The sequence below is a fragment of the Fictibacillus phosphorivorans genome (genome assembly GCF_001619875.1).
Lineage (GTDB): Bacteria > Bacillota > Bacilli > Bacillales > Fictibacillaceae > Fictibacillus > Fictibacillus phosphorivorans_B.
The window spans coordinates 692,057-734,780 of record NZ_LRFC01000023.1 but is presented as its reverse complement, the minus strand read 5'-3'; the positions used below and the strand labels follow the sequence as shown (position 1 = coordinate 734,780).

46 protein-coding genes, 3 tRNA genes and 1 riboswitch (1 of these 50 only partly in view) are annotated in these 42,724 nt (G+C 37.9%); of the genes, 39 read left to right on the top strand and 10 right to left on the bottom strand.

Going from position 1 to position 42,724, the window contains the following annotated elements:
* The 3 genes from AWM68_RS13185 to AWM68_RS13175 all read left to right on the top strand — a co-directional run bounded on the left by AWM68_RS13185 (window position 1) and on the right by AWM68_RS13175 (window position 1,031).
* Window positions 1–93 (top strand) — tRNA-Ser (locus AWM68_RS13185).
* Between the two features lie 39 nt (window positions 94–132).
* Window positions 133–208, top strand: a tRNA-Phe gene (locus tag AWM68_RS13180).
* Window positions 209–419: 211 nt separating this feature from the next.
* The gene (locus tag AWM68_RS13175; protein WP_066242402.1) at window positions 420–1,031 is read left to right on the top strand and encodes a superoxide dismutase; all 612 of its coding nucleotides are present in this window, start codon (window positions 420–422) and stop codon (window positions 1,029–1,031) included.
* Here AWM68_RS13175 and AWM68_RS13170 read toward each other — a convergent pair whose 3' ends face one another.
* On the bottom strand, window positions 1,032–1,271 hold the full coding sequence (locus AWM68_RS13170; RefSeq protein ID WP_066242399.1) for a hypothetical protein: 240 nt from the start codon (window positions 1,269–1,271) through the stop codon (window positions 1,032–1,034). It abuts the gene before it with no gap.
* A 100-nt stretch (window positions 1,272–1,371) separates the two neighbouring features.
* On the opposite strand from AWM68_RS13170, the gene AWM68_RS13165 reads away from it, so the two are divergent.
* The 7 genes from AWM68_RS13165 (at window position 1,372) to phoU (ending at window position 9,468) form a co-directional block, all read left to right on the top strand.
* The gene (locus AWM68_RS13165; protein WP_066242397.1) at window positions 1,372–2,649 is read left to right on the top strand and encodes an MFS transporter; all 1,278 of its coding nucleotides are present in this window, start codon (window positions 1,372–1,374) and stop codon (window positions 2,647–2,649) included.
* 122 nt (window positions 2,650–2,771) lie between these two features.
* The gene (locus AWM68_RS13160; protein ID WP_066242394.1) at window positions 2,772–4,826 is read left to right on the top strand and encodes a penicillin-binding transpeptidase domain-containing protein; all 2,055 of its coding nucleotides are present in this window, start codon (window positions 2,772–2,774) and stop codon (window positions 4,824–4,826) included.
* Between the two features lie 231 nt (window positions 4,827–5,057).
* Window positions 5,058–6,017 carry a PstS family phosphate ABC transporter substrate-binding protein gene (locus AWM68_RS13155; RefSeq protein ID WP_066242392.1) on the top strand — a complete coding sequence of 320 codons (960 nt, stop codon included), beginning with the start codon at window positions 5,058–5,060 and terminating at the stop codon, window positions 6,015–6,017.
* A 101-nt stretch (window positions 6,018–6,118) separates the two neighbouring features.
* Window positions 6,119–7,075, top strand: a complete 957-nt coding sequence (gene pstC / locus AWM68_RS13150) for a phosphate ABC transporter permease subunit PstC (RefSeq protein WP_419865582.1) — start codon at window positions 6,119–6,121, stop codon at window positions 7,073–7,075.
* The gene (pstA, locus tag AWM68_RS13145) at window positions 7,075–7,953 is read left to right on the top strand and encodes a phosphate ABC transporter permease PstA (RefSeq protein ID WP_066242389.1); all 879 of its coding nucleotides are present in this window, start codon (window positions 7,075–7,077) and stop codon (window positions 7,951–7,953) included. Before pstC ends, pstA begins: the two co-directional genes overlap by 1 nt.
* A gap of 22 nt (window positions 7,954–7,975) precedes the next feature.
* Entirely contained in the window at window positions 7,976–8,785 is an 810-nt protein-coding gene (gene pstB, locus AWM68_RS13140; RefSeq protein ID WP_066242386.1) for a phosphate ABC transporter ATP-binding protein PstB, read from the top strand.
* A 23-nt stretch (window positions 8,786–8,808) separates the two neighbouring features.
* Complete coding sequence (gene phoU, locus AWM68_RS13135) at window positions 8,809–9,468, top strand: phosphate signaling complex protein PhoU (RefSeq protein ID WP_066242383.1); 660 nt, start codon at window positions 8,809–8,811, stop codon at window positions 9,466–9,468.
* 47 nt (window positions 9,469–9,515) lie between these two features.
* Here phoU and AWM68_RS13130 read toward each other — a convergent pair whose 3' ends face one another.
* Complete coding sequence (locus AWM68_RS13130) at window positions 9,516–9,986, bottom strand: hypothetical protein (RefSeq protein WP_066242381.1); 471 nt, start codon at window positions 9,984–9,986, stop codon at window positions 9,516–9,518.
* Window positions 9,987–10,006: 20 nt separating this feature from the next.
* Window positions 10,007–10,198, bottom strand: a complete 192-nt coding sequence (locus AWM68_RS13125) for a hypothetical protein (RefSeq protein ID WP_066242378.1) — start codon at window positions 10,196–10,198, stop codon at window positions 10,007–10,009.
* A gap of 368 nt (window positions 10,199–10,566) precedes the next feature.
* Here AWM68_RS13125 and AWM68_RS13120 point away from each other — a divergent pair, with 368 nt between their 5' ends.
* From AWM68_RS13120 to AWM68_RS13080, 10 genes are all read left to right on the top strand, one after another.
* The gene (locus AWM68_RS13120) at window positions 10,567–11,220 is read left to right on the top strand and encodes a DUF4912 domain-containing protein (RefSeq protein ID WP_066242375.1); all 654 of its coding nucleotides are present in this window, start codon (window positions 10,567–10,569) and stop codon (window positions 11,218–11,220) included.
* Window positions 11,221–11,231: 11 nt separating this feature from the next.
* Complete coding sequence (locus AWM68_RS13115) at window positions 11,232–14,033, top strand: 1,4-alpha-glucan branching protein domain-containing protein (RefSeq protein WP_066242372.1); 2,802 nt, start codon at window positions 11,232–11,234, stop codon at window positions 14,031–14,033.
* Entirely contained in the window at window positions 14,033–16,444 is a 2,412-nt protein-coding gene (locus tag AWM68_RS13110) for a sugar phosphate nucleotidyltransferase (protein WP_066242369.1), read from the top strand. The genes AWM68_RS13115 and AWM68_RS13110 overlap by 1 nt, the downstream gene beginning before the upstream one ends.
* Window positions 16,445–16,447: 3 nt before the next feature.
* On the top strand, window positions 16,448–18,430 hold the full coding sequence (locus AWM68_RS13105) for a glycoside hydrolase family 15 protein (RefSeq protein WP_066242364.1): 1,983 nt from the start codon (window positions 16,448–16,450) through the stop codon (window positions 18,428–18,430).
* Window positions 18,431–18,530: 100 nt separating this feature from the next.
* Entirely contained in the window at window positions 18,531–18,680 is a 150-nt protein-coding gene (rpmG, locus tag AWM68_RS13100) for a 50S ribosomal protein L33 (protein ID WP_066242361.1), read from the top strand.
* Between the two features lie 130 nt (window positions 18,681–18,810).
* Window positions 18,811–19,368, top strand: coding sequence for a 5-formyltetrahydrofolate cyclo-ligase (locus AWM68_RS13095; RefSeq protein ID WP_066242358.1), 558 nt, complete (start codon window positions 18,811–18,813; stop codon window positions 19,366–19,368).
* Entirely contained in the window at window positions 19,368–20,153 is a 786-nt protein-coding gene (locus tag AWM68_RS13090) for a DUF92 domain-containing protein (RefSeq protein ID WP_066242356.1), read from the top strand. The genes AWM68_RS13095 and AWM68_RS13090 overlap by 1 nt, the downstream gene beginning before the upstream one ends.
* Window positions 20,138–20,743 carry a molybdenum cofactor guanylyltransferase gene (locus AWM68_RS13085; protein WP_066242353.1) on the top strand — a complete coding sequence of 202 codons (606 nt, stop codon included), beginning with the start codon at window positions 20,138–20,140 and terminating at the stop codon, window positions 20,741–20,743. Before AWM68_RS13090 ends, AWM68_RS13085 begins: the two co-directional genes overlap by 16 nt.
* A gap of 92 nt (window positions 20,744–20,835) precedes the next feature.
* A complete protein-coding gene (locus tag AWM68_RS21745; protein ID WP_197468168.1) occupies window positions 20,836–21,012 on the top strand; it encodes a hypothetical protein in 177 nt (58 codons plus the stop codon).
* Window positions 21,013–21,014: 2 nt separating this feature from the next.
* Entirely contained in the window at window positions 21,015–21,764 is a 750-nt protein-coding gene (locus tag AWM68_RS13080; RefSeq protein ID WP_066242350.1) for an HAD family hydrolase, read from the top strand.
* On the opposite strand, the gene AWM68_RS13075 is transcribed toward AWM68_RS13080, so the two are convergent.
* Complete coding sequence (locus AWM68_RS13075; protein ID WP_066242347.1) at window positions 21,724–22,587, bottom strand: hypothetical protein; 864 nt, start codon at window positions 22,585–22,587, stop codon at window positions 21,724–21,726. The two genes, AWM68_RS13080 and AWM68_RS13075, sit on opposite strands and share 41 nt — an antisense overlap.
* Before the next feature lie 115 nt (window positions 22,588–22,702).
* Here AWM68_RS13075 and AWM68_RS13070 point away from each other — a divergent pair, with 115 nt between their 5' ends.
* From AWM68_RS13070 to AWM68_RS13040, 6 genes are all read left to right on the top strand, one after another.
* A complete protein-coding gene (locus tag AWM68_RS13070) occupies window positions 22,703–23,746 on the top strand; it encodes a M42 family metallopeptidase (RefSeq protein ID WP_066242343.1) in 1,044 nt (347 codons plus the stop codon).
* Between the two features lie 370 nt (window positions 23,747–24,116).
* Window positions 24,117–25,580 (top strand): spore germination protein, encoded by a 1,464-nt coding sequence (locus AWM68_RS13060; RefSeq protein ID WP_066242335.1) that lies wholly within the window; start codon window positions 24,117–24,119, stop codon window positions 25,578–25,580.
* Between the two features lie 106 nt (window positions 25,581–25,686).
* Window positions 25,687–25,878, top strand: a complete 192-nt coding sequence (locus AWM68_RS13055) for a YqgQ family protein (protein ID WP_066242333.1) — start codon at window positions 25,687–25,689, stop codon at window positions 25,876–25,878.
* 14 nt (window positions 25,879–25,892) lie between these two features.
* Window positions 25,893–26,852: an ROK family glucokinase gene (locus AWM68_RS13050; protein WP_066242330.1), complete on the top strand. Its 960-nt coding sequence runs from the start codon at window positions 25,893–25,895 to the stop codon at window positions 26,850–26,852.
* A gap of 436 nt (window positions 26,853–27,288) precedes the next feature.
* Entirely contained in the window at window positions 27,289–29,184 is a 1,896-nt protein-coding gene (locus tag AWM68_RS13045; RefSeq protein ID WP_231868422.1) for an LTA synthase family protein, read from the top strand.
* 103 nt (window positions 29,185–29,287) lie between these two features.
* The gene (locus AWM68_RS13040) at window positions 29,288–30,472 is read left to right on the top strand and encodes a M14 family metallopeptidase (protein WP_066242328.1); all 1,185 of its coding nucleotides are present in this window, start codon (window positions 29,288–29,290) and stop codon (window positions 30,470–30,472) included.
* A 91-nt stretch (window positions 30,473–30,563) separates the two neighbouring features.
* On the opposite strand, the gene AWM68_RS13035 is transcribed toward AWM68_RS13040, so the two are convergent.
* Together AWM68_RS13035 and AWM68_RS13030 are read right to left on the bottom strand one after the other, a co-directional pair.
* Window positions 30,564–30,749, bottom strand: a complete 186-nt coding sequence (locus tag AWM68_RS13035) for a DUF2759 domain-containing protein (RefSeq protein WP_066242324.1) — start codon at window positions 30,747–30,749, stop codon at window positions 30,564–30,566.
* A gap of 111 nt (window positions 30,750–30,860) precedes the next feature.
* Complete coding sequence (locus AWM68_RS13030; RefSeq protein ID WP_066242322.1) at window positions 30,861–31,262, bottom strand: hypothetical protein; 402 nt, start codon at window positions 31,260–31,262, stop codon at window positions 30,861–30,863.
* A 71-nt stretch (window positions 31,263–31,333) separates the two neighbouring features.
* Here AWM68_RS13030 and AWM68_RS13025 point away from each other — a divergent pair, with 71 nt between their 5' ends.
* Both AWM68_RS13025 and AWM68_RS13020 read left to right on the top strand, forming a co-directional pair.
* A complete protein-coding gene (locus AWM68_RS13025; RefSeq protein ID WP_066242320.1) occupies window positions 31,334–31,963 on the top strand; it encodes an MBL fold metallo-hydrolase in 630 nt (209 codons plus the stop codon).
* Complete coding sequence (locus tag AWM68_RS13020; RefSeq protein ID WP_066242317.1) at window positions 31,963–33,045, top strand: SAM-dependent methyltransferase; 1,083 nt, start codon at window positions 31,963–31,965, stop codon at window positions 33,043–33,045. The genes AWM68_RS13025 and AWM68_RS13020 overlap by 1 nt, the downstream gene beginning before the upstream one ends.
* Before the next feature lie 37 nt (window positions 33,046–33,082).
* Here AWM68_RS13020 and AWM68_RS13015 read toward each other — a convergent pair whose 3' ends face one another.
* Complete coding sequence (locus AWM68_RS13015; RefSeq protein WP_066242314.1) at window positions 33,083–33,331, bottom strand: DUF2626 domain-containing protein; 249 nt, start codon at window positions 33,329–33,331, stop codon at window positions 33,083–33,085.
* 184 nt (window positions 33,332–33,515) lie between these two features.
* On the opposite strand from AWM68_RS13015, the gene AWM68_RS13010 reads away from it, so the two are divergent.
* On the top strand, window positions 33,516–33,905 hold the full coding sequence (locus AWM68_RS13010; protein WP_066242310.1) for a Spx/MgsR family RNA polymerase-binding regulatory protein: 390 nt from the start codon (window positions 33,516–33,518) through the stop codon (window positions 33,903–33,905).
* Between the two features lie 35 nt (window positions 33,906–33,940).
* Here the strand turns inward: AWM68_RS13010 and AWM68_RS13005 are convergent.
* Window positions 33,941–34,015 (bottom strand) — tRNA-Gln (locus AWM68_RS13005).
* Window positions 34,016–34,140: 125 nt separating this feature from the next.
* On the opposite strand from AWM68_RS13005, the gene comGA reads away from it, so the two are divergent.
* The 9 genes from comGA to AWM68_RS12960 are packed head-to-tail and all read left to right on the top strand — an operon-like array spanning window position 34,141 to window position 38,852.
* Entirely contained in the window at window positions 34,141–35,196 is a 1,056-nt protein-coding gene (gene comGA, locus AWM68_RS13000) for a competence type IV pilus ATPase ComGA (RefSeq protein ID WP_066242307.1), read from the top strand.
* A gap of 1 nt (window position 35,197) precedes the next feature.
* Window positions 35,198–36,229: a competence type IV pilus assembly protein ComGB gene (comGB, locus tag AWM68_RS12995; RefSeq protein ID WP_066242305.1), complete on the top strand. Its 1,032-nt coding sequence runs from the start codon at window positions 35,198–35,200 to the stop codon at window positions 36,227–36,229.
* An 11-nt stretch (window positions 36,230–36,240) separates the two neighbouring features.
* On the top strand, window positions 36,241–36,540 hold the full coding sequence (gene comGC / locus AWM68_RS12990) for a competence type IV pilus major pilin ComGC (RefSeq protein WP_066242302.1): 300 nt from the start codon (window positions 36,241–36,243) through the stop codon (window positions 36,538–36,540).
* Entirely contained in the window at window positions 36,533–36,991 is a 459-nt protein-coding gene (gene comGD, locus AWM68_RS12985) for a competence type IV pilus minor pilin ComGD (protein ID WP_066242301.1), read from the top strand. Before comGC ends, comGD begins: the two co-directional genes overlap by 8 nt.
* Complete coding sequence (locus tag AWM68_RS21470; protein ID WP_066242298.1) at window positions 36,975–37,319, top strand: hypothetical protein; 345 nt, start codon at window positions 36,975–36,977, stop codon at window positions 37,317–37,319. Before comGD ends, AWM68_RS21470 begins: the two co-directional genes overlap by 17 nt.
* Window positions 37,288–37,722 carry a competence type IV pilus minor pilin ComGF gene (comGF, locus tag AWM68_RS12975; RefSeq protein WP_066242295.1) on the top strand — a complete coding sequence of 145 codons (435 nt, stop codon included), beginning with the start codon at window positions 37,288–37,290 and terminating at the stop codon, window positions 37,720–37,722. Before AWM68_RS21470 ends, comGF begins: the two co-directional genes overlap by 32 nt.
* Window positions 37,722–38,096, top strand: a complete 375-nt coding sequence (gene comGG, locus AWM68_RS12970; protein ID WP_066242290.1) for a competence type IV pilus minor pilin ComGG — start codon at window positions 37,722–37,724, stop codon at window positions 38,094–38,096. Before comGF ends, comGG begins: the two co-directional genes overlap by 1 nt.
* 3 nt (window positions 38,097–38,099) lie before the next feature.
* Window positions 38,100–38,639, top strand: coding sequence for a shikimate kinase (locus AWM68_RS12965; RefSeq protein ID WP_066242288.1), 540 nt, complete (start codon window positions 38,100–38,102; stop codon window positions 38,637–38,639).
* A gap of 24 nt (window positions 38,640–38,663) precedes the next feature.
* On the top strand, window positions 38,664–38,852 hold the full coding sequence (locus AWM68_RS12960; protein ID WP_066242285.1) for a YqzE family protein: 189 nt from the start codon (window positions 38,664–38,666) through the stop codon (window positions 38,850–38,852).
* 95 nt (window positions 38,853–38,947) lie between these two features.
* On the opposite strand, the gene AWM68_RS12955 is transcribed toward AWM68_RS12960, so the two are convergent.
* On the bottom strand, window positions 38,948–39,724 hold the full coding sequence (locus tag AWM68_RS12955) for a YqhG family protein (RefSeq protein WP_066242282.1): 777 nt from the start codon (window positions 39,722–39,724) through the stop codon (window positions 38,948–38,950).
* The gene (locus AWM68_RS12950; protein ID WP_066242279.1) at window positions 39,693–41,390 is read right to left on the bottom strand and encodes a DEAD/DEAH box helicase; all 1,698 of its coding nucleotides are present in this window, start codon (window positions 41,388–41,390) and stop codon (window positions 39,693–39,695) included. Before AWM68_RS12950 ends, AWM68_RS12955 begins: the two co-directional genes overlap by 32 nt.
* A gap of 117 nt (window positions 41,391–41,507) precedes the next feature.
* Window positions 41,508–41,593: riboswitch (glycine riboswitch) on the top strand.
* Between the two features lie 174 nt (window positions 41,594–41,767).
* Here AWM68_RS12950 and gcvT point away from each other — a divergent pair.
* Window positions 41,768–42,724, top strand: partial view of a glycine cleavage system aminomethyltransferase GcvT gene (gcvT, locus tag AWM68_RS12945; protein ID WP_066242276.1) — the 5' portion only. It continues 144 nt past the right edge of the window; 957 of the gene's 1,101 nt are visible here — the first part of the coding sequence; it begins with the start codon at window positions 41,768–41,770; its stop codon lies off the right edge, out of view.

The following is a 42,724-nucleotide window of genomic DNA, read 5'->3' as shown; positions in this document are numbered from 1 at the left end:
GGAGGTATACCCAAGTCCGGCTGAAGGGATCGGTCTTGAAAACCGACAGGGGTTTAACGACCCGCGGGGGTTCGAATCCCTCTACCTCCTCCATTACATATTTTTCAGAGATCCATTCCATATATAAAAAATGGCTCGATAGCTCAGTCGGTAGAGCAGAGGACTGAAAATCCTCGTGTCGGCGGTTCGATTCCGTCTCGAGCCACCATATTATACATATAAACCTTGCGGCGTGCCGTAAGGTTTTTTTATTATTTAAAAAAGGTACAGTGTTTTAAAATTGAAAGTTCGCTATAAATTTGATAAGGTAAACATGTTGAATACTTTCTAAACAAGTAAGTTGATTAAATGGTTTCACTTTTCAAGCTATCTTGAAAATGAACATATAAAACTCTACATATTATAAGGAGGAAATGAACATGGCTAAATTTGAACTGCCTGCATTACCTTATGAAACAAACGCACTTGAACCGCATATCGACAAGGAAACAATGGAGATCCACCACGGTCGCCATCACAAAACATATGTTGATAATTTAAATGCTGCTCTTGAAGGGCAAGCTGAATTAGAAAACAAGAGCTTGGAAGATCTTCTTTCAAACCTTGATGCTCTTCCGCAAAGTATCCAAAATGCTGTTCGAAACAATGGCGGTGGACACGCTAACCACAGTCTTTTCTGGGAAGTGATCGCACCAGGCGGAGCTAACACGCCAACTGGAGAGCTTGCTGATAAAATTAACAGCAAATTCGGAAGCCTGGATGCATTTAAAGAAGAGTTTGCGAACGCTGGTAAAACTAGATTTGGCTCAGGTTGGGCTTGGTTAGTTGTAAACAATGGAGAGCTTGAAGTTACAAGCACACCAAACCAGGATACACCTGTTATGGAAGGTAAGACACCAATCCTAGGGCTTGATGTTTGGGAGCATGCTTACTACTTAAATTATCAAAACAAACGTCCTGATTACATCGCTGCATTTTGGAACGTTGTAAACTGGGATGAAGTTGAAAAGCGTTATAACGAGGCAAAATAATTATTGAAAGCTGCTGGCTTGCCAGTGGCTTTTTATTATGCCCTTGTCATGAATTTCGTAATGATCGGCTAATTTTACTAACATTTCATCAAGGGCTAGATTACCATCACCGAAAGGAACAAAGGATTGAATAACAAATACATTCTTTGATTGAAAATACCAGATAAATTCTTTGTTTAACGTCGTGTTGTCTTCTATTTTTTCATAATCCACAGAATCAAAAATCCAATATTCGAACATCGTATCAGCCCCTTTATACAATAAAAACCAATTATTGAAAATGTGAATAGCCCCTATCGACTTGAAAGACACTAACGACGATATGTAAGGGGGCGAAAACATGAGACTAAAAAAATTCATGGATACCGACCAATACCCTAGAGATTTATTCTTTTTGTTATTTGTAGGCGGTTTATTTACCCTAAGTACCGCTCTTTCTAATACGTTTGTTAACATTTTCTTGTGGAAACAATCTGGGAAAATAACAGACATCGCTTTTTACAATCTTTCCATTGTTGTAATGCAGCCGATCGCTTTCTATTTAGCAGGATGGTTTGCCAAAAAAATTGACCGCGTTATCGTACTCCGAATAGGTGTTTTAATCCTTGCTCTTTTTTATATAGGCGTCCTTTATATGGGTTCGCTGGCGAGCAACTATCTCTTATTATTGGGAGCTATGTTAGGACTGGGTTTAGGATTTTACTGGCTTGCTTTTAATGTACTGACTTTGGAAGTTACCGAACCGGAGACTCGTGATTTTTTTAACGGATATCTAGGTGTACTGAATTCTTTTTCAGGAATGATTGGTCCACTAAGTGCAGGGTATATCATTACTAGAATGGACAAACATGCAGGTTACGAAACAATATTTACGATTTCAATGGTATTGTTTTTAGTGGCAGTAGCAATAAGTTTTTTATTAAAACGAAGAAAAGCGGATGGAAGGTTTGGTATAAGGGAAGTATTGCAGGAACGTAAAGAAGATAGAGCTTGGCAGCAGTTGCTTAGGGCACACTTTTTTCAGGGGTTTCGTGAAGGTACATTCATTTTTTTAATTGTGATATGGGTATATACTGCTTCGAAAAGTGAATTTGCTCTCGGAACTTACGGGTTTGTTCAATCCTTTGTATCTTTTGTTGGCTATTATTGTGTTTCGCATTATTTAAAACCGCAAAAAAGAATGAGAGCGATATTTATTGGAGGATTGTTGCTCTTTATTTCACCTTTTATGCTGCTTTTCCCCGTTTCATTTACACTTCTCGTAATATATGGGGTATCTGTATCAATTGCTTATCCATTGTTATTGGTTCCCTATGTCTCTTTAACGTATGATATTATCGGAAAATGCCGTGGTATTCATGAAAAGAGAATTGAGTATATCGTTGTTCGAGAAATATACCTGAATGCAGGGAGAATTATTTCGATCATTACATTTATCATCGTTGTTAGTCTGCTATCAGAAGAAAAGGGAATTCCTTTATTGCTGCCTATCTTAGGAGCAGGACATTTTTTAATTTATTTTTGCTTAAGAAAAGTTTCTTTCTCTAAAATCAACCCTAAAAAAACAATCGAACTTGCAGAAGTTCAGCAAGACGGAAACAATCCCAATAAACAATAATTATCTTTTGACATCATCGCCTTGATAAGGATACTATTGTTATGTAGATATAATTACCGGTTCGTTTTTGACACCTTTATTTAAAGGTGTCTGTGCTGTTTTAAAGGGAGATTTACAATATTATGAAAACAAAAGACAACAAAAAGAAAAACCATGTACCTATTCGAATCAATGCCCTCTTTCTATCGGTGTTCTTTCTATTTTCCGTTTTGGTTCTTAGACTTGGTTATGTCCAGATCGTAAAAGGTGAAGAATATAAGCGCGATGCTTACTTAACCGAGAATGTTACAACGAAATTGGATGCCCCGCGAGGTAAAATGTTTGATGCCAATTACCGGGTAGTAGTTGATAACGAGCCTGTTTTCTCTATTACATACACAAGAACACAAGAAGCAGATGCAGAACAAAGATACAAATTAGCCTTAAAGTTAGCTGATCTTATAGATAAAGACTTTGAAGAGCTAACCGAACGAGATAAAAAAGACTATTTTATTTTTCTAAATGAAAAAGAAGTTGAATCGAGATTATCTAAAGAAGAGAAAAAAGATACTCCTCCTGAAGAGCTTTATGACCTTATGCTTCAAAAGGTTAAACAAGAAGATATTGATTCTTTTACAGATAAAGAGCTTGAAGTACTTGCAATTAAAAGTGAGATGGATCGTGGTTATACCCTTTCTCCACAGCGAATTAAGGTTGGTGCTTCTGAAAAAGAGATCGCATTGATCAGTGAACATTTGCCTGAACTAGAAGGGGTTGATATAAAACCTGATGCTGAGCGATCTTATCCATACGGTAATTCCTTCAGAGATATCTTTGGTCAAGTAAAACAAATACCAAAATCAAGAATGGATTATTATACCGCACGTGGTAATGACCGTAATGATATGGTAGGGACGAGCTTCCTTGAAGAGCAGTATGAATCTCTCTTACGTGGAACAAAGTCAAAAATTAAGTATGTAACCGATAAAATGGGTAATCCAGTAGGAGATCCTGTAGAAGAAGATGGAGCTAGAGGCAGTGATCTAATTTTGACTGTCGACATGGATCTCCAGCAAGAAGTTGAAAAAGTCGTAGAAGATAAATTAAAAGATGCCATTCGCGGCAAATTTGCCTATGACAACAACAAATTAAACAGTGCTTATGTTGTTATGATGAACCCGAATACTGGGGAAATATTATCGATGGCTGCTAAGAAATATGATAGAAAAACAGGGAAGTTTACAGACATACCATTTGGCAACGTTTATGATTCATATGCGATGGGGTCAACTGTTAAAGGTGCGACTGTCTTAACGGGGCTTAAAGAAGGGGTAATCAAGCCAAATACGATTATCTATGATGCGCCATTAACTTTTGGTGACAGTCGTCCGTTAAAATCACATGAAAATATGGGGCCTGTTGACGCTATTGAAGCACTAGAAAGATCCTCAAACGTATATATGTGGCATATCGCTATGCGTTTAGCGGGATATGATTATTCCAATAAGCGCTTTAAAGAGAACAAAGTACAAGATGCTTTCAATATTTTAAGAAACTCATACAGTCAGTTTGGACTTGGTGTACCAACTGGAATAGATCTTCCCTCTGAAGCGACTGGTTATAACACAGGAATGAGTAATGAACTATCACAAGCGATGTTTTTCTCTATCGGTCAATTTGACACCTATACTCCGATGCAGATGGCACAGTATGTTTCTACTATTGCTAACGGCGGTCTTAGAATGCAGCCGCACCTGTTAAAAGAGGTAAGAGAGCCATCCGTTGATCCAAATAAATTAGGAAAACTTCTCTATCGATTTGAACCGGATGTACTGAATAGAATTGAAATGAAACCAAGTGAAATCGCCGTTGTACAAAAAGGATTCTATGAAGTTATGCACGGAAATGCTGGAACAGCTGCATGGAAGTTCAGGAACAAAGATTATAATCCAGCAGGAAAAACAGGTACAGCTGAAATAGATAAAGCTACTGGTGTTGTAAATAAGACGCTGATCGGATATGCACCTTACGAAAATCCAGAGGTGGCATTTGCAGTTGTAGTACCGAATATAAAAGAAGGTAATACGAACAGTGAAATCGCTGAAGGTGTACTTGATGCTTATTTCTCAATGAAAAAAGAAGGCATTCCAACTAAACCGGGTACTAAAGATAAAGATCAAATCCAAGAATCACGTTAACATAAGCGTGATTCTTTTTTGTATATATAGGTAGCCTTAGTAAAGAATAAGAATGTATTCGTCGATCAACAAGTCTTAACAATACCTTTACAATTCATTAAAACGTAGTTCACATTCAAGGTTTATTGTAGAACATGTAAGAAAGAAACAAGCTTTTAAAAAAGGGTTCATGACCTGAGAGTATTCTCTAACATGAAAAGACGAAAATCATATTTAGGGGGACCTATCAAGATGAAGAAAATGAAGTCTGTGTACCTTTTGGCAGTAATGTCACTAATCCTAGTTTTCGCTGCAGCGTGTGGAAACAAGAGTGAAGATGGAGCTGCTGGCGGCGGAGATCTAAGCGGTAAAATCAAAATCGACGGATCATCCACAGTATTCCCAATTATGGAAGCTGTTTCTGAAGAGTTCCAAGGATCGAATCCTGATGTTCAAGCTCCTGTAGGAGTATCTGGAACTGGTGGTGGATTTGAAAAATTCGTTCGTGGAGAACTTGATCTTGCTAATGCTTCACGCCCGATTAAAGATGAAGAAAAAACAGCTGCTACAGATAAAGGCATTGAGTTTACTGAGTTCGAACTAGCAAAAGACGGTTTGTCAGTAGTTGTACCAAAAGAAAATGATTTTATTGATCACCTTACACTAGATGAACTTAAAAAGATTTTCCTTGAAGAAAAAGCTGCAAAAACGTGGGCTGATGTTCGTGAAGGATGGCCTAAAGAAAAAATCGAAATCTATGCTCCTGGTACAGATTCTGGAACATACGATTATTTTGATGAAGTAATTCTTGAAGAAAAGCCTATGCGTCGTGATGCTCAACTATCTGAAGATGATAACGTACTTGTTCAAGGTGTAACAGGTTCTAAAAACGCTATCGGATTCTTCGGTTATGCATATTACCAAGCTAATAAAGATAAAGTTAAAGCTGTTCCGATCGATGGTGGAAACGGTCCTGTAGAACCAACTCCTGAAACAATCGAATCTGGTGAATACGCACCACTTTCTCGCCCGTTGTTCACTTATGTTAACAACAAATCTCTAAAAGAAAATGAAGCGGTTTATGAGTATATGAAGTTTGCTCTTGAAAATGCAGGTGAACTTGCATCATCTGATTCAATCGGGTATGTATCACTTCCGAAAGAAAAGTACGAAGAGCAAATGAAAAAGCTTGATGAGCTTGCAGGTAAATAAGAATTTCTTATGGAATAACTTAGGAAAATAATAAAGGGTGAGGAGCGAGAGATCTCCTCACCTTTCACCTGTTTAGTATTGTCGAATTATAGGAGGTCTTGTTGGTGTCCAGAGATAAAACAAACCAAAAATCAATCCGCTCTATGATTCAGGAGAATAAATCTTCAAGAAGTCAATCGGCGGTAATGGAAAAGGTAGTTCCAAAAATCTTTTTAATTTGTGCTATTATATCTATTTTTACAACGTTAGGCATCGTATTTACTTTGTTAACAGAAACATTTACGTTTTTCAGCAGAATTTCAATTGTTGAATTTTTCACGAATACTCGGTGGTTTCCTTTTACTTCTGACGAAAATGCAGACTACGGGATTATTGCTCTCGTTTTGGGAACATTGACCGTTACAGCCATTGCGATGGTTGTTGCCATCCCTGTAGGTCTTGCTGTAGCTATATATTTAAGTGAGTATGCATCAGCAAAAACGAGAAAGATGATTAAACCAATTCTTGAAGTTTTAGCTGGAATCCCAACGATTGTTTACGGATTCTTCGCGCTCACATTTGTAACACCTTTATTAGATAAAATTATTCCAGGCGGCATTTCGATCTTTAATGCTTTAAGCCCGGGAATTGTGGTAGGAATAATGATCATCCCTATGATTGCATCGTTATCAGAGGATGCTATGAATGCTGTACCAAACGCTATGAGAGAAGGGGCTATGGCTTTAGGAGCAACACGGTTTGAAGTTGCCATCAAAGTTGTTTTGCCTGCTGCACTATCTGGGGTAATTGCTTCATTTGTTCTAGGTATCTCAAGAGCAATTGGTGAGACAATGATCGTAACCATTGCTGGTGGATCTAGGCCGACTGCCGATATTAATGTCACAGAATCCATTCAAACGATGACGGCTTATATCGTTCAAGTCAGCCAGGGTGATACAGGATATGGAACTACGATTTATTACAGTATCTATGCTGTAGGTATGACGTTATTTGTATTTACGTTAATTATGAATTTACTTGCTCAATTTATTTCCCGCAAGTTTAGGGAGGAATATTAATGGGTTTAATTAATAAAGAGTCTGTTAAAAAGAAAATGGGGAGCAGAATAGCAGCGAACGGCTTTGCTAAATTCCTGTTTATCCTTGCAACATGCTTCTCCCTGCTTGTATTAGGCGTTTTGATCTATAGAATCCTAACAGAAGGATTACCTTATTTAAGTCTAGACTTTATTACGAATTTCGCATCTAGGATGCCTGAACGAGCTGGTATTTGGGCAGCGCTCTTAGGTACCATCTGGATTATGGCGGTTACGGCGCCTGTTTCATTTATTCTTGGTGTTGGAACGGCTATCTATTTAGAAGAATATGCGAAGAAAAATGCGTTCACAAAATTTGTTCAGATAAATATCTCTAACTTAGCTGGTGTTCCATCGATTGTTTTCGGGTTGCTGGGACTTACAATCTTTGTCCGTCTAGCTGGACTCGGATCGAGTGTGCTGGCCGGTGGACTAACAATGAGTTTATTGATTCTTCCTGTTATTGTTGTTGCTTCTCAAGAAGCGATCAGAACCGTTCCGAGAGAAATTCGGGAAGCTTCATTTGGCATGGGTGCTACAAAATGGCAAACCATTAGAAGAATTGTGTTTCCTGCCGCGCTTCCTGGTATTTTGACTGGTACGATCTTAGCCCTATCTCGTGCAGTGGGGGAAACTGCACCTTTACTAGTATTAGGTGCACTAGCATATGTTGCATTTGTTCCAGAAAATTTATTCTCACAGTTTACGGTACTGCCTATCCAGCTCTACAACTGGACGAGCAGACCTCAAGAAGAGTTCCATATGCTCGCAGCGAGTGGAATCATAATCTTGATGATCATCTTGCTGATCATGAATTCAATCGCTGTATTTATTCGAAATAAGTTTCATAAGCGCTTCTAACAGAGAGAAGGAGGACAAAAACATGGATATTACAATTAATAAACAATTGGTACAAAAAGGAGAAAAAGATCAGGATTTCACACCTGTCTTTAATATAAACAATTTAAACTTATGGTATGGACAAGATCATGCATTAAAGGATATTAAATTTGATATACCTGAAAAACAAGTTACTGCAATCATTGGGCCATCAGGGTGTGGGAAATCAACGTTTATTAAAACGTTGAACAGAATGGTTGAAATGGTTCCCATTGTTCGTATGTCCGGGGAAATTGTTTACAGAGATAAAAATATCTTTGATCCTAAATACGGTGTAGAAGAACTTCGTACACAAGTAGGTATGGTATTTCAAAAGCCGAATCCGTTTCCTAAATCCATTTATGACAATGTGGCTTATGGACCGCGCATACATGGGATCAAAAACAAAAAAGTATTAGATGAAGTTGTTGAAAAAAGCTTAAGAGGCGCAGCGATTTGGGATGAAGTTAAAGATCGTCTCAATGAGAATGCATATGGTTTATCAGGAGGACAGCAGCAGCGTTTATGTATTGCGCGTTGTCTTGCGATTGAACCAGATGTAATCTTGATGGATGAACCAACATCTGCTCTTGATCCAATTTCGACTTTAAAAGTTGAAGAGCTTGTTCAAGAACTGAAAAAAGATTACAGCATTGTTATCGTTACACATAATATGCAGCAAGCAGCTCGTATTTCAGATCGTACAGCATTCTTCCTTAATGGGGAAGTTGTAGAGTATACAGATACAAGCACATTGTTCTCGAATCCTTCAGATAAGCGAACGGAAGATTATATTACAGGACGATTTGGCTAAAAAAAAGAATAGGAGTGAGATAAATGGTTGTTCGTGAAAATTTTCAGCTTCAATTAGAAGAAATGAAACAAGCAATTGTCCAAATATCTAAACTTACTGAGGAAGCGTTAGAACTTTCTGTCGATGCATTAAAAAATCAAGATCTGGATAAAGCCCTGCAGATTATTGAAAATGACAACCGTATTAATGTACTTGAAGATGAAATAAACGATATGGCGATTTTATTGATTGCAAAACAAGCTCCAGTTGCTTCGGATTTACGGAGAATTATTGCTGCCATCAAGATTTCATCCGATATTGAAAGAATGGCAGATTTTGCAGTAAATATTGCAAAATCTACGATTCGGATCGGAAAAGAAGAACTTATCAAACCACTGGAAGAACTACCTAAGATGGCTCATCATGCCATTAATATGCTAAGAACTGCGACAAAAGCATACATTGATGAAGATGTTGCTTTGGCAAAAGAACTTGGTGAACTTGATGATTTTGTTGATGAAACATACGGAAAGATCATTAAAGAGTTGTTAGAACTCATGACTCAGCATCCTGAGCAGCTTTCTCAGATCAGTCAATTATTGTTTGTATGCAGATATATTGAACGTACTGCAGATCATGCTACAAATATTGCAGAAAGCATTATCTTCTTAGTCAAAGGAAAAAGATACGGATTGAATGATTAAATATAGAAAGAGCAAGCGCAGGGCGCTTGCTCTTTTTTTATGTACAATTATGAACTTGTAATCTCTTTAGCGATCTCATCAAAGTTCATGTTGCTGTTTACTTGATGAGCTTCAGCTCTAACGGCACCTTCTAGGTTGTTAGAACGTAAATACTTTAAAAACTCTTTGCTGTCTTTAATGATATTCCCTTTTTGTAAAAGGTCACAGACTTCACCCGTTGTCATTCCTTGGGTGATAGTCAAAGTCATTTGAAATACTTTTTCTTCCTCTTCTTTTACAGGAGCAGCCTTTGGTTCTTCCTTAGCTGCAGGAACTAGAGCAGCAGTTTGTGTTTCTTTTAATGCCGTAAATTCGTCTTTTGAAATTGCAATTTCGCCTTTTTCAGAAAGATATTGAGATACCGTTTCCTCTGTTAACACAGAATCTGTATCTGTATCCGCTGTATAATAAAAACCAGCTAAAATACCAGTTGAAAGAATAATACCTGCTGAAAATCCGCGAAGGTTTTTGCTTGTCATACTCATTTCCCCTCACAAATTTAGTTCTTATCGTTAATCATCATTTCATCTTCAAGAACTTTTAACTTCTTTTTAACTTGATAGATTTCTTTCATTAGCTGAATCGTGAAATTTTCCAGCTGAGTTTCAACTGAGTTCTCACGATTTTTTCTAAAGGAAAGAATCAAAAGAATAACACCTACAAGTAACAATCCAAAAATAGCAAACTCCATAAAATCCTCCCTAAAATAAAGCTATACACTTTACTTTTATAACATAGTATTTGCCTATGGTATAGGCTTTTTCGTAAAGATTTACACAAATTGCTACAATTCGACTATTTTCTTACAAAGCACACTTGCGGTGTTAAGTTAATTCGGTTCAACATTGGCGTTTTTTGTCCTACTTTGTCAATTTGACAGAATAATCTGACGAGGAAACCGATTTCAAAAACTTTACATATGCAAAAATCTCAAGTGGGGCATGGAAGCGCCATTTTTCGACTTTTTTGACACATTGTATATAAAAATATACGGTGATACGATTAATAAAAATGAGGTATAAAACTAAGTTTATTAGAATAATTGATTAGGATGAGGTGATGAACTTGATCGAAGATATTGTGAAGTTAAAGGAAAAAGGTCTTACGCTGCAAGAGATCGCACAAAGGATGAACATGTCTTTAGGAAAGGTTCAATACCGCTGGAATAAATACCGCCAGCAGCAAACGCCATTACATCATGATCTTCCTCCTGAAGCCGTAGCCGTTAAACAGAAGGAAAAATGGTCGATGCCATATGAATATGAAGAAGACATTGTGTGTCTAATGCCGCGAACTTCTGATAGTTTGTATGCCTATTGGAGTCTCACAGAAGCCATCGAGCAGATGGCAGAACATCATTTCCGGACAAAGTGGGAGGAACTTCCTTCTGTATTGAAAGTTTATGATGTGACGGATATTAACTTCTTTGGACATAATGCACACCGTACATTTGAAGTAGAGCTTCCTCCAATGACTAATAATTGGTTTCTTCAATCATTAGAACCAGGCAGAACCTATATTGTGGATATTGGAACACGCACTTTTGATGGAAGTTTTTTTACACTTCTGCGTTCAAATCCTGCTGAAACAAGTCCTGATCCTTATAACAGTTTACATGATGAAAAGATAGAACGATGGAAACATCAGGATGTAAGCCAACCTGAATGGCTGGAGAACTTTTCAACCTATTCGTACTATCAAAAAATTAGATAGGAGAGTAAAACATGTCTAACGGGTATTTTTCATTGGTCTTGCACGCTCACCTTCCTTATGTGAGACATAAAGAAGCAAATCGTTTAGAGGAAAGATGGGTATTTGAGGCACTTACTGAGACATACATCCCGTTATTGTGGGTACTCGAAGAACAGCCTGAATACTTGTCTTGGACACTATCCTTTTCACCGCCACTTCTAGAACTATTAAACGATCCTGTGATACAGAAACGATACTTAGAACATTTAGATCTAACGATGAAACTTGTTCAGAAAGAAAAGAAACAGTCTACACAGCCGGAAGAACAAGCCGTCATTCAGTTTTATGAAGAGCGTTATAAAAAAATCATGGAAACGTACCAAAAATATGACTGTAAGATTACGAATGCGTATAAACAATTTATGGACCAGGGGAAGGTAAACTGTATTACATCTGCCGCTACCCACGCCTTCCTTCCTTACATCGAAACAGAGCAGGGCATAAAAGCTCAAATTCTTTCAGGTGTTCATACGTTTGAAAAGTACTTTAATGAAAAACCTAAAGGGTTTTGGCTTCCAGAATGCGCATACTCTCCTGGAGTAGATAAAGTATTAGCTGAAGCAGGGATTCGTTATACATTTGTTGATGAAGAAACGCTGTTAAGAAGCAAGCCTGTTCCTTCTAAAGGGATTGGAGCACCTGTATATTCTCCGCATGGAGTGGCATTGTTCTCAAGAAATCAATGTATTTCTGAAACAATTTGGAACTCATCAGTTGGATACCCCGGAGATTATGACTATCGTGAGTTTTATCGTGATGTAGCTTATGAGCGTGATTATGAGTACATTAAGAGTTTCATACATCCTGATGGTATAAGGGTTGATACTGGATTAAAGTATTGGCGTATCACGGGAAAAACAGAAAATAAAGATTGGTATCAAAGAGATTGGGCTTTAAACAAACTGCATCAGCATGCTTTTGATTTCTGTCACCGAATTACAGATTATCTACATATGAACAAACAATCATATCCTCCTCAGCTTATAACTGCACCATTTGACGCAGAACTATTTGGACACTGGTGGTTTGAAGGACCGGAATTTTTACTTCAAGCAATGAAAAATTCAATTGACCAAGACATCACATGGATTACACCTCAAGAATTTTTAAACAGACACTATCAAGACCTAGAAACCGTGAGACCCAGTTTTTCAACATGGGGAAAAAATCAAACAGGTGAAGTATGGCTAAACGAGACGAACGCTTGGATGTATAGACACTTGCATCATTGCGAAAGAAAGCTAGTTCAGCTTGCCGCTCATCTTTCAAACGGCAAAGGAAACATTGTCGTTGAACGCTACGCAAATCAAATGGTAAGAGAATGGATGCTTGCTGCTAGTTCAGATTGGGCTTTTATTATTGAAGGCAATAGTGCATCACAGTATGCAAAGAACCGTTTCCAGCAGCACATTGAAAGATTTCATGAACTGAATCATTCGATCAATAACCAAAGCTACAATCCGGAAGAAATTTCTGACTACGAAAATGAATTTCCTTTTCTTATGACAGATCTCTGGCAATTCTTTAAAAACCCGCACGATGAATACGTTGAAGCCCACTATAACAAGAAAACGGCCAGCAAAAAGAAAATTTTAATGCTATCTTGGGAATTTCCTCCGATGGTAGTAGGCGGTTTAGCAAGACATGTGTTTGATCTGTCTAGGAAGTTGGTAGAACAAGGTTCTGAGGTTTATGTTGTAACTTCTTCTGTTGAGGGTTATCCAGAACATGAAGTCAATAATGGTGTTCATGTTTACAGAGTTGCAGGCAAACAGCCGAATTTCGAATCGTTCTTTCACTGGACCGGAAGTTTGAATATGGCGATGGTTGAACAAGCGGTTGGTCTTGCTAAAAAGTTTGATTTTGATTGTATACACGCACATGATTGGCTCGTTTCAGTTGCGGCTCTGGCTATTAAGAAAAAACTTGATATTCCTCTTATCACTACAATTCATGCAACTGAGCATGGAAGGAATAATGGAATTACATCACCGCTACAATATGAGATCAACCAAAAAGAATGGGAACTCATGGATGGATCGGACAGCCTTATTGTATGCAGCAAATACATGAAATCTGAATTAACCGATGTCTTTAGCATTCCAGAAGAGAAGATTACGATTCTTCCAAATGGCATTGATCCTGAACAGATTGTTAATCATTCAGAAATAGCTTTTGAAGATCAAACCATTAGTGATCAAGACCTTCTTTTGTTCTCAGTTGGAAGACTAGTAAAAGAAAAAGGATTCCAAACGATCGTCGAAGCTGCAGAGATTTTAAGAAACAATGGAAAGCGTGTAAAATTCGTTATTGCTGGAAAAGGCCCATTGTTTGATGAACTAAAAGAAATGATTAGTCAAAAACATTTAGAAGAATTTGTTCATCTTGCAGGATTTGTGAGCGATGAAGAAAGAAATGAGTGGTTTGCTAGAGCAGATGCTGCATTGTTCCCGAGTCATTATGAACCGTTTGGCATTGTAGCGCTTGAAGGCATGGCTGCCGGAAAGCTGACCATCGTATCAGATACCGGTGGATTAAGGGAGATTATTGATCATGAGAAAACAGGCTTAAAGGTTTATCCAAACGATCCGAATAGTATTGTTTGGGCAGTTGAGTTCATTCTATCTAATCGTGATCGATGTAAAGAGATTGCCCAAAAGGGTGAAGAAATTGCGAGAACCGTGTTCAGCTGGAATTCTATTGCAGAAAAAACCGCTGAATTATATGAAGGATCACATAAAAAAAATACATCAAAAGTGGGAGGAATCGTGTAATGAAGGGTGTAATTATGGCAGGTGGAAAAGGAACACGCTTAAGACCTCTTACATGCAATATGCCAAAACCAATGGTACCAATGCTTCATAAACCTGTAATGGAATATGGAATTGAACTTCTTAAGAAATTTGGTATTACAGATATTGCTGTTACCGTCCATTATTTGCCGGATGCCATTAAAAACTATTTTGGAAACGGCCGTGACTTTGGTGTTAACCTTCATTATTTTGTGGAAGACTCCCCGCTCGGAACAGCAGGTTCGATTAAAAATGCTGAGGAATTTCTAGATGAGCGGTTTATTGTAATCAGCGGTGATGCTTTAACAGACTTTAATCTTGCTAAAGGAATTGAATTTCATGAAGAAAACAATTCTTTGGCTACGATTTTCATGAAACAAGTAGATTCCCCTCTGGAATATGGTGTCATCATGACAAATCAAGAAGGAAAGATTATTCGTTTTCTAGAGAAGCCAAGCTGGAATGAAGTATTCAGTGATACGGTAAATACAGGGATTTATGTATTAGAGCCGGAAGTATTTAACTACATTGAAAAGGATGTTCCAGTCGATTTTAGTAAAGATCTTTTTCCTTTACTAATGAAAGAAGATAAAAACCTGTTTGGGTACCAAGCAGAAGGATACTGGTCTGATATTGGAAGTCTGCAGCAGTACCGCCAATCGCATTACGATATGTTAAACGGACTAGTGAATCTTCCGTTCTCTGGAAAAGAGCACGAACCAGGCATTTGGGTCGGTGAAAATGTTTTTATCGAAGACGGCGCGATCATTGATGCACCTGTAAGTATCGCCGATGGAGCAGTTATCAGAAAGGGTGCACATATCGGGAAATTATCTGTGGTCGGAAAGAATAGTGTTGTCAGCACTGGAAGTTCCTTAAAGAAGACGGTCTTATGGAACGATGTATTTGTAGGTGATCAGTGTGAATTAAGAGGAGCTACGATCGCAAACGGTACGAAAGTAGAAAAAGATGCTTCTGTATTTGAACATGCAGTAGTCGGCAATCATTGTACGATCGGAAGAAACGCAACACTTAAACCTGATGTGAAAATTTGGCCAGAAAAAGAAATCTTTGAAGAAGCACTTGTTCATACTTCTATCGTGTGGGGGAAAAAGGCAACAAAATCACTGTTCGGGTCTAGAGGAGTATCGGGGATTGCTAACGTAGAAATTACGCCGGATTATATTGCACGACTCGCTTCAGCATATGGGGCTGTTCTTCCTTATGGATCACAGATCATCATAGCAAGTGATTCCCACGATTTCTCGGTTATGATCAAGCAGTCCTTTATCCAGGGTCTCCATTCATCAGGCGTACATACGCTTGATATCAGTCCTACGGTTGCGCCTGTTGTTCGTTTTTCGATCGAAGAAGAACGTTTAGAAGGTGGAGTATATGTAAGGTTCTCAAACCCTACAGGAGAAAAGCAGTTGATGATCGAGTTTTATGATAATAAAGGGCTTCCGATTCACTCTGATCTTGAAAGAAAGATCGAAAATGCGTATTGGCAGGAAGATTATCGCCGTGCTTCATTCGACCGAATCGGTAAAGGTGCTGTTCAAGCGAACAAACACGAAGATTATATATCTGCTCTACTAGAAGAAATACAAGAAAAAGGGATTCAAGAAGCCAAGTTTCGTGTTGTAGTCAATTACAATCATCAACCCTATTTAAACTTTATTCCTAACCTTTATAACCGTTTAAACTGTGAGATCTTAACAGCTCCATATCAAACAAAGCCTGAGGAAATGGCATCCTTTGTAAGAGTAACAAATGCCAATATCGGTGTTCTGATTGGAGAAGCGGGGGAAACATTGCGTCTTATTACCGAGACAGGTGAAGTGCTTGATGAAGAGACGATGCTCGCTCTATATGTATTTACAGCATTTTCACAAGGCAAGCAAAAAGAGATGGCAATTCCTGTTTATGGATCGTCAGCGCTAGACTCTATCGCTGAACGTTTAAAGGGGAAATTAATTAGAACAAAAGCTAACCCTAGATCGATTATGGAAGTTGGGAAAGGTGTTCTAAATTACCAATATGATGCTCAATATGCTTTTGTTCATATTTTAGAAATTATGGCAATGCAAAAGATCACTCTATCTGAACTCGTAAAGATGCTTCCAGATGTGCATATGCTAAGAGAATATGTACCGTGTCCAAAAGACAAGAAGGGAAGAGTGATGCGAAGACTGATGGAGGACATTCGAGATAATAATGTAGAGTTGCTCGATGGAATCAAAGTCTTTCATCCAGAGGGCGGTTGGACGCTCATATTGCCAGATGTGGAACAGCCTGTATTTACAGTTTATTCACAGAACAAAGACCCTGAACAAGCGAAACAAGCTGCATCACAATATATCGAAAAAATACAGTTATATCAGCAGGTGTAATGTATGCCAAGACATTTGGTTTTAGGTAACGGAAATTTGTTAATCAATTTAGATGAGCATTTGCAGATCAGAGACATCTATTATCCTTACGTCGGTCAGCAAAATCATGTGCAAGGGCATGTTAACCGCTTAGGAGCCAGTATTAATGGCTCCTTTTCTTGGCTTTCATCAAAAGAATGGACGATAGAGCCCGGCTATCACAATGACTCACTTGTAACTCTTTCCTATGCAAGGAACAATAAAGAAGGTGTGACCCTTAAAATAGAAGACGCCGTTCATCAAAGAGAAAACATGTTTATGCGCAGAATCACCGTTAATAACGAGTCGTATGAGGAAAAAAGGATTAAACTCTTTTTTCACCAGGACCTTTCTATTTATGAAAATGAAGTTGGGGATACCGCTTATTACGATCCGGAAAAATCAGTGATTATCCACTATAAAAAGAATCGGTACTTTTTGTTTACCGCTTCTTTTGACCAAAGAGGGATAGACCAGTATACAACAGGTGTCAAACGATTCTTAAGTGCTGAAGGAACATGGAAAGATGCAGAGGATGGTCACCTGCATGTGAACCCGATCGCACAGGGATCAGTAGATAGCACGTTTTCAGTAGAAGGAATTGTTCCTCCACATGGACAATGTGACGCTTATTATGCATTAACCGTTGGCAAGAGCAGAGAAGAAGTGTTTTCGCTTTATGATTATCTCATGGAGATCGGACCTTCTTTAACGTTAGATAAAATCGATGTCTATTGGCGGAGATGGGTGAATAAAACGAAAGTTAACCCTTGTAATCTCTCTGATAAACTCCTGAATTTATATAACCGCAGTTTACTCATCATCCGTACTCAAACGAACGAGAACGGATATATTATAGCTGCTAATGATTCCGATATTCAGCACTATAATCGAGACCATTATAGCTATATGTGGCCAAGAGACGGTGCTTTGGTAGCAGCAGCGGTTGCAAAGGCCGGATTTCACGGCATGGTAAAAAACTTTTATCGCCGGTGTGCGGATGTTTTAACAAAAGAAGGCTATCTTCATCACAAATATAACCCGGATGGATCGATTGGATCGTCTTGGCATCCGATGATCAACAAAGATGGGGTCAGTCAGCTGCCCATTCAGGAAGATGAAACTGCTCTTGTTCTGTGGGCGTTTTGGGAGCATTACAAAGAAACAGGAGATATTGAGTTTGCCCAGTCTCTTTATCGATCACTTGTTAGACCGAGTGCGAGATTTTTGCTTCAATATATGCAAGATGAGCTAGATCTTCCTATGCCATCATATGATTTATGGGAAGAAAGAAGAGGGATCTTTACCTTTACAGCTAGCAGTGTATATGGAGGTCTAATGGCTGCTCATTCATTCGCTACATTATTTGGTGAAGATGACCGTGCAGAACGTTATAAAAAGGGTGCAGATCGTATAAAAGCAGGTATGGAAAAACATTTGTACGATGAAGAAGCAGGCAGATTTTTACGAGGCATCTACTTATTAGATGATAATGCGTATAAAAAAGACTTTACCATGGAATCCAGTATGTATGCTCTCTTTGCATTCGGTGTCTATTCGGCAGATGATGAACGCGTTGTTCGAACGATGCATCAGATGAATGAAGAGTTAAGCATTAAGTCAGGTGTAGGCGGCATCGCAAGATATACGAATGATTATTACTTTCAGCAAACGCATGATATGGCAAGAGCTCCAGGGAATCCTTGGCTGATCTGTACACTCTGGCTTGCAAAATGGCATATTCAATGTGCCAAATCACTTCAAGATTTAGAGCGTCCTCATGAAATTTTGCGCTGGGTACAGCAGCATAGCTTTTCTACAGGTGTTTTACCTGAACAGCTTCATCCATTTACTGGTGAAGCCTTGTCTGTGGCGCCTTTAACATGGTCTCATGCCACATATGTCGATGTTTTGAAAGAATATACAAAAGTCTACGAGAAACTTTCGCAAAACTCACTTGCTCGTTAGAAAAGAATTTGTTATCATGTTATGGTATGGTTTAATAGAGAATAATGACTGTTAGTAACCATGATAATGTACTTTGGTAAAGATGTGGAGGGAAACAACAATGCGTGTAAACATTACTTTAGCTTGTACTGAAACTGGTGATCGTAACTACATCACTACTAAAAACAAGCGTACGAACCCAGACCGTTTAGAGCTTAAAAAATACAGCCCGCGTTTAAAGAAATACACAGTTCACCGTGAAACGAAGTAATTTCACATAGAAACGCCTGAGACCCATGCAAATGAGGGATCAGGCGTTTTTTCATTCTCAAAAAAATTTCTATCCATAGATAGCTGCGTGATATGATAAATACATCACTTTACATAGAGGTGTTTTTTAGATGAACAAATCTGAATGGCGAAAAAAGATTAAACAAGAATTGCTCCATACAAGTGAGGAAGATCGGATTACCAAAAGTAAAGCGATCTCTAATCAACTATTTGATACAACAGAATGGAGAAAAGCACAAAGTATCGGAATTACTGTATCAAGAAAATTCGAATTAGATACGGCAAATATTATCAAGAGGGCTTGGGAAGAAGGAAAGAAAGTCGGTGTTCCTAAGTGTTATTCTGCAGATAAACAAATGGAGTTTAGAGAAATACGTTCATATGAACAGCTTGAAAATGTCTATATGGATTTATATGAACCCAAAAAGGATGAGACTCCTCTTATTCCTTCAGAACAAATAGACTTAATCATCGTTCCTGGACTCGTGTTTGATAAGACAGGATATAGGATCGGATATGGCGGCGGTTATTATGATCGTTACTTATATGCGTATAGCGGTCAGAAGATTTCACTTGCTTACACCTTTCAAACGACAGATAAACTTCCGCATGAAGAATTTGATATTCCAGTTGACCAAATTATTACGGAAGATGGACGTTTTATTTAATGGAAATCATTATCGGAGGCATTGCTTTACTCTCTTTATTATCTGCACGACTTAAATGGCTTACGATTTTGGCAAGTGTAACAGCTTTCTTGATGGGTTTAATCATTTTTTTAGCTTTTAACTGGCAAGGGCTAGTAATTTTAGGCATGTTTTTTATCACTTCTACCTTATTAACTAAGTGGAAAAGAGATTTAAAGCGAGACGAAAAAGCATTTCATATAGAGGAAAAGAAGGGAAGGTCAGCCGGACAAGTTCTTGCTAATGGGGGTGCTGCTCTCCTTGCTGCAGCATGTCACATTGCAGTTCCAGACCCGGTTTGGCTGATACTGTTCACTGCAGCTTTTGCGACAGCCACTGCTGATACATGGGCATCGGAAATCGGTGTTTTATCAAAGAAGAAACCTTTCCATATAAAAATGTGGAAGACAGTAGATCGTGGGCTATCTGGAGCGATTTCACCTTTAGGTACTTTTGCCGCTTTTGCTGGTGCATTTTTAATTGGATTTTGTTTTTATCTTCTTTTTGACACATCCTTTCTTGTTGCATTATGTGTTGCTGTCTCTGGCTTCGTTGGCAACCTAGCTGACACGGTCTTTGGAGCCTGGTTTGAACAAAAGTTCATTTGCTCAAAGTGTAAGAAGGAAACCGAGAGCCGCGTACATTGTGGAGTTAAAACAGCAAGAATATATGGAGTTTTTTGGGTATCAAACAACGTTGTGAATTTTACTTCAACTTTAATCGGTGGAATGATTGCGGGAGTGCTGTATTTATGGATAAACAAATGACTTGTGTAGGCGTTGTTTTAGCAGGGGGTGAATCTCGGCGGTTTGGAAGCCCGAAAATGTTTGCTAAATGGAATAGCAAGACTTTTTTTGAGCATTCGTTTGATCCGATCGCGCCTTTTTCAGATAGCCTTTTAGCTGTAGTACGGGAAGAATGGATAGAAGCACTACATTCATGCAATACATATGGAGCTAAACTCATTTCAGATAGCGATTCTTTTAAAGGAAAGGGTCCCTTAGCAGGTATCTACAGTGCGATGATAACAAAAAAAGCGGATTATTACTTGGTCTCACCTTGTGACATGCCGAGAATGAGCAGCAGTATGTATAAAAAATGGCTGACAATTGCGATGAACCATCCAGATTATGAGTGTGTTGTTCCTATTCGGAAAGGGAGAGTATATCCCCTTAACGGTATATATAAGCGAACTTGTCTGCCTGATATAGAAACTTGTTTAACGGATCATGTATACAAGGTCTTAAGTTTGCTGAAACGTAAAAACACCCATTATGTAGAAATTTGCGAAGATGAAGAGTACTTTTTTAACAATGTGAACACAAAAGAAGAGCTTTTGAAATTAACGGATTCATGAAGGTTCGAAAAAAAACAGCGGCATATTGTCAAATTCAATGACGCATAAAATGCGAAAATAAGACAGAAAGTAGTAGCAAGGAGGTTTTTTATATGAAAGGGTTTGTGATTAAAAGTTTTTTGATATTCCTTGCTATTATGCTTGGCTACAGAATGAGATATCGCATGATGAATATGGCTCTTGGTCAACCGTTAATCCGCAGATTCTTAGTCGGAAGCGCCATGTCTTTTCCCGGATTGCGCTCTAAAATGATGGACGAACTTATTTAGTTATGCAATCTGTTAAAAAAGCTGCTTTCTTTTTTGATCTAGATAATACAATGTTCGATTATGAAGCCTCCTTTAAGAAGGCTTCTTTGTTTGCCTTTCATACAATTACGAATAACATACCGGAAAATAAGCCGTTAGAAGATAAATGGTTCGTTTATTATAAGGGATATTGTGATTTGTATTGGCCACTTTATGAAAAGGAATTGATATCCCGTCAAGAATATCAAAAAAGACGGCTGCTTTCATCGTTTGAAGCTATAGGTTTAAGGAACATATGTGCTGAGCAGGTTCAGCACTATCAAAACGTTTTTGAAAAAAGTGTTCCTCTTAAAGCGGAACCATTTGTATGGATAAAAGAAATCGTTCATCAACTTGATCAGCTGGGAATCATATTTGGTATCATTTCAAATGGTGATTCGTTGATTCAAAGAGAAAAAATAAAAAATTTAAAAATACATATTCCAGAGACCGAAATTTATATATCATCAGAATTGAATATTGCAAAACCTGACCCAGGCATTTTTCATCTGGTTAAGAATTCTACAAATGCTGAAGTCTATCATTATGTTGGAGATGCATTTGAGTTAGACATTGTGCCTGCAGTACAAGCTGGTTGGACAGCAATATGGTGGAACCCTCTCAAGCAGCCTGCAGAAGTTGATACTTACTGCCATTTTAATTGCTCATCAGGCAGTGAATTGATTGAAATCATTAAGAGATGTATTGAATCAGCTGGATATTCTCTCCATTAGCGGTTTGAAGCAGCACGAATAAATACTTTTTGTCTTTGCTGATTAAAATGAATGGCATAGAACTTCCGATCGGACTTACTTTTTGTCCATTCTTTGTCGTGATGCCTAGAAAGTAGTTTTTGTATAATCCTTCCCAAAGTTTTCCTATTATCTCTTGGCTCTTTGCTTGAGTAAAACCAGGGAGGGGTTTTGCGTTGTAATCTGTTAATGATTCTAAAGATATCACGTTATAGTTATTTAAATCGATCTGATAATAATTTGCTGCTTGTGTAAGTATTCTTTGAAGATACTGATTCGTTTTTTCATCTAATGCATTTTTTGATCTTCTCTCCAGCGCGTTATTGGGGGCTTTGAATCCAGCGAAAGCTTGGCCGATGACACTTGTATACAAATAATCATTGCTCATCTGCTGAACAGAGCGATACTTTTCTTCATCTACGTGAATTTCTCCTTGATGATAGGAGATGGCCTCCCAAAGTGCAGCATTACTACTATTAATGTCTTTTTCCAAATCAATTGATTTTGCAGATGTTTTCCATTCAGTCATTTTGTTATTTAATTTTCCATTTTCAAAGATCATTGCGATGTCCTGACGCAGATAGACCCGTTCAGAAGTCTCGGAATTTACTTTCCAAAGCAATTCATAGCTTGAAGGTGTACCATTTACAAAAGAAAGATCAGTTATAGCCTTTGAAAAGGAAAATGAGCTGTCCAAAGGAAAGAAAGTAATACTTTCACGAGCTTCTTTTTTAATAAACGGCTGGTAGATGATTCCTATTACAAGTATAATAATCAGCAGATAGATTGAAATTTTCCACTTCATAACGTTCAGCCTCCTAAAGGACAAACTTGTTCCTAAATTCTATGCACAGGTTAAAAAAATAGAAGACTGGAGTTGCAAAAAACAGAGAATCGCTTGAAATGAGAGGAGTAAGGTAATGGAAATTCAAACAAGTGAAATTGTGGGTTTTATTAAAGATCTCGTACATATTCCAAGTCCTTCAGGAAACACAGAAGCTGCAATCAACTATATGAAATCATTTCTTGAAGAAAACAATGTATCCTTCACGATGAACAATAAAGGCGCTGTGATTGCGACCATTAAAGGTGAGGATGATTCAAAACACCGGCTATTGACTGCACATGTAGATACTCTCGGTGCTATGGTTAAAGAAATTAAAAATGATGGTCGATTGAAACTAGATTTAATCGGTGGTTTTTATTGGAATACGATTGAAGGCGAATATTGTACAATCCATACGAACTCTGGAAAAATGTACACCGGGACTGTTATGATGCATCAAACAGCAGCACATGTTTATAAAGGGATGAACGAATTAAAGCGTGATGAAAAGAACATGGTGGTTAGAGTCGATCAAGAATTTCATTCCAAAAAAGATGTTGAAGATGCGGGGATCTCTGTAGGTGATTTTATTTCTTTTGCGCCAAGGTTTGAAGAGTCTGACAGCGGGTTTGTAAAGTCTCGCCACCTTGACGACAAGGCAAGTGTAGCGATTCTAATGCACATCATTAAACAGATTAAGCAATCTTCTATTACAATACCTTACACGACACATTTCCTGATCAGTAATAATGAAGAAATCGGGTTTGGCGGTAATTCTAACATACCAAAAGAAACTGTTGAGTATTTAGCAGTGGACATGGGGGCAATTGGTGATGGGCAAGCAACAGATGAATTTACGGTAAGTATCTGCGCAAAAGATTCTGGCGGTCCCTATCATTTCGCTTTAAGAAAACATCTTGTTGCATTAGCTGAAAAGCACAACATTGGGTATAAGGTAGATATCTATCCGTATTATGGATCTGACGCAACTGCTGCAATCCGCTCGGGAGCTGACATTGTACACGGATTGATCGGGCCTGGCATTGATGCTTCTCATGCATTTGAGCGTACGCATGTGAAGTCATTAAAACAAACAGCTGATCTTATAAATGTATATTTGCAATCTCCACTTGTTTAAGCACTTAAAAATCCTAGCTTTTTGCTGGGTTTTTTTATTGGGGTCTTACGTTTGCTGGATCTCTGAGGGGGTATTTGAGGGTAAGTGGGCGCGCGGAATTTGCAGAAAGTTGTAGGCTCGTGGATAAACAGTAAAAACTTTTGGATGATAAGCCAAAACTTGTGGATTGATCCTAGTTTTTCGTTGATTCAGGAGCAAAACTCGTGGGTTAAGATCCTAAATACCCTGGCACGTATTCGTAATAGAGATGTTATAACCTACTCAAATCTACTTTTCATCTACAATCTAACAGAGAAGAGCATTTCTTTTCAGTTGAGGTATGAATTGGTTGGAGATGGTGAAGGATGATAGGCAGAGGAGTGATGAAAAAATGACATATCTGCCAAAAAAACAACCTCTTTCACCAAACTTTGATGAAAACGTACATTATATGAAGAAACAGCTTGGTGTTGATGTCAGTTTTGATTGCATTCACTTAGACTTGGAATATGCAGGCAGAAGGATGGCGTTATTTATGGTGGACGGATTTGTTAAAGACGACATCCTTCACTATTTAATGAAGCTTTTAGCAGATCTCGAACCTGGCCAATTAGAACCAGACCCTTTATTAAAGTTAATGAAAACGTATTTACCTTATATAGAAATCTCAACGTCTGACGACCTGAACCAAGGAATCGATTGGGTATTAAGCGGCCCAACTGTTCTAATCGTTGAAGGAGTATCAGAAATACTTCAGATCGATGCAAGAACTTATCCAGTCCGTGGACCAGAAGAACCGGATGTCGAACGTGTTGTTAGAGGAGCGAGGGACGGTTTTGTAGAAACGATTGTTTTTAACACAGCATTAACTAGAAGAAGAGTTCGTGATCGTTCGCTTAGAATGGAATATATGAGTATCGGCAGGCGATCGAAAACAGATGTTTGCATTTCCTACATTGAAGATATTGCGGACTCGCATATTGTCGAGAGAATAAAAGATTCCTTGAAGAAAATTGATACGGACGGGCTTCCGATGGGAGAGAAGACAGTCGAAGAATTCATATGTGGGAGACACTTGAACCCCTATCCCTTAGTAAGGTACACAGAACGTCCTGATACGGCAGCAGTTCATTTATTCGAGGGGCATGTTCTCGTTTTCGTAGACGGTTCTCCTTCCGTATTAATAACTCCAACAACGTTCTGGCATCATTTACAGCATGCGGAAGAATATAGGCAAAAACCAATAGTAGGTGCTTATTTAAGATTTGTGCGTTTTTTAGCTGTGTGGATCTCCATTTTTTTATTGCCTCTTTGGTATTTACTTTCTGTACATAAAGAGCTGCTACCAGTTTCGCTTTCTTTTATTGGGCCAGAAGAGATTGGAGTTGTGCCTTTATTTTTGCAATTTGTAATGATCGAGCTAGGTATGGATATGCTCCGGATGGCTACCATTCATACACCCACCTCTGTTTCGACTGGTCTCGGTTTGGTCTCTGCAATCGTGATCGGCCAAGTTGCGATCGAAGCAGGTCTGTTTGTAAATGAAGTTGTACTCTATATAGCTATTGCTGCGATCGGTACATTTGCCACACCAACATACGAACTCAGTCTTGCCAATCGTCTGTTAAGGCTTGGAATGTTATCACTTACAGCACTTTTAGGAGTACCAGGATATATTGCAGGTTTAACACTTGCCATACTGTTCTTTGTATCTTTTAAATCTTTCCATATCCCTTATCTATGGCCATTTATACCGTTTAACTTTAAAGCCATCAGAGACGTTATCTTTAGAATCCCAATGCCGCTTAAGAATAGAAGGCCCGTTGTCTTGCATCCAAAAGACCCTGATCGATAATTTATCAAACAGCTGAAAATATCGGCTGTTTTTTTTATGCATAAATTCTGTGCAAAGGCTTGCATTTAACCCTATATTTTTTGATATAATGACAAAGGTGATAATCATGAAGACAATGTATGACGTTCAGCAGCTGCTTAAAAGGTTTGGAACCATTATTTATACAGGAAATGCAATTGCTGATTTAGAATTAATACAAGAAGAAGTAAGAGAACTTTACAATCAAAAACTTATTGATGTAAACGAATACAAAACAGCGATACTCATTATTCGCGCAGCACACAATAAATTACATTAAAGGGATGAGACGAAATGGAAAAATGGTTGGTTGGCGTCGACCTAGGCGGAACAACAATTAAAATAGCTTTTATAACTTTGGACGGCCATATCGTAGAAAAATGGGAGATTCCTACGAATATTGATCAAGGTGGAAAGAACATTGTATCTGATATTGCTCAATCTCTTCAATCTAAACTAGATGAGCTTTCTGAACCAAAAGAAAAACTTGCAGCGATCGGCATGGGTGCCCCGGGCTTTATCGATATGAAAACAGGGTTTATCTACCATGCTGTTAATATTGGATGGAGAGATTATCCTCTAAAAGAAGAACTTGAAAAAGCAACCGGTCTTTCTGTTACAGTAGATAACGACGCAAATATTGCTGCAATTGGTGAAATGTGGCGCGGTGCTGGAGATGGAGAAGGAAACCTACTAATGGTTACGCTCGGTACAGGAGTTGGTGGAGGAATCATTGTAAACGGCCATATCATGCATGGCACGAACGGCATGGCTGGTGAAATTGGACATATTACTTCAATACCAGACGGCGGCGCTCCATGTAACTGTGGCAGAACGGGCTGTATTGAAACCATTGCTTCAGCAACAGGAATTTCAAGAATATCAAAGGAAAAAGCATTAAAAGATACAACATCTTCTCTCTATAAGATTTTAGAACAAAACGGTGAAATTCAAGCTAAAGATGTTGCGGCAGCGGCAGAAAAGGGAGATCAAGTCGCTATCGAAACGCTAGAAGAAGTTACTTTCCATTTAGGTCTTGTGATTGCCAATCTTGCCAACAGTATCAACCCAGGAAAGATCGTAATTGGTGGAGGCGTTTCTAAAGCGGGTAACACCCTCATGAAGAGACTTCAAGAAAGATTTGAACACTTTGCTCTTCCGAGGGTTGCAGAAGGTGCTGAGTTAAAAGTAGCGACTTTAGGCAACGATGCAGGAGTTATAGGCGGAGCATGGCTTGCAAAGCACAACCTTTAAATATATTTTAGACAAGAGCCACATTCTGTGGTTCTTTTTATTGGGCTTTTTTTCTGGTGGCGGCAATCGACTTGGATATTCAATCAGAGCCCTTCATAAGCAGGTGAACAGGTAAACACATTTTTATTTTTGAAACTTTTTTAGGATATGTTCGTCTAATGGTTTATGAGCATAAAAAAAGGGTAAAACTAAAATAGTTTTGTTGTCCTATTGTCAGAATCTTGAAATAGTCCGTTAGGGTATTGAATTCTTGTGTGAAACCATTTAATATACTCTTTATGTAATCCTTTGATTAAGGTTTTGTAAATTTGTTAAGACTGATTTACATTTCCACTGGATGCTTACCGTATGCAATGCAACTGAGAGTCGTTTTTAGGGAAATTTCAACCGTGCAGGAACACAAGAGTTCTTTTTGATTGAGGAGGTCAGAGAACACATGAAAGAAAAAATGAAACAAGCTTTTGCTGATTATAGATTTTTCTTTATAGCAATTGCTTTATTATGGATTAAAACATATGTCGTTTATAAAACAGCTTTTGAATTACCAATGGACAACAAAGTACAGGAATTAATTCTCTTTATTAACCCGATTAGTTCCGTTATTCTATTTTTAGGAATTACCCTTTATTTTAAAGGAAGAGCACATAGACGTATGATTGTCGCTGTCAGTGCTATTATGAGTTTTGTTATGTATGCAAACATGGTATTCTACCGATTCTTTAATGACTTTATTACCATCCCAGTCTTGTTTCAAACAAGCAATATGGGTGATTTAGGTAACAGTGTATTTGAATTGATTCAGCCAACAGATTTATTGGTGTTTATCGATATTGTTATTTTGGCTTATTTTATGAGACGTGCAGATTACCGTCCTGCTCGCGCTTCACGCAAGCAAATTACGATCACATTTGCTGCAGCGATCGTATTCTTTATCGTCAACGTAGGTATTGCTGAAACTGAGCGTCCACAATTATTAACTCGTACATTTGACCGTGAGATGCTCATTAAAAATATTGGTTCTTATAACTATCACATCTATGATTCCATTATCCAGTCAAAAGCAAAAGCGCAGCGTGCATTTGCAGATGGAAGTGAGATTACAGATATCGAGAACTATTCACGTGCTAATTACAAAGAGCCAAACCCAGAAATGTTCGGTAAAGCAAAAGGCAAGAATGTTTTTGTAATCTCAGTAGAATCGACTCAAAACTTTGTTATTAATGAATCTGTAAATGGAAAAGAAATTACACCGTTTATGAATGATTTAATCAAAGACAGTTACTATTTCCCTAATTTTTATCATCAAACAGGGCAAGGGAAAACATCTGATTCTGAGTTTTTATTAGATAACTCGTTATATCCGCTTCCGAGTGGAGCAGTATTCTTTACTCATTCGCAAAACCAATACAATGCAACTCCAGAAATATTGAAAGAGCAAGGCTACTATTCTTCTGTTCAGCATGCGAATAACAAGAGTTTCTGGAACCGTGACATCATGTATGATAATTTCGGTTATGACCGTTATTATTCATTAAAGGATTTTGAAGTAACACCTGAAAATTCGATTGGATGGGGTTTAAAAGATAAAGATTTCTTTAAACAATCCATTCCGCACTTAAAAGAAATGCAAGCTATGAACAAGCCATTCTACACGAAATATATTACGTTAACGAATCATTTCCCATTCACATTGGAAGAAGAAGATGAAATGATTCCAGAATGGACGTCGAACGATGGAACAGTTAACCGTTACTTTACAACGGTACGTTACACGGACGAAGCATTAAAAGAGTTCTTTGCAGATGTTAAGGAAGCAGGGTTATACGAAGATTCAATCTTTATCATGTATGGAGACCACTACGGTATTTCTGAAAATCATAATGATGCAATGGGACAATTCTTAGGAAAAGAAATCACTCCTTTCGAATCCACTCAATTGCAAAAAGTTCCATTGATCATCCACATGCCTGGTCAGAAGGGCAAGGTAATGGATACAGTTGGTGGACAGATCGATCTAAAACCAACGATTCTTCACTTGCTTGGAATTGACACAAAAGGTGACATCGAACTAGGTTCAGATTTATTCTCTAAAGATCGCGAAGATTTCGCAGTTCTGCGAGATAATTCATACATCACGAAGGACAATGTTTTCACAGATGGTAAGTGTTATGACAAGGCAACAGGTGAACCTGTTGAAGGTGAGATTAACGCTTGTGAACCATACAGTGAACGTGCTAAGACTGAATTAGATATCTCAGATCGCATCATTTATGGCGACTTGTTGAGATTCTATGATAAAGACAAGGCAAAAGATAAAGCAGTACAGAAATAATAATTAAGATGAGCACTTAGCCACGGCTAAGTGCTTTTTTTTGCATATATGAAAAGGGAAAACATACATCTTTAAGAGGAACGTTTTATAGGGAGGGCTCTGTTTGGAAATTATCATGCGTAACGGCGATTCGCTGTGGTATTATTCTCGACTCTTATCTATCCCTTACGTGTTGATTAAAGACTCTAATCCGAATGCGATTATGCAAGCAGGTGAAAGAATTCATATACCAGGTTTAAAAGTGGAGAAATATAAGATTAAAAATGGAGATACATTTTTTTCAATAGCAGAGGATTTTGATTTACCCTTAGATGCTTTAAACTTGTTTAATCAAAATGTAAATCCAAAGAAAATTTTTACAAAGGATATTATAAATATTCCTAAAATAGTGTCTTTTCCTTTAATTAATGGAAAGAGGAAATATGATACACGGGCTTTAAAGCAAGACATGAAAATACTGCTAGATACTTATCCTTTTATAAAAAAACAGGAAATCGGTAAATCTGTGCTTGGTAAATCAATAGAGATGCTTATCATCGGTAATGGGAAAAAGAAAGTGCATATTAATGGATCCTTTCATGGTAACGAATGGATTACTTCAGGAGTTTTAATGAGATTCATTAATGAATATGCCTGTGCGCTCACGAGTGAAACTGAGTTAAATGGCAATAAACCTTCAAAGCTTTATAATGATACAACCCTTTTAGCCGTACCTATGGTAGACCCCGATGGAGTAGATCTTGTTTTGAACGGGCCCCCTGAAGATGATGTGTATAAAGAGCTTGTCTTACAATTAAATAATGGAAGCAGGGATTTTTCTGCATGGAAAGCAAACATCCGCGGAGTAGATTTAAATAATCAATTTCCCGCAAGATGGGAGCTAGAACAAGTGAGGAAGCCAAAAGCTCCTGCACCAAGAGATTATCCGGGAACCGCTCCATTAACTGAGCCTGAGGCAATCGTGATGGCAGAAATAACAGAAAAATATCAATTTGATCGAGTAATCGCCCTTCATACTCAAGGAAAAGAACTCTATTGGGGCTTTGAAGGTGAGGAACCCATGCCACTATCAGAAGAAATTGCCGAGGAATTTGAAAAGGTAAGCGGGTATAAAGCAATCAGATATGTTGATAGCTATGCTGGATACAAGGATTGGTACATCCAGGAATATAGAAAGCCTGGGTTTACAATCGAACTTGGAATTGGGGTTAATCCATTACCATTAAGGCAATTTGATAAAATTTACGAAGACACAAGAGGAATTATGCTTGCAGGGTTATATATGTAACACGAGTTTTTCACTATATGGTGACCCACTTTGTTGCAGTGAACAAAAGAAAAAACCATCAGAATATAAATTCTGATGGTTTTTTGAGTTCTTAATGGCCTGTAGAACCGCCGCTGCCTACTAATACGTCCAGTACAGTCATGACTGTAAACCAGCCAAAAACTGCAAACGTTAAAAAGGCAAAGCCTGCAGCCATTAAATTTTTAATTTTTAACGAACGCAATAGTCCCAATGCAGCTAAAATAGCTACTAAGCCGAATATAATGGCTAATCCCATTATTCTGTGCCCCCTTGCTCTGGAGTAATACCAATCCTATGTATAACGCTTTCACACAGGTACAACCTTGTATTATTTTACTTGTTTTATTCTGGTTTGTCGAGTGAACATTTAGAACAAAATGAATTCGACGTCTAGATTATAAGCCGTAGCCCATTTTTTAATAAGGAGTTGATGATGTTTATCTAGAATATATATTCTTTTTTCTTCCTTACAAGTAGCTATTAATTCTTCTTCCATTTGAAGGAGAAACATGTCCTTTTCTGGTTGTTCATCGGTGTCGATGATAAAAAATGCACAAATCATATCCAGATAAACGTAATGGTTTTGTGAATCTGATACGAATCCATAATCCTCATATAAAAGTGTTGTCTGTATGGGATTGATGTGAAGTAAGGGGATGGTCTCATGAAAATCTACAATAGTATCTGAAACAATAATAAGATCCTCATGTTGATCATGAACATTTATGTCAGCGCTCTCTATATTTTCGTATCCATAATATACTTTCATGCATTTCCTCCGTAATTCTGACTATTTTAGTGTAAGATAGAAAGGAATAACTTGCAATTGGAGGACTTATAATGAAGTGGAAAAAGCTTACGGTAGGACCCGTTCAAGAAAATACATATATTATTTACAACAACAAAGAAGCGATTGTCATCGATCCTGGCAGCGAAGGTAAGAAGATTATTCATGCGATTGAATCGTTAAATGTTAAACCATTGGCTGTACTTTTAACACATGCTCATTTCGATCATATTGGGGCTGTGGATGATGTTCGTGATAAATATCAAATACCACTTTATGTTCATAAAAAAGAGTCTGACTGGTTGAGTAACACAAAAAAGAATGGTTCAAATTTTTTTGGTCAAAGCATTACAGCAAATGCTGCCAGTCACCTATTATCCGATCAAGACAATGCCTTGAAGATCGGCAGCTTTTCTTTTGAAGTCCTTTCAACACCAGGACACTCACCAGGAAGTATTTCTTTTTACTTAAAAAGCGCTGGTGCAGTTTTCTCTGGCGATGCATTATTTGCAGGTAGTATCGGGAGAACAGATCTTTATGGAGGGAATCAAGACATCCTTTTAAAAAGCATTCATGAAAAATTAATGAATTTACCTGAAGAAACGATCGTTTTATCAGGTCATGGTCCTGAAACAACCATCGGAATGGAAATGGATTCAAATCCATTTTTAGGCGGTTTTTAATGATGCAGTCGTCTCTGCTATATAAGAAATTTGAAGAGACTAATTGGTTAACAATGGAAGAGTATATGGAGCACGCTCTATATCATCCTATTGATGGTTATTACATGAACGAAAACAAGAAAATCGGAAAAAATGGCGACTTTTATACGTCCAGTTTCGTATCAGATGTATTTGCAACGGTTTGGGCTGATTTCTTTGTGAAAGTGATTAAAAGGAATAACTTAGACCCTGTAGTAGTAGAATTTGGAGGAGGCAGCGGCCATTTTGCTCAGCAAATTCAAACAGCTTGGAAAAACAGCAATTCACCTTCTATAAAATATATTATTGTAGAACGAAGTCCCTTTCATAGAAAATTATTAAAAGAAGTGTTAGTAGATACTTCCATAACCATTTTAAGTTCGTTTGAAGAACTCAAACAGGAACTGCCAGCTTTTAGAGGCGTCATTTTTGCAAATGAAGTTCTTGATGCTTTTCCGATTCGGATTTTCAAATGCAAAAGCGAAGGCTGGTTCGAAAAAGGTGTTATTTTAAAGAAGGAAGATGAGGAACTTTCTTTTGAATATAAAAAGGTCAGCAATCGATCCTTGCTTCAAACGTTGGATGAAATGTTTAAGGGTCGAAACAAACAGAATGAATTAGAAGTATCATTTCAAATGATCCAATGGTTAAAAGAAATATATGAATGGACAGATAGTGGATCTTATTTCTTCTTTGTCGACTATGGACTTATTGGTGATGAATGGAATAGTGCTTATCTAAAAGAGGGAAGTATTAGAGGTTATTATCGTCACCAAATTCAGAACGATCCTCTAGCATACCCGGGGAAGATGGATATCACCTATCACATAGATTGGGAACAAGTACAGAAGACGGGTAATCAGCACGGGATAGAAACGCTTAGGATGGACAATCAAGGTGACTTTTTACTAAATAAAGGTCTAATGTTACTTCTTCAAAATACTCATAATCCTGATCCATTTTCAATCGAACATAAAAGAAATCGTGCGATTCGTTCCTTTTTACTCGACAGCACGTTATCAAATGGATTCCAAGTTATACAACAAAAAAAGCGGACCGTGTAATACGGACCGCTTTTTCATCGCTGCAGTTAAGAACTTCTTAATGACCTCCGCCAGCTCCGGGAGTCATCATAAACGTTGACCAGTATGTAAACCCAACAAAGAAAACAGTTAAATAAGCACCAAAGATATAAATATACATACGCTCAGATAAGTTCAAATAACCCAATGAAACGAACATAATCGTTTGTCCTAAGAACAATAACGCCATGTCTTGCATATCGCCAAGATAAGCCATAACACCGATGATTCCAGTCCAAAAACCTAATACTTTATACATTCTTGACATATGTATCCCCTCCTTTTTTCGCCAATACTTGTATCCTTTAGTATTATATATGAGTTTCCACTCTCTTGTAAATGACAATTGTAAGCGGATAAATACACAATTAAAAGATAATTAAATAAAATAGGCTTTTTTTGGTTTATTATGCCTCTTATAAAGGTAATGTAAACCAAAAGGAGTGAGTCTCATGAGTTCAATCACATTCTACACTTATCCCAGCTGCACTTCATGTCGAAAGGCTAAAATGTGGCTTAAACAAAATAAAGTATCTTTTGATGAAAGGCATCTATTTAAAGAAACCCCATCTGTTGAGGAACTAAGAGAGTTGTTAAAGCTAACAAAGTATGGAACAGAAGATATCTTAGCAAAAAGAAGCCAATCCTTTAAGTCTCTAGATGTTGATATTTATGATCTTTCCACAAATGAACTGCTTGAATTATTAACAAAAAATCCAAAGCTTCTGAAACGTCCTCTTGTTACAGATGGAAAACAGCTGATTGCAGGATATAGTCCCGGTGACATGAAAAAATTATGTTCATCAAAAGAAAAAGAACACATTTCAAGTCATGTGTCCTGAACTAACACTCTTTGTCTGAAGAGTGTTATTTTTTTTGGCTGGGCTAGCTGGATTCGAACCAACGCATGACGGAGTCAAAGTCCGTTGCCTTACCGCTTGGCTATAGCCCAATGCAACAATACTAGTATGGACCGTGTCGAAATTTATATGCGTTCTTTTTGCAAATAAATGCAGGAATTGTCGTATGATGAAAGAATTCATTATAAAGCAAAATGAAAAAGGAGGCTGATAATGCTTGCCGATTAAATTATTGGGTACCAACATCCTTCATGAGGCTGCAATACAGAAGGCGTCAGACATTCATTTCATTCCGATTAAAAAAGGGGGTATCGTTCAATTTCGTATAGATGACAGGCTTATTGAATTTAAAACCCTTTCTCAAGAAGAATACACCCGTGTTATCGCTCATTTTAAATACTCAGCAAGAATGGATATTGGTGAGCAGCGCAAACCTCAAAGTGGCGCAATGGACGTGATGCTTAATAATGTAAATGTACATCTTCGTTTTTCTTCCATACCTTCTGCTTTTAATGAATCTCTTGTTATTCGTTTACTTCCTCAGCAAGAAAATTTGTCTCTTTACGAATTATCTCTTTTTCCTCAAGTTTTGCAAAAATTAATCTCCCTTATTAAAAGATCAAGCGGATTATTATTGTTCACAGGACCTACAGGTTCAGGTAAAACAACTATTCTTTACTCTTTGCTTCATTACCTTCAAAAACACTATAAACGGCAAGTTGTTACACTTGAAGATCCAGTTGAACGGAAAGTAGATTCCTTCTTACAGATGGAGATCAATGAGAAAGCTGGTATAACGTATGGTGAAGGTTTCAGATCATTGTTACGTCATGATCCCGACGTGATTATGATCGGTGAAATTAGGGATGAATCTACAGCTAAACTCGTTATCCGAGCTTCTTTAACCGGCCACCTCGTTTTGTCGACGATGCATGCAGCTGATTGTATAGGATGTATCGAACGCCTCAGGGAATTCGGTGTTCAAGAGGGTGAACTAAATCAAACATTAATGGGTGTGGTATCACAAAGGCTTATCTCTATACCTTGTCGTTTTTGCGGCGATGATTGTGTTAACTTTTGTTTTAAATCTAGAACATACAGAAGGGCTGGAATATATGAAATGCTGTGCAATCAAGAGCTTGAAGTTGCTTTAAACAAATCAGCTCCTGCTAAGTCTATTTACAAAAACCTCCCGTATTACTTTAACCATGCATTCGCAGCAGGATTTATTACGAAGGAAAGTTATGAAAAATGGATGGGAGGGGAGACCTAAGTTGAAAACTAGGGGCTGGAAACGAGCTTCTCAAGGATCTTTTCTTTATAAACTAGGTTTTTTGTTAGATCAAGGATACTCCATTCAAAAGAGCATGAAACTCTTAAAGGCACAACTCCCCCACAAAAAGCAGGTTGTACTAGATGATGTTCTTGACATTCTTGCTTCAGGCGGATCTATCCAAGATGTTTTTACACCGCTTCGATTACCTGAAGAAGTGATGAGTTCTTTGTCTATTAACAGTACTAACGGCAACTTAACAAAAAGTTTGATTGAAAATGGTACCTTTATGAAAAAGAAAGCAGAATGGAATGTGCGTCTAATGAAAGCACTGAGGTATCCTTTATTTTTGTTGTTCCTAACAACATGGATAGGTATTCTGTTTTACCAATTTTTATTTCCTCAATTTTCACTCCTTTTTTCTTCATTAGAAGTTAAAACTCCGACTTTTACAACATGGATGCTCTCATTTTTAGGCATCATCCCAAAAATAGGCTTCATTCTTCTAATGCTTTGTATGATCTCGTGGATCATTATTTATCTCATTAAAAAGAAAGCTAAATATTCTACCCAAATGAGTTTGTTGATGAAGATCCCTCTTTGTAGAAAATTTCTACGTTTAAACAATTCTCACTTCTTTAGTGTTAACTTCGGGACGATGCTTAAAAGCGGTTTATCGGTTTCTGACGCATTGGTTGTCATGGAGATGCATTTAAACAAAGGCTTTTATAAAGAAGAAAGTCAGCGGCTTCAAAAAGGATTGCTGAATGGGAAGTCACTTCCTGATCTGTTGCTGGTGAAACCTTATTTCACAAAGGAATTAGCAGAGATTGTTCGTTTCGGGCAAGCGCATGGAGAGTTAGGTGCTGAACTGATTTCTTATGGAGAATGGATATTCAGTGAATTAGAAGAAATGATTTACTCTGTATTGCAAAAAATACAACCAATTTTATTTGCCGTGATCGGAGGTTTTGTGCTGCTCATGTTTGCCTCTATGTTATTGCCTATTTTCAAACTGATGGAAGCATTATAAGGAGGGTTATGATGAAGAATGAAAGAGGATTTACACTGATCGAAATGATGATTGTTTTGCTTATTATTTCAATCCTTATGCTGATTGCGCTCCCAAGCATGACGAAGAATAACAGCCTTGTAAAATCATTAGGCTGTGAGGCGACGATCGATCTTGTACAAGGACAAGTGGGTGCTTATGAAGCAGAAAAAAATAAACTGCCGACCATAAAAGAATTATTTGATGACAAGTACATCGATACTACTACGTGTCCTGACAAAAAACCTTTGGTCATTGATAGCGAAGGAATTGTTAGTGTGAGCAGTGAGTAATCAGAATCATAAGTTATGGCGTCAACAAGGATTTAGTTTAATTGAGATGATGATCGTACTGATGATTATTATGACGATCGGTGCCGTTGCTTATCCGGCGTTGGACACGTTTAGGAAAAATAGAGAAACCGAATACTTCTTGCGCTCCTTTCAGAAAGATATCATTCATATGCAGCAAAAAGCGGTCAATGAAAATCGAACGTATGTCTTATCCATTGACAACGAAAAACACGAATATGAAGTAAGTGGAAACGGTTTAAGGAAGCCAGTAAAACGAACCTTTCCTGATCACATACGCTTTGAAAGCTTTTCTATGTTATTAAGGGTTCAATTTAACCAATTCGGAAATATTAGCCGAGCAGGAACAATCTACATTCATTCTGCTAATGGTAGTACGTACAAGATGGTTTTCCAGATTGGTAAAGGAAAGTTTTATGTTACGAAACAATAAGGGGTATCTATTACTCGAAGCTCTGTTCGGTGTTTTACTGATCTCCGCAGTATTTTCTATTTGTTTACCTTTCATCTATGTCGCCTATCAAGAACAAAAAGCATCTAAAGAACTCTTGTATGCGATGACAGAAGTAGATTTAGCTGCTGCTAAAAATAGTATAGGTGAAGGAGTTACAGAAAAAGAGTGGGTTCAAGAGGGTATACGTTATCAGCTATTAACAAGAAAAGGTGTAACAGATGAGTATGAAATATGTATTGCGTTTCATGGGTCTAACCAAAAAGAGTACACGACCTGTGCAAGCTCTTACTGGACGGATTCTTTATAAAGAAGGTTATACATTTGTCGAAGCCATTATAGCACTTGGAGTTCTGCTCGTGCTTGCATCACTCGTTCCATTATTGCTCTCTCCCATACAGAAACAGCCACCATCCATCCAACTTGAAGAAATCTCTGTATTTCTTTCCATGCTAGGTAAGGAAGTGAGAGAGGGTAGATCAATCGAAGTAAGGAATAATGGGTTGTACATCACTCAAACGACGGGTGATGTGATAAGCTTTACAAAATATCATTCTCTTATTCGTAAACAAGTGAATGGACAAGGACATGAAGTGTGGGTTCAAAATATTCAAGAACTGCTGATAGAAAAGCAGTCTGGCACTTCCTTTAAAGTTACTGTTATTGATACCAAAGGAAAAGAATTAATGCGTGTATTCCGGAGATTCAAATAATGGGTGAGAGGGGATTCGTATATCCGCTCGTTGTTGTACTTTGTTTTATGATGCTGATGTTCTTTGGCTTTGTTGCCGAGAATACTTTTTCTGAAAGAAAATTTGTTTATATGCAAGAAGAGCAAATGATTCAAGTTCGTTTGTTACAACAAGCTGTCGATCGTGCTTCTGTATTGTTAGGTGATGTCGTTTATTTTCCTTCAGAGCACATAATGAATGTGAACGAAGGTCTTATTAAAATCGTTACCACCAAAATATCAGAAGAGGAAGTAGTATTTCATATTGACGCAGTCACAGCTCGCCAGCATACAAGAAGAGTGAAAGTGTATTATAATGTTAAACAAAAAAGCGTTACAAAATGGGTGGAGGGTTAAATTTTGAACACCATATACTTAGTCGGATTTATGGGTTGCGGAAAAACATCTGTAGGGAAACTGCTCTCTAAACAGTTAGAAGTTCCACCATATGATGTTGATTCAACCGTAGAAAAACTGAGAGGAAAGAGCATAAAAGAAATCTTTCAGAGCGAAGGGGAAGATACATTCAGAAATTATGAATCCCTTGCCATTCGCCAATTGCCACTAGAGCATGCTGTAGTGATGACTGGAGGCGGTGCAGTCGTAAGGGAAGAAAATCTGTCATACATGAAAGATAAAGGAATCGTCATCTATTTAAAAACGAGTTTTCCTGTCTTATGGAATCGATTGATGAATGAAGAAGAAAGAAAGAAAAGGCCGATGTTATTAACTCGAACGAAAGAGGAAGTACAAGCACTTTTTGGCGAACGGAGTAAGCATTATGAGAAATGTGATATTGAAATTGTAACTGACCATTTCACGACAGAAGAAGTGTGTCATCAAATTCTGGAGAAGTTAAATCGTTTAAATACAAAGCAATTGGACAAAACTAAGAAGTGATTGTAATCAAAAGGAGTTTTGTCAATGGCTGCAGGTACTGATGTTATAAAAATGCTTACACAAAAAATTGTAAAGTATTTGGACGAACCAAAAGCCGTAAGGAAGGAAAGGCGAATTTCTAAAAAAAATGAAAGAGAGCCTTTACTCACTTATTTGTTTGGTGTTGTTCCGATGGCGCTGGGCTTAGCATTTCGAAAAAAAAGAAGAAAATAGGGATTGGCTGGAAAAAGGAAGAGCCGGGTACAGAACCTGGCTCTTATTTTTGTGTTTATCAAAAAGGCAAACTTTCTTGTAGAAAAGATTGGTTTTTAAGCCAGATAAAAGAGTCCACCGTTAATGATCTCTACGATAATCTGAGGCTCGTACTGTGTTCGGAGTGCCTCTTTTTCTACGTGATACGCATCGGGCTTTGTGAGAGAATCCTCATAAAAGCTTTCCAATAAATCCTGATCCTCTTTCCACCGGTTTCTTGCATCTACTGCCCATGTGTGGTCATCTGCATCAATGACTTCTTGGATTTTGTTCTCCAATCTTTTAATGGCACTTTGAGGCTTTATGAACGGAGAAAGTGTATAACAAAAGTCTGGAATTCGTTTTGTTAATAACATTTTCTGAAGCCGTGTATGAAATTGATCTTCAATCGTTCCATTGATCAATTGAATTCCATATGAAAGCACACGATCTTTCTTTTGATCACATTGATACGTTACTTTAACGTTCAGACATAGCCATGGCTGCAGCGGAACTTGTGCCCCTTGTTGGGGTACAGACTCATATAGACGAATAAAAGATGCAAGCTTCTTCGTTGAGCCAAATATTTGGTGAAGCCGTGGTGATCCAAAATGGATAAACTCACCTTTTCCATCTGGTGCTTGCTGTTGCCCTGTTACGAGTGTCAGCGTCATCGGATTAGGTGTACCGCCGGTTTTCTCAAGATAATGCCAGTAGAAAGGGCGATTCATTAGTACTTTGTCCAGTTCTGTTGTCAATTGAACTTTCATATAACTAAAGTTCTTTTCTAAGATTCGGCATTCATTAGCATCAAAATATCGTTCAAGAAAGCGATGTATCTCGTGCTGCTGCATGCTCTTCCCATCCTTTCTGTTTTATTCCGCCGTCAAGGTTGATTAATGAAGCAAGATTGTCCATCTTTACTCGAATCTCACCTTCACTATCGGACGTGTTCATGATGTCGGCAATATGACGTTCAATATTCTTAATCTCAAATTTTGTTAAGATCTCGTCGAGCTCTCCGATAACACTTTCAAATAGATTAATTTTGTTATATAGCAAATTTAAGATGTGCTCTTCAATTGTGTTTTGAGTTGCGAAGTTGTAGATATGAACATCACCCTGCTGACCGATGCGGTGGATACGTCCGATGCGCTGCTCTATTCGCATTGGGTTCCAAGGCAGATCATAGTTGATGATATGCTGACAGAACTGAAGGTTAATTCCTTCACCACCTGCTTCAGTTGCGATTAATACTTGAGCACGTGTTCTAAAGAGATGAGTCATCCAATCTTTCTTACTTCTTTTAAATCCTCCTCTAAACGGCACAGAAGAGATACCATGCTGCTGCAAAAACCACTGTAAATACAATTGAGTAGCACGATACTCTGTAAAAATGATGACCTTAGAATCAATAGACTGTATCAGTTCCAAAGCTTTTAATGCTTTTGAATTTTGTTCGACCAATTCAATCTTCTTCATCAATTCCACAATTCGGTTTTCCATCAATGTCGTAGGAACCTCTTTTTGCAGCATGTTTTTAAGTGTTAAAAATACAGCTTCACGCGAACTGCATGCTTCACGCTGCAGCGTAACAATAGAGAACTTACTTCTGTCAAAGTATGGATCACGTTTTAGTTTTGTGATTTCATCGTAAAGTTCACGTTCTGTTTTTGATAAAGTAATAGGTATCGTTTTAACGAGACGCTTTGGCCATTTTAATCCCGTTTCTTCTCGTCTGTTACGAACCATAACTTTGTTTACCAGCTGTTTTAGCTTTTCTTCGTTTTTCAGCGAGGTCTTATCTTCTTTGAAATCTTTATCAAAATTTTCTCTATTACCTAAGTGGCCTGGTTTTAATAAAGATACGAGATTAAAAATCTCCTCAACTCTGTTTTGTACAGGAGTAGCTGTTAATAACAAGCAGAACTTCTTTTTTAACAGCTGTACAAATTCATAGTTTTTCGTTTTTTTGTTTTTGAGTTTATGTGCTTCATCTATAATAACAAGATCATAATCCTGATTTAGCACGATCTCCCGGTGGGGAGCGCGCTTTGCAGTATCAATAGAAGAAACAACAACGTCGCATTGTTCCCAGACGTAAGCTTTTTTTTGTGCAATAGCAGGAATAAAGAACTTTTGATTTAATTCGTTTGTCCATTGAATAACGAGTGAAGCTGGAACAAGTATCAGAATCTTTTTTGCGAGTCGTCTAATCATGTATTCTTTTAAAATCAATCCTGCCTCAATTGTTTTTCCTAGTCCAACCTCATCTGCCAAAATTGCTTTTCCGTTCATTTGTTCTATAACGGTTGTTGCAACGTCCAGCTGATGAGGCAGAAAAGTCATCTGTGGCAGATGATCTGGAGCTTGAAGTCCCAAAAACTCAGGAATTGCCAAGTGGTGTTCTGCCTCTAATGCTAAGTTATACAATTCCCAGTTAGCCCAAGGTCCATCTTCTTCCACACGCTTAAAAAAGTCATCATGCCAATCTCGCTGAAACTGAACGTCGATTTTCATAAATGATTTCCTTTCTTTAAAAAAGTTCGTTGCCATTCCATTTGTAAAAATGATAGGATAATAATGTAGTAAACATAGTAATAGTATGTGCGACCTTGGACAATAACATACTCGCGAATGAAAGTAAGAGGAGAGACTGCGTTAGCGGCGCCGAAGGAGCAAACAATTGTGAAACTCTCAGGCAAAAAGACTCTTGCTAGACGCATCTCTGGAGAGTGCTTTTTTAATAGATGAAAGCCACCCACGAAGAAACTCAAAGATATTTTGAGAAACTTACAGGTTGCAGGACAGAGGATCCCATTTTAACGGGGTCTTTCTGTCCTTTTTTTGTCCAGAAAAGTTCGAAAATTTTTAAGTATGAAAAAGGAGGAATTCACATGGCTACATTGTTACGAACACCGCTATTCGAAACATACAAAGAACACGGTGGAAAAGTAATCGATTTTGGTGGTTGGGAATTGCCTGTTCAGTTCTCAAGCATTAAAGAGGAACACGAAGCTGTTAGAACAAAAGCAGGTTTATTCGACGTATCTCACATGGGAGAATTTGATGTAAGAGGGCCGAATGCATTATCGTTCTTGCAATATACGATGACAAATGATGTTTCTAAATTGCAAAACGGCCAGGCTCAATATACGGCTATGTGCTATGAAAACGGCGGTACAGTAGATGATCTTTTAATCTATAAAAGAGATGATAACGATTACTTGCTCGTTGTGAATGCCTCTAATATTGAAAAAGATTTTGAATGGCTGAACAGCAAAAAGCCAGAAGGTGTAGAACTTGTAAACGTTTCTCCTGAATATGCACAGCTTGCGATTCAAGGACCTAAAGCAGAAGAAATGTTACAGAAGCTAACAGATACTGATCTTTCTGAAATTGGATTTTTCCGTTTTAAAGAAGATGTATCATTAGCTGGAATCTCCGCCCTTGTTTCTCGAACAGGCTATACAGGAGAAGATGGCTTTGAGATTTATTTAAAAACAGAACATGCAGAAAAGCTGTGGAGATCCCTGCTTGAAGCGGGCAGTGAAGACGGTTTGCTCCCTGCTGGTCTTGGGGCGCGCGATACTTTGCGCTTTGAAGCGAAGCTTGCTCTATATGGACAAGAGCTTACGAAAGAGATCACTCCAATCGAAGCTGGAATCGGATTTGCCGTTAAGACGGACAAAGAAGCAGACTTCATTGGAAAAGAAGTATTGGCTGAACAAAAGAAAAGTGGGGCGCCAAGAAAGCTTGTCGGCATTGAGATGATAGATAAGGGTATCCCGCGTTCTCATTATGAAGTATATAAAGGTGATGTAAAGATTGGAGAAGTTACAACAGGTACGCAA

Excerpts from the sequence above, each read along its gene's own strand:
- AWM68_RS13175 (WP_066242402.1), top strand. The coding sequence starts at position 420 with ATGGCTAAATTTGAACTGCCTGCATTACCTTATGAAACAAACGCACTT.
- AWM68_RS13170 (WP_066242399.1), bottom strand. The coding sequence starts at position 1,271 with ATGTTCGAATATTGGATTTTTGATTCTGTGGATTATGAAAAAATAGAA.
- AWM68_RS13165 (WP_066242397.1), top strand. The coding sequence starts at position 1,372 with ATGAGACTAAAAAAATTCATGGATACCGACCAATACCCTAGAGATTTA.
- AWM68_RS13160 (WP_066242394.1), top strand. The coding sequence starts at position 2,772 with ATGAAAACAAAAGACAACAAAAAGAAAAACCATGTACCTATTCGAATC.
- AWM68_RS13155 (WP_066242392.1), top strand. The coding sequence starts at position 5,058 with ATGAAGAAAATGAAGTCTGTGTACCTTTTGGCAGTAATGTCACTAATC.
- pstA (WP_066242389.1), top strand. The coding sequence starts at position 7,075 with ATGGGTTTAATTAATAAAGAGTCTGTTAAAAAGAAAATGGGGAGCAGA.
- pstB (WP_066242386.1), top strand. The coding sequence starts at position 7,976 with ATGGATATTACAATTAATAAACAATTGGTACAAAAAGGAGAAAAAGAT.
- phoU (WP_066242383.1), top strand. The coding sequence starts at position 8,809 with ATGGTTGTTCGTGAAAATTTTCAGCTTCAATTAGAAGAAATGAAACAA.
- AWM68_RS13130 (WP_066242381.1), bottom strand. The coding sequence starts at position 9,986 with ATGACAAGCAAAAACCTTCGCGGATTTTCAGCAGGTATTATTCTTTCA.
- AWM68_RS13125 (WP_066242378.1), bottom strand. The coding sequence starts at position 10,198 with ATGGAGTTTGCTATTTTTGGATTGTTACTTGTAGGTGTTATTCTTTTG.
- AWM68_RS13120 (WP_066242375.1), top strand. The coding sequence starts at position 10,567 with ATGAACTTGATCGAAGATATTGTGAAGTTAAAGGAAAAAGGTCTTACG.
- AWM68_RS13115 (WP_066242372.1), top strand. The coding sequence starts at position 11,232 with ATGTCTAACGGGTATTTTTCATTGGTCTTGCACGCTCACCTTCCTTAT.
- AWM68_RS13110 (WP_066242369.1), top strand. The coding sequence starts at position 14,033 with ATGAAGGGTGTAATTATGGCAGGTGGAAAAGGAACACGCTTAAGACCT.
- AWM68_RS13105 (WP_066242364.1), top strand. The coding sequence starts at position 16,448 with ATGCCAAGACATTTGGTTTTAGGTAACGGAAATTTGTTAATCAATTTA.
- rpmG (WP_066242361.1), top strand. The coding sequence starts at position 18,531 with ATGCGTGTAAACATTACTTTAGCTTGTACTGAAACTGGTGATCGTAAC.
- AWM68_RS13095 (WP_066242358.1), top strand. The coding sequence starts at position 18,811 with ATGAACAAATCTGAATGGCGAAAAAAGATTAAACAAGAATTGCTCCAT.
- AWM68_RS13090 (WP_066242356.1), top strand. The coding sequence starts at position 19,368 with ATGGAAATCATTATCGGAGGCATTGCTTTACTCTCTTTATTATCTGCA.
- AWM68_RS13085 (WP_066242353.1), top strand. The coding sequence starts at position 20,138 with ATGGATAAACAAATGACTTGTGTAGGCGTTGTTTTAGCAGGGGGTGAA.
- AWM68_RS21745 (WP_197468168.1), top strand. The coding sequence starts at position 20,836 with ATGAAAGGGTTTGTGATTAAAAGTTTTTTGATATTCCTTGCTATTATG.
- AWM68_RS13080 (WP_066242350.1), top strand. The coding sequence starts at position 21,015 with ATGCAATCTGTTAAAAAAGCTGCTTTCTTTTTTGATCTAGATAATACA.
- AWM68_RS13075 (WP_066242347.1), bottom strand. The coding sequence starts at position 22,587 with ATGAAGTGGAAAATTTCAATCTATCTGCTGATTATTATACTTGTAATA.
- AWM68_RS13070 (WP_066242343.1), top strand. The coding sequence starts at position 22,703 with ATGGAAATTCAAACAAGTGAAATTGTGGGTTTTATTAAAGATCTCGTA.
- AWM68_RS13060 (WP_066242335.1), top strand. The coding sequence starts at position 24,117 with ATGACATATCTGCCAAAAAAACAACCTCTTTCACCAAACTTTGATGAA.
- AWM68_RS13055 (WP_066242333.1), top strand. The coding sequence starts at position 25,687 with ATGAAGACAATGTATGACGTTCAGCAGCTGCTTAAAAGGTTTGGAACC.
- AWM68_RS13050 (WP_066242330.1), top strand. The coding sequence starts at position 25,893 with ATGGAAAAATGGTTGGTTGGCGTCGACCTAGGCGGAACAACAATTAAA.
- AWM68_RS13045 (WP_231868422.1), top strand. The coding sequence starts at position 27,289 with ATGAAAGAAAAAATGAAACAAGCTTTTGCTGATTATAGATTTTTCTTT.
- AWM68_RS13035 (WP_066242324.1), bottom strand. The coding sequence starts at position 30,749 with ATGGGATTAGCCATTATATTCGGCTTAGTAGCTATTTTAGCTGCATTG.
- AWM68_RS13030 (WP_066242322.1), bottom strand. The coding sequence starts at position 31,262 with ATGAAAGTATATTATGGATACGAAAATATAGAGAGCGCTGACATAAAT.
- AWM68_RS13025 (WP_066242320.1), top strand. The coding sequence starts at position 31,334 with ATGAAGTGGAAAAAGCTTACGGTAGGACCCGTTCAAGAAAATACATAT.
- AWM68_RS13020 (WP_066242317.1), top strand. The coding sequence starts at position 31,963 with ATGATGCAGTCGTCTCTGCTATATAAGAAATTTGAAGAGACTAATTGG.
- AWM68_RS13015 (WP_066242314.1), bottom strand. The coding sequence starts at position 33,331 with ATGTCAAGAATGTATAAAGTATTAGGTTTTTGGACTGGAATCATCGGT.
- AWM68_RS13010 (WP_066242310.1), top strand. The coding sequence starts at position 33,516 with ATGAGTTCAATCACATTCTACACTTATCCCAGCTGCACTTCATGTCGA.
- comGC (WP_066242302.1), top strand. The coding sequence starts at position 36,241 with ATGAAGAATGAAAGAGGATTTACACTGATCGAAATGATGATTGTTTTG.
- AWM68_RS21470 (WP_066242298.1), top strand. The coding sequence starts at position 36,975 with ATGTTACGAAACAATAAGGGGTATCTATTACTCGAAGCTCTGTTCGGT.
- comGG (WP_066242290.1), top strand. The coding sequence starts at position 37,722 with ATGGGTGAGAGGGGATTCGTATATCCGCTCGTTGTTGTACTTTGTTTT.
- AWM68_RS12960 (WP_066242285.1), top strand. The coding sequence starts at position 38,664 with ATGGCTGCAGGTACTGATGTTATAAAAATGCTTACACAAAAAATTGTA.
- AWM68_RS12955 (WP_066242282.1), bottom strand. The coding sequence starts at position 39,724 with ATGCAGCAGCACGAGATACATCGCTTTCTTGAACGATATTTTGATGCT.
- AWM68_RS12950 (WP_066242279.1), bottom strand. The coding sequence starts at position 41,390 with ATGAAAATCGACGTTCAGTTTCAGCGAGATTGGCATGATGACTTTTTT.